Raw genomic sequence first — 57,671 nt, 5'->3', positions numbered from 1 at the left:
AGGATGGCTGTTGAGTTAAACGCGGAAGCACATAGAAAAATTATTTTGGCGTCAAATTCATGGGTTTCATTGGTTTCCCCATCCACAACCTCCACACCAGTAGCTTTTTTACTGTCTTTATCATAAATGATCTTATTGACGATAGACCATGGCCTTAAAGTAAGGTTTCCGGTCGCTTCAGCAGCGGGTAAAGTAGAGGCCTGGGTGCTGAAATACCCTCCAAACGGACATCCTAAGGAACATTTGTTCCTGTATTGACATCCCGGTCTTCCCGGTAGAGGTTCGGTGATATTGGCGACCCTGGCGTTGGTGATCAACCTCGCGCCTCCAAATTTCTGCTTGACCCTTTCCGCGACGTCTTTTTCCACACAGTTAAGCGGCATGGCAGGCATGAATTCCCCGTCTGGCAGCGTGGCCAGCCCGTCACGGTTACCGGAAATGCCTGCAAATTTCTCCACATGGCTGTACCAAGGAGCAAGGTCTTTATAGCGGATTGGCCAATCCACCGCAATCCCCTGTTTTAGGTTGGCTTCGAAGTCTATATCGGCCAGTCGGTAACTCTGTCTGCCCCATAACAGGGAGCGGCCTCCTACTTGATAGCCCCTAAACCAGGTGAAGGGCTTTTTTTCAATATAAGGGGAGTCTGACTCGTGTGCCCACCAGTCCAGATTCAATTCGTTCAGCACATAATCCCTTCTCAGGTTGGGATGGTTTTCCAACATCTCCACGGTCCTTCTTCCCCTGTGGGGGATTTCCCACGGTGTTTTTGTCGCATTTTTATAATCCTTAACATGTTTTACGTCAGGACCTCTTTCCAAAAGGAGTACTTTCAATCCTTTTTCCGTCAACTCTTTTGCCGCCCAGCCACCACTGATACCTGACCCAACGACAATAGCGTCATAACTTTGATTAGCCATATATATTGATAATTTATTTTAAGTTTACAAGTATATTGCTTTTTTTCAAGGTTTTCACATAAATTTTTTAATATTCGGATTCTTGCTGTTTAAAGCGGGGTAGATTCACATCTCTTTAATTTACAACGACTTAATCCATGCCTAGTTGACCCGTTTTTGGGATTTTTTTTAGGGTTCTGCGCAATTCCGAAGCTTTTTTGAAATCATTATCGGTAAAGAAAACAAGGAATATAATTGTCACCACCAATGCAATGGCTGAGGGGATAAGCCATATGTATTTCCATTCGTGTACGCCATCTGAGAGGTAAATATCCGAAACGATACCGGCTACCCAAAAACCAATCAGCATGCCGATGCCATAGGTTGCCAAGGTAATCAGTCCCTGTGCCGCGCTCTTGTATCTAGGACCGGCTTTGGAGTCGGTATAAATCTGTCCTGAAACAAAGAAAAAGTCATAGCAGATCCCATGCAGCGCGATCCCTATGATCAGCAGATAAGTGCCGGCACCGGCATCACCAAAAGCAAAAAACACATACCGCACCACCCACGCCAGCATGCCCACAATCAACGTGGTTTTCAAACCGAATTTTTTAAAGAACAGAGGCATAAGTAACAGAAATAATACTTCTGAGACCTGTCCTATGGTCATTTTGCCGGTGGGATTTGACAGACCTACCTCTGAAAGAAACGGATTGGCATTTTGATAATAGAAAGCCAAAGGGATACATATCAACACCGAGGACATAAAAAAAATGGCAAAGTCCTTGTCCTTGAGTAGTTTTAAAGCATCAAATCCCAGTATTTCAGAAATGGACTGCTTTCCCTTCATAGCGGCCTTGGGAGGAGTGGCGGGGAGGGTGAAAGCAAAAAGCCCAAGTACCAATGATGAAACGGAGGACATCATGAAGGTGTTTCTGAGTAGCCCTTCGGAGATGGCTGTCGGACTATCCCAAACGAAGAAGAAGCTGATCAATAAACCCGCAACAATCCACCCAATGGTTCCCCATACCCTAACGATGCTAAATTCTTTGGCAGGATCTTTCATTTGATTAAAAGATACTGAATTGACCAAAGCAAGCGTGGGCATATAAATCAGCATGTATAAAAATACGTAGGGATAGAATGAAGCAAAACTGTCCGCTTTGAACATCAGGTACATCAACACCGCCCCGGATAAATGGAGGATTCCCAGGATCCGTTCCGCATTGAAATACCTGTCTGCAATCAGGCCAATGATGAATGGGGCGATGATGGCGCCAAAAGATTGTGTGGAAAATGCCGCGGCCAGTTGAGTACCTGTGGCACTTAGATTGTTTCCCAAAAAGGTACCAAGGGTGACAAACCAGGATCCCCAGACAAAAAATTCCAAAAACATCATCAGGGAAAGTTTCAATTTGATTGAATTGTTCATTGCATCAGGTTGATTATGATTTTTTATTAAGTGAAGCCGATTTCATAAGTATGTAGGGAAACTATTGATGGATTTATTTAAATTTAAGCCAATTTAATGTAAATTTATCATTTGAGAAAGCACGGTAATATTCCCCATGCAGAACGGTGTTCTGAGTTTACTCCGGATTCAATGCATTAAATGCATTGATTTTCTTTGTTTTATAGGGGACGTGAATTGAAATATAACAGAATAAACTGAACTTCAAAAACCAAAAAACCAAAGATCTAAATAATGAACAACAGGAAATTAAAAATGGGTATGATCGGCGGTGGCCCAGGGTCATTCATTGGGGCGGTGCACAGGATTTCCGCTGCGATGGATGGGCTTATTGAGTTGGCCGCCGGAGCTTTTAGCAGTCAGGCGGACAAATCCGCCCAAACCGGCCGTGAATTGTTTCTGCCGGAAAACAGGGTTTATGGATCCTATGATGAAATGTTCGAAAAAGAGCTCCAGCTTCCGGAAGACGAAAGAATAGATTTTGTGGCAATTGTCACCCCTAACCATGTCCATTTTGATCCCACTGTAAAAGCTTTAAAAAACGGATTTCATGTTGTTTTGGATAAGCCGATGACTTTTACCTATGAGGAAGCCAAAGAGCTTGACCAGGTGATAAAAGATACCGGGTTGCTTTTTTGCCTTACCCATACCTATACCGGTTATCCGATGGTAAAAGAGGCAAAACATTTGATTGCCACAGGGGTTTTGGGAAAAATCAGGAAAATCTATGTGGAATATCCACAGGGGTGGCTATGGACTGATGTGGAAAATACCAACTATAAGCAGGCGGTATGGCGGACTGACCCCTCCAAAAGCGGGATAGCCAATTGCATGGGGGATATAGGTACCCATGCCTTCAACCTGGCCGAATACGTCAGCGGACTGAAGTTGACCAAACTTTGTGCGGATCTCAATATCGTGGTAGAAGGACGTAATTTAGATGATGATGGGGCGGTCTTGATGAAATTTGACAATGGCGCGACAGGCGTGTTGATGGCCTCCCAAATAGCGACCGGATCGGAAAATAATATAAAAATCAGGGTTTTTGGTGAGAAGGCCGGGTTGGAATGGCAGCAGGATGATGCCAATACATTGATAGTAAGGTACCCTGAAGGACCGGATCAAATATACCGTACGGGAGGGAACATACCCTATCTGTCTTCTTTGGCAATGGAAAATATCCGGACGCCGGGTGGACATCCGGAAGGTTATCTGGAAGCTTTTGCCAATTTATACCGTAACTTTGCCCGGTGTTTATATGCAAGAAGGAATGGGGAGACTCCTAAAAAGGAATGGGAGGACTTTCCAGGTGCAGAGGATGGGGTAAGAGGTATGGCGTTTGTAGAACATGTGGTCAAAAGCAGCAAATCTGATCAAAAATGGACTAACTTTGAACTCTAAAAATAATAAACCTTATGAAAACCATTAAAGGGCCTGCGCTGTTTTTGGCGCAATTTGCCGATGATAAACCACCTTTCAATAACCTAAAAGATATATGTAAATGGGCAGCTGGCATAGGATATAAAGCCGTGCAGATACCTACTTGGGATGCAAGGCTGATAGATCTGCAAAAAGCAGCCGAGGATATGGATTATGTCAAAGAGATTCAGGCGACGGTGAAAGATGCAGGTGTGGAAATCTCTGATTTTTCGACTCACCTCCAAGGCCAACTGGTGGCGGTGCACCCTGCTTACAATGAATTGTTTGACGCTTTTGCGCCCAAAGAACTGGCGGGAGACTTAAAGGGAAAATCTGAATGGGCCACCCAACAGCTCAAATGGGCTGCACGGGCCTCTAAGAATTTTGGATTGACTACCCATGCTACGTTCAGCGGTGCCCTAATGTGGCACACGGTGTACCCATGGCCCCAACGCCCCGCTGGATTGGTTGAGACCGGTTTTGATGAATTGGCCAAAAGGTGGATTCCGATTCTTGATGAATTTGACAAATACGGGGTGGATGTGTGCTACGAGCTGCATCCCGGAGAAGACCTGCATGATGGGGTTACTTTTGAAAAGTTTTTGGAGAAAGTCAATCATCATAAAAGAGCCAATATCCTTTATGACCCAAGCCATTTTGTACTTCAGTGTCTGGATTATGTGGAATTCATTGACATCTATCATGAGAGGATCAAGATGTTTCATGTTAAAGACGCGGAATTCAATCCCACCGGAAGACAGGGAGTGTATGGTGGGTATTCAAGTTGGGTGGAAAGAGCCGGAAGATTCCGTTCCCTGGGAGACGGACAGGTGGATTTCAATGCCATATTCAGCAAGCTGTCCCAATACGATTTTGATGGATGGGCCGTTCTCGAATGGGAATGTGCACTTAAACACCCTGAAAATGGCGCCATTGAAGGGGCTAAATTTATCGCTGAAAAAATAATCAGGGTGACAGAAAAAACTTTTGACGATTTTGCGTCCGCAGGCGCGGATGAAAACCTCAACAAAAAAATACTTGGAATCAATTAATCTATCATAATAAAAAGCAATGAAGTTAAACAATTTGTTAAGTCTAGCCATGATTGCAGTGGCATTTATGGCATTTTCGTGCGGTGGTTCGGATAAACAATCTGAAACCACTTCTACCACTACTGCGCCAGCTCCGGAAAAAGAGGTAAGCTTGGAAGAAAAATATAAGGATCATCCAGACTATGTGAAAGGACTGGCTTTAATCAAGCAAAATGACTGTCCAAGCTGCCATATGGTAGAAAGAAAGATAGTCGGACCCTCATATGCAGACGTGGCCGGTAAATACGAAACCACAGATGAAAATGTAGAATTATTGGCCAGCCGGGTCATCGCAGGCAGCGTGGGTGAATGGGGAGAGATACCCATGCCGGCCCACCCAAACCTGTCCAAAGAGGATGCTGAGCAGATGGTCAGGTTTGTGTTATTGCTAAAAAAATAAAAAATGATCAAGCCAACTCTCGCTTTTGTCTGCCCGTTTCTTCTTTTTGTTGCTTGTGGGCCATCTACGCAACAGCATGAAAATGTAGAAGAAATTGATGAAATAGTTGTGACAGAGGAAGAATGGATTACCTTGTTTGATGGCAACAGCTTGACCGGATGGACAAGTTATGGTAAAGACCAGCCCGGAGAAGCATGGGAAGCAAAAGATGGTGTGCTCTTTCTTAACATCGCTAAAAAGAAGGAAGGAGCTATGGGCGGAGATCTGGTAACTAAAGAGACGTTCGGTGACTTCCATTTGAAGCTGGATTGGAGGATTTCAGAAAATGGCAACAGTGGGATCATGTTCCATGTGGTTGATAACGGTGAGTTCAAGGCACCCTATCACACCGGGCCTGAATATCAACTGTTGGATAACGATGGCCATCCTGACGGGAAAATAACCACCCATAGGTCAGGTGACCTTTACGATCTGATTGAGTCTTCAAAGGAAGCCGCTAAGCCCGTTGGGGAATGGAATCAAACTGAGATCATCGTTCAAAATGGGAAACTTCAATTTTTTCTGAATGGTGTCAAGACGGTAGAGGCCACCATGTGGGACGAAGAATGGGACCGGATGGTGGCAGAAAGCAAGTTCAGGGATATGCCTGGGTTTGCGGGATACCGGGAAGGAAAAATTGCCTTGCAGGATCATGGAGACAATGTTTGGTTTAGAAACATACAAATAAAAAGACTGTGAAAGAAGTTGGGTTTCAAACTTCGGCATTTCAAAGGGCTATCCAGTTGTGGATAGCCTTTTTTTATAAATTCAGCCTGAATGCTTATTTTTAGGTTAACTACCAAAAAAACAGATTCTATGGGAATAATCGAAACGAGTCTCAGAAACCTTGGCGTGCAAGCTGCCAGCCAAGGTACATCCAGTGGTAAAAATTGGTACGATACCCAAGGAGAATGGCTGGCCTCATTTTCACCTGTAGATGGGAATGAAATCGGAAAGGTCCAGGTGAGTGATAAACATGCCTACGACAGTGTGGTAAAATCGGCGCTGAAAGCCGCCACGTTCTGGAGAGATGTTCCCGCCCCTAAAAGGGGCGAAGTGATAAGACAAATCGGCAACGCCCTGAGGGAAAAGAAAAATGACCTGGGTAACCTGGTGTCTTATGAAATGGGGAAATCCTTGCAGGAAGGACTGGGGGAAGTTCAGGAAATGATCGATATCTGTGATTTTGCAGTGGGCCTATCCAGGCAGCTGTATGGGTTTACCATGAGTTCAGAGCGGCCCGAGCACCAAATGTATGAACAATGGCACCCTTTGGGAATCGTCGGGATTCTTTCAGCGTTTAATTTTCCGGTGGCAGTTTGGTCATGGAATGCCATGATTGCATGGGTATGCGGAAATGTCTGCATATGGAAACCTTCAGAAAGAACACCCCTTTCAGCCTTGGCATGTCAGCAGATAGTGGCGGACGTTTTTGATAGGAACGGCCTACCCGAAGGAATATCCTGCTTAGTGACGGGAGATTACAGAATAGGGGAGTGGATAAGCAATGATGAACGCATTCCATTGGTGTCCGCCACGGGTTCTACAAAGATGGGTAGATCGGTCGGCCAAACGGTTGCGGCGAGGCTTGGTAAGGCCATATTGGAATTGGGAGGCAACAATGCGGTCATTATTTCAGAGAAGGCCGATTTGGATTTGGCCATCAGGGCAGCCTTGTTTGGCGCGGTGGGTACAGCCGGTCAACGCTGTACCACTACCAGAAGACTTATTGTGCACGATAGCCTATTTGAGGAAGTGGCCCAACGGTTAAAAAATGCTTATGGGAAACTGTCAATTGGCAACCCTTTGGACCCCCATAACCATATGGGACCGCTTATTGATAAAGAGGCCGTAGAGAAATACCTGGAGGCTGTCCGGAAAGTGAAAGCTGAAGGGGGCAGAACAATAGCGGATGCCGCGCTGTTGGAAGGAGAGGGTTTTGAATCAGGTTGCTATGTGAAACCCTGTATTTTTGAAGTGAAAGAAGATTCGAAGATGGCGCAGCATGAGACTTTTGCCCCGCTTTTATATATGATCCGCTACAGGAATATTGAGGATGCCATAAGAATCCAAAACAATGTTCCTCAGGGTCTCTCATCGGCCATTATGACAACCGATCTGAGAGAGGCAGGGGCGTTCCTTTCCGCAGCAGGCTCCGATTGCGGCATCGCGAATGTCAACATCGGCACTTCCGGAGCTGAAATCGGTGGAGCGTTTGGTGGTGAAAAAGAAACGGGCGGAGGAAGGGAATCCGGATCAGATGCCTGGAAAGCCTATATGCGAAGACAGACCAATACCATCAATTATGGCAGGGAATTGCCCTTGGCCCAAGGGATAAAATTTGATATTTAGAAAACCGACAAAAAATCAAAAATTCCCTGAACGAACTGATGGGGAAATTGAGATATTAAGCGCTGCTATTCTCACTGCCACAGTAGGGATGGTCTGGCATATGCTTCCGTAATTTTGAGGTTTCGGTGTTTAACCGTTGATAAGCTTTCTGATCTTGGATTTGCCTTTCGGTTTTTTAACTCCTGCTCTCGTTTGAAGGTGTCTGTTTTTGAGGGATATGCTTCAGAATAGACCAATATCCAGTTTTTTGTTTTAGCGGTAAATCCTGTGATTTGTCAGGTGCTTTTTGAGCCGGTTTTTAAGGCAATCTCCTGTTATGTTGCATGTTAAATCGGTCCAGCTCACGGGAATTTAATAGGTAAAAATAAAAGGGCATGACTAAAAAAATCCTTAAACGGCGTTAATGTGGGAATTGAGGGATTCGAACCCCCGACCCTCTGCTTGTAAGGCAGATGCTCTGAACCAGCTGAGCTAAATTCCCAAAATTTCAATTTTTTTCTTCCCGTGTTGCTGAAGGGAGAACCTTCCGTGGGAATTGAGGGATTCGAACCCCCGACCCTCTGCTTGTAAGGCAGATGCTCTGAACCAGCTGAGCTAAATTCCCAAGATTTCGATTTTTTTCTTCCCGTTCTACCGAAGGGAGAGCGGGAATCGGCATCAAATTGGATTGCAAATGTAGGCTTTAATTTTTTTGCTGCAAAGATTAATGAGTTTTTTTTGCCGGGTATCTAGGCATTTAATTACGGGTTTATTCATACCGGGATAAACAAATGACTAACTACCTGAGATTTAAGGCAACCCCTGCCCGAAACCATCTACCAGGCATCTGTACCGTTCCGGCTTCAATGTAATCTGTATTGGTGATATTCGAAGCTTCTGCGAAGAAGGCCAATTTCTTGAGTCTATCATAATCGACTCTGGCATCCAATAGGAAATAAGGGTCTAATTTCATCCTTTCTATATGACGGTTTTTTACCGTAAGTTCTATACGGCCATCATATGAAGCTTGTAATCCTGCAATCAACTGGTGCCTGAGAGCATTCAGGGAATACCTTGATTCCAGGCCTTCTTGTTCAACAAGATTGGCGTCAATAAAATTGTAGGACAGGGAAATTTCATCTAACACTAATTTCTTTAATTTTTTATCAAACCGGTAAAATACTCCGGTTTCAATACCCCGAAAAACCACCTCGTTGAAATTTTGAGGCTGCCAGGGACTATCAGCATCAGATCTGGCCCATTCAATCAGATTATCGGTATGGCGGTTAAAATATACCGCCTCTGCTCTGAAGTTCTTTTTTGTGATTTTAACACCCCCTTCATAATTCCTGGCTTTTTCCGGTTCTAGCTGCTCGTTGCCTACGTTAGTCGGACCGACATAGTACAGGTCTGTATAGGTAGGTATCCGAAAACTGATTCCATAATTGGCGTACATTCTCGTTGAACGAGAGAGCTGAAAGCCGATTTCCGCTCCTGGAAAATGCCTCCATCCGTATTCAGAATAATAGTTGGAATACATCCCCGCCCGGACATCAGCCCGGTCCATAAATTCTACTCTATGTTCTAAAAACAGTCCCAGAAGGGTTCTTTCCCGGTTTCCCAGGTTGTTGCTGTCTATGGCTTCATTTCTTCCCTCAATACCAAAACCGCTGGTTCCATATCCGGATTCATATCTTCCGTTGATTTCAAGGGCAAGGATATCGGTAGTATGGTTGTTTCTAAAAAAGCTTGGATCTTTCCTTACCAACCTGAATTCGTCCGTATTTCTTCTCCAGTAGGCCCGCGAATTGACCCAAATATTGTCTTTTTCAAAAATATGACTTAAGGCGGCCAGGTATGTCTGAATGCTTTCCCACTGATCCGGGAAGGTGCTGGTATAAAAACCATTGGCACCAAAATCCCGGCCTGCATAGGCCAGCATGGCTTTAATTTCATGATGTTCATCGATATCTACACCGCCTTCATAAAACACATTGTTCACTTTATAATCCGAATTGTGCCAATGGCCATTGCTTGCATCATGGGAAACAGCAAGGCTTTGTTTAAATTTTCCCATGGGAAGTGCTATCTGAAGGCTACCTCCACGCATACCAAAGTCTCCTCCATATAGATTTCCGTGGAGTAAGGAAGTCTCAGGGAGTTCCGTGATGACATTAATAGCGCCTGTGTAGGCATTTTGTCCATAAATACGGGATGCGGGGCCTTTAAGTACATCCACGCGTTGTATTCCAATCAAAGGTACAGGTATATTCATCATGTGATGGCCCGTTTGGGGATCTGTTAGTTTGATTCCGTTAACGAGCATAAGGGTCTGTTCAAATGATCCGCCGCGTATGCCGATATCTGCTTGGACACCGCCAACGCCCCTTTGCCGTACATCCACACCCGGGGTAAAAGCGAGAATTTCCTGAAGACTCCTTGCCGGAGTCGTTTCAATATCTTTACGGTGGATAATGCTCATATTTCGAGCACTCTTACTGAATGGGATCTCAAGCCTGTTTTCCTGGATCGTGATCTCTTCCAATGAATAAAAGGTGCTATCCGATTGCCCAAAGACGAAATAATTGCCCCACACACTTAATATTGCAGTAAGTACGAACTTCATGATCAATGCTGTAATTAGGAACCCCAAATTACCGAGGTATTTGTGGAATTAACAAATGAGCGGATCGATGAAATATGCTTCGGGGATAGGCGTCCTGATTAGGTAACTGCCATTAAATATTTGGTTCTAAACCATTTTATTACGAAAATTCTGTCAACAAGAGTGGCTTCATCCCCCCCGTTTCTTAAAAGATTCTTTTGTATCTGTTTTCAGGAAAGCCCCTGTTTAAGTATTTTAGCAAAAAACATATTTTGTTATTTATGATAAACAAGATCAGTAGTGTTTTGGGCGCTTGTTTCCTGATGATTTTGATGGCGCAAGTCTATGCCCAGGAAGCCCGGGAAAACAACCAGCAAAAGTTTGATGAATTCACCTATAGACAGGGTTCGGCTTTTCGGGCTGCATCAGGTAAGCCCGGTCCCCAATATTGGCAGAATGTCGCCAATTATACGATTGAGGCTACGTTGGATGAAGCAAACCATAGGCTCAGCGGAAAGGTGAACATCCATTATATCAACAACAGCCCGGAATCTTTGGAATTCATATGGCTGCATTTGGAACAAAACAGATTTAAAACGGACTCAAGGGGAACCCTAACCACCCCCATTCAGGGGAACAGGTATTCCGGAGATGTTGACGGGGGATATACGATCCGGAATGTCTCCTCGCAAATAAAGAAAAGAGGCAGTAAGGTATCGGGGCGTCATCTTATCACCGATACAAGAATGCAGGTCTTTCTGGATGAACCTATACCTGCCCGGGGAGGTGAAGCGCAGGTTTCTATGGATTTTGAATTCGATATTCCGGAGAAAGGAATGGACAGAATGGGGAGGCTTCAAGTGCAGGATGGGACAATATATGCTCTGGCGCAATGGTATCCCAGAGTGGCTGTTTTTGACGACGTGGTAGGCTGGAATATTGAGCCGTATCTGGGAGCAGGGGAGTTTTATTTAGGCTATGGTGACTTTGAGTACAAAGTGACCGTACCTTATGATCACATTGTGGTGGGTTCTGGGGAACTCCTTAATGCCGGTCAGGTTCTTCCTAAATTATTAAATGACAGAATGCAGACGGCTGCATCCAGCGATACGACTGTTTATATAATCAAGCCTGAAGAGGTGAACCAACCGGCAACCACCCGGCCCAAGCAGGATGGAACGGTCACCTGGCATTTTAAAATCGAAAATGCCAGAGATGTGGCTTTTGCTTCTTCAAAGACATTTATTTGGGATGCCTCCAGAATCAATCTGCCGAGTGGGAAAAAAGCCATGGCCCAATCTGTTTATCCCAAGGAAAGCGATGGGAATGACGCTTGGGGACGGTCTACTGAATACAGTAAGGCTTCAATAGAACATTACTCCGATAAGTGGTACGAATATCCTTATCCGGTTGCGGTAAATGTGGCCGCGGATATCAACGGTATGGAATACCCGGGATTGAATTTTTGTAGTTATAGAAGTAAAGGAGCGTCTCTGTGGAATGTAACCGACCATGAATTTGGCCACAATTGGTTTCCGATGATCGTGGGAACCAATGAAAGACGATATGCTTGGATGGATGAGGGGTTTAATACCTTCATCAACCATTACAGTTCGCTGGAATTTAACAACGGTGAATATGGCTCAACGCTCCATCAAACCAGAAAATACCTCAACTGGTTTACCGGTCAGAACAGAGAAGGCATTGACACTTATCCCGATGTGGCTAATACTGCAAATTTGGGGATGATCGCCTATATGAAGCCGGCCATAGGGCTGATAATGCTACGGGAATATATTTTGGGAGAAGAGCGGTTTGATAACGCTTTCAAAGCTTATATCCATAACTGGGCATACAAACATCCTCAGCCGAATGATTTTTTCAATATCATCGAAAATACAGCCGGTGAGAACCTTGACTGGTTTTGGAAGGGTTGGTTTTATGGCACTGATAATATTGACTTGGCCATTGAAAATGTAGTCCCCTATGGCAATGACCGTGTGGTGATACTGTCTAACAAAGGCGGACTGCCCATGCCGGTTCTTTTGGAGATCACTTACGGCGATGGTTCAAAGGAGCGGAAAATGCTCCCAGTGGAAATCTGGCAGAGGGGAAATCAATGGAATTACCTGCATAAATCCAACAAGGAGGTGGTATCCGTGGAAATAGACCCTGATAAGGTTCTTCCCGATATCAACATTGCCAATGACAGATGGCCGAACAGCATCTATGAAAAATAATGTTATCCTGGAAGTAAAGCAAAGGGGAAAAACAATCCGTTTTTCCCCTTTGCTTTTTTGGCTTTTTTTCCTTCAATATTCATCGTTGATCTCCAACCAATAGCCGCTGGGATCGCGGATATAAATCTGTTTAATGCCATCAGGCCGGATGTTGATTTCCCCCTGGTTACCGGGCCAATCTTCAAAAGAAATTTTGTTTTGGCCTAACCTGGCAATGAAAGCATCCAGATCAGCCACACTGAAGCACAGGTGGTTGGTTTTATCAATTGTGGGGTTAGTCCAGGGTTCTTCCCTCTCTATCAAATGGAGCGAAACACCGTCCCCCATTTCATACCAGGCATGCAGGCCGTCTTTGAAGGGTTCGTCAATTTCTTTCAGTCCCACCACTTTTTCGTAAAAATGGCTGCTTTCTTTAAGGTCCTTAACATATACGGCTAAATGATTGATTCTGGTCTGACTATAAGAGTTCATAGAAACAAATAAAACGATTACAAGACTAAAACATATTTTTGGACATTTCATTTTGGGTAGGTTTGGGTTCAAATATGATTCTCATCACGAATTAAAGAAATTTTTCATCAAAAATTTCAATAAACAGGATAAAGAAAAAAGCCAGGGTTTTCATTCCCTGGCTTTTAATATGGCTAATTTTTTATCCTTCATTCGACAAAGGCAAGCCGTTCTGCTTCATCAAACAGCTTGATGGCTTGCTGGTAAATTTCATTGATGTCGTTGATAACCTTATAAAAAGCATTGTCATCGTAAAGGTTTCTCGCCATGTTGGCTTTTATCAACGTTTTGAGATAGGATTTTGATTTGCTGAAATCCTTCTCATTGAATTTCACTTTGTATTTTTCACCTACTTTTATCAAATCATCCAGCATAGCATCAGAAACCTCAAAATTCCTGTAATAATCCTCAAAAGTCATCGAGTCAAACTTCTTTTTATTTTTATCCAGATAATCCAGGATATATTCCCTCCAGGATTCTGAGCCGAAAAGCCTGTTGACATAGGCACTTGTCATACTTGTATCCAGGGGAACAAAGTAGTCCGGCATAATGCCTCCACCACCATATACAGTTCTTCCTTTTACGGTTTCATATTTAAGGCTATCATCAAATGAAATGCTATCGGCACTGAAAAACTCTCCGTGCTCAAGCCTTTTCAGATAATCCAGGCTGTACTCATCCTCATCTTCCCCATAGGGCTTTTGGATAGAACGACCGGATGGGGTAAAATACCGCGCAATGGTCAATCTGAGTTCTGCACCATCTGAAAGATCAATAGGCATTTGCACCAATCCTTTGCCGAAGGACCTCCTCCCCACTATCAATCCCCTGTCATTGTCTTGCAGTGCTCCCGCAACAATTTCGGAGGCGGACGCGCTTCCTTCGTTTACCAAAACAATGACTGAGCCGTCTTCAAATGAGCCCGGCCTTACGGCAAAAGCCTTTTGGCTGTATCTTTTAAGCTTTCCCTCCTGGGATACAATCAGCGCATTGTCGGAAAGGATTTCATCGGCAATATTGATAGCGGCACCCATATACCCTCCCGGATTTCCCTGAAGGTCAAGGACAAGCTTTTTCATACCTTCTTCCTTTAATTCCTGAAGGGCTTTTCTGAATTCCTCATGGGTATTGGCCGCAAATCTGGTGATTTTGATGTACCCGGTTTCATCATCTATCATATAGGATGCATTCACACTGTATTGGGGGATTTTATCCCGGGTAATAGAAAAGTCCAACAGTTCCTCCTGATGTTTCCTTTTGATGGCAATTTCAACGGTACTGCCTTTTGGCCCCCTTAGCAAATCAAATACATCACGGTTGGTGACTCCGATGCCTGCCACGGTTTCGCCATCTACCTTGATAATTTGGTCACCTGGCAGGAGACCTATCTTTTCCGACGGACCTCCGGTAAGCGGTGACACTACGTAAATGGTGTCCCTCAAAATGCCAAACTCTATACCGATGCCGTCAAATTCACCTTCTAGTTGGGATTTAGCAAGTTTAGCGTCTTTTGCGGGGATATAGCTTGAATGCGGATCAAGCTTACCCAGCATTTTTTCAATGCCGTATTCCACCAACTCATTGGTATTAACGCTGTCAACATAATCTCTATTGATATAGGTGATGATTTCCTGCAGTTTATAAATTGCTGACTTCAAATCATTCCTGTCGGTTTTTGGCTCTGCAAAAGTGGCTCCGATCCATATACCGGCAGCTATTCCCAGCGCCAGAATTATGGGGAGCCTTATTTGTGCTTTGGTATTTTTCTCTAGACTCACGTTATTATCCTATTTATTTAGTATTAAAATGCAGGCGAATGTATTCATTATCAATATTAATGGTTTTTTTGTCAAATATACAATTTAACAATCTTTTCAGGTGTTTCGTTTAGATAAACGTAATAAATATAAAAATCGATGCTGTAAGTCATGATTTTTTAAGTTAAAATATCCTACTTTTGTAATAATGTCCTCATCGGAAAACATAGAAAAAAGGTCGATAGCGGACTTGGTCAGTGAAAATTATATTCTGGCGGGGGTCTTGCATTACTTTGGAATCAGCTTCTTTGAATATGAGAAGAATTCCCTGGAAGAAGTATGTGCAAAGTTCAAGGTCAACCCCTCTCAGGTTATCTCAGAGCTTGAAAACTGGGCGATAAAGAAGGATCCTACTTCCGATGAACTGTATCTTCATCCCATTGAGGTGTTGGTCGGATATCTGAAAAAAAAACACCGGTTCTTTGTAAGGCAGGAATTGCCTTTCCTCTCCAGCATGGTCAATGGCATCGTTGGGGTTGGGAGTTTTGAATCCCTGCTTGCGGATATGCGGTTGATGTTTCCGCTGTTTGTGGATGACTTTATCCACCACATTCATGAGGAAGAGGCTACCCTTTTTAACCGTATCGTTTTTCTGCAGGATATTGAGCAGCATAAGGTGCCTTTGAATGACGCCATAGATGTGTTCAAACTATCTCCTGTGAGCAATATGGCGACGGAACATGAAGGGCATGACGATGAGATGGAGGGTATACGTAAGTTGACCTCCAATTACCAACTGCCCCCGAATTCTCCCATTTCCGTGAAAATTCTCTATCACGAGCTCCAACGGTTTGAGCGGGAGCTCATCATCCATGCCAAAATAGAAAACGAATTGTTGTTTCCAAAAGCAGAGGAGTTGGAGAAGGAAGTAAAAAGAAAACTGTTGGCACGAATAAAATCCAACTGATGGCAAGGATCCTTGCTATAGATCTGGGAACCAAGCGTACGGGATTGGCGGTTACTGACCCGCTGAGGATTTTGGCAAATCCTCTGGAAACTATCCCCACATCGGGTTTGTTCAAATACCTTGAGGAGTATTTTAAAAAGGAGGAGGTGGATACCATCGTTTTGGGCCTCCCAAAATCTCTTGATGGAAAAGACACATCGATGACCAAACCGGTGATGCAGTTGAAGGGGAAGCTGACAGACAGATTTCCCCATAAATCCGTAGAATTGGTGGATGAGAGGTTTACTTCTAAAATGGCCATGCAGTCAATGATCACCATGGGCAGTAAAAAGAGAGACCGAAGGGAAAAAGCGGGAAACTTGGATAAAATCAGTGCCACGATCATATTACAAACTTACTTAAACAGACCATGATATACCCTATCGTAGCTTACGGTAACCCCATATTGAAAAAAGAGGCGGTTGAGATAAATGAAGGGGAGGACATCAAAGGCCTTATCAAAGACATGTTCGAAACCATGGAGAAGGCAAGTGGTGTGGGGCTTGCGGCACCACAGATCAACAAGGGGTTGAGGCTTTTTGTCGTTGACAGCAATCTGATGATTGAAGAGGGATCGGGGGAGAAAGGAGTTAGACAAGCGTTTATCAATCCCATCATTCTGGATGAATATGGGGAGGAATATTCTTTTGAGGAAGGGTGCCTAAGCATACCCGAAATCAGGGCTGAAATCATTCGACCTGAGAAGCTTACCATTGAGTACTTTGATGAGGATTGGAATCTTCACGAAGAAGAATTTTCCGGGATGACCGCAAGAGTGATCCAGCATGAGTATGACCACTTGGAAGGAATTTTGTTTATCGATTACCTTAAAGGATTAAAAAAAAGAATGGTGAAGGGGAAATTAATGGAAATCAGCAAAGGAAAAATTGCTACCGATTATCGGATGCTCTATCCTTAAAAAAATAATTACCTCCCCTAACCAAAATTCTTCTTCCGTGGAAAACCTGTCTTTAGCTTTATTTCAATCTGATCTCCACTGGCATAACCGCGCTGCTAACCTGGCCATGTTTGAAGAAAAGATCTGGCAGCTTCCAAAAAGAGTGGATGTAATCATACTGCCTGAAATGTTTACCACAGGGTTTTCTATGGATGCAGAAGACCACGCAGAGCCCATGAACCTTCACAGCACAAAGTGGATGAAACAAATGGCCTCCCAAACCGGATCTGTGGTCACCGGAAGCTTTATCGTTCAGGAAAACGGGAAATTTTTCAACCGGCTATTATGGGTTACGCCAGCAGGTGAGATAAGCCATTATAACAAAAGGCACCTGTTCGGAATGGCCCGGGAGGACCGTCACTATGAGAAGGGGCAGGAAAGGGTATTTGTTGAATACAAAGGCTGGAAAATTATGCCTCAAATCTGTTATGATCTCAGGTTTCCGGTGTGGTCCCGTAATCGTGTTTTGGATAAAGAGAATGGGGAGATGGAGTACGATTTGGCGTTTTATATAGCCTCCTGGCCCCAAGTCAGGGTCAGTGCCTGGGATATTCTGCTCAAGGCCAGAGCGGTGGAAAACCTTTGCTACACCGTAGGGGTAAACCGGATAGGGAAGGATGGGAATGGCATTCCTCACACCGGTCATTCTGCTGCCTATGATTTTAAAGGCGATACCGTAGCGTTCGGGGAGGAAAAGGAAAACATACTGCTAGTGGAACTCGACAAGCAGGCCCTGGCAGCCTTCAGGCAAAAAGTTCCATTCTGGAAAGACGGTGACCGTTTTGAATTAAATTAATTGTTTTATTTCTTTATGATCAGCTTTTTATAAGCGGTATGTTGGTTTTCGTCAACACACCGCAATATATACAGTCCCGGTGCCAACCCCCATAGCCTTATCTCAGTTTCCCTCCCTCCTCTTAACGGTATATTCTCCCATATTGATTGTCCTGAACTGTGGATGAGATTCAGCGAGGCGTCTCTATTGGCCACCACTTTGGTTGAGACCTGCGCGGGATTAGGGTAAACCCTGATCTGAAGGGATTCGCCGGTGGATGGGCCGTTCGACGGTAAATGTTCGAGGTACTGAACCCCCCCAGCTCTGGTACCCATAAGAACGTCCAGCCTTTTTCCAAAAATGTCGGGAACAAACGTCAGCCAGGTATTCCTGCCCAACCGGCTCTGTGAAAAGGTTTCGCCATTATGCGAAATTTGTATTGTGGTCCGGGTTTGATTTTCGAGGAAGTCCGTGAATTTGAATAAAATGCCCCGCTGGTCTGCAGCCATCAGGACGGGATTCTCTCCGGAATATACGGTGACCGAAAGACCCCTGCTTACAGGGTTGTCCGAAAAATTGAGAAAGTCCCTTTCCAGTAGCTCAAGCTCCACGCCATCATCAAACCGGACATGGAAGAGGATTAGTTCGCCTGTTTGTCTTGCCAATAAAAGGTAATCTTCACGGGAATCGTTAAAAAGGTGCAAATGGTCTACACCCCGTAAGGTGAACCCCGGGACCTGAAAGGTTGCCCATTCATCGGATGCATCTTCCTGTTTGATTAATAATTTTTTGGTGGGGAACTGACCATCAAGTTCATCTCCCGTGACGAATTGGTATCTCTTGCCGTTGATTGACCGATAGGCCTGATAACTTAATTCCCTTAACCCAAGATCAGACAGGTGCATAAAATCCTCACTTTCCATTTTCATTTTCCCTTCAGTAAGGGAGTAATGATGGGCTTTTCCAATTACCTTTCCATCCACAGGGATGTTGCCTGTCACCACCAGATTGCCGTTGATCAGGTTGCCTTCAAAAAAAGGTCTCGCATTTTCCCCCATATCGATCATCTCTGACTGTAAAAAGGACGTGGTTAGCAGCGGTTTCCCTCCGTCCTCCAGAGAAAAAAGATACATGCTTTTTGAGAAATCAGACATGCCCACACTTGAGGGGTCGGAAGAATGTGTGGTGATGATCAGTTTGTCTTTATATAGGTAGGCCGCATGGAAAACAGGAAATTCCGGCAGGGGGCCAATTCCGGGCAGCGTACTGGTAAAGCCGTCAAAGCCGGGAGATGTATCGGTGCCTTTGTTCGGGAGGAAATAGAGGGTGCTGCATTCATCCTGACCGATCAGCAGATCTTTGATACCGTCTCCATCGAAATCGTGATACAACATGGAATGACCCCCGGCGTGCTGTATCCTCAGCGGCTCCCAATCGGGGAGAGGCCCGCTGATGGGCAGGCCTGCGCAGGTAAATCCAAAACTGATCTGGCCACAGCCGCAAAATTCAAACCCTCCCCAGCGCGGTTGGGCGGAGGTAAAAGCGTCAATGTCTCTCACGCCTTTTCTTTCCATACTGGTGTTCCGGTAATATTCCAGGTAATCACCAGTGGCAAAATTAAAGGTAAGTATGTCCAGGTCCCCATCTCCGTCAAGATCCATGATCAACGGGATATCCAGACTGTTTGCCGTGAGATTGGATCCGTTCTCCAAGCGCAAAAAATCCTGGGCTACCTCCCACTGGGGGAAGGCCTGGCCCGGCGGGGTCGTGTTTTTATAGGCTTTGATTCCAAAAGGGCTTCCCGTAAACAAATCCTTTTTGCCGTCTCCATCATAATCCGCCAGTACCATGAAACCGATGATGTCAGCGGGGAAATAATAAACCATTTCGGGCAAAAAATTATATCCCTCATCCTTTTCCTGAAATACCGATACCCTACCGGCATTGATATCCCAAATAATCAATTCCGTTTTTCCGTCACCGTTTACATCCATGGTCTGCACCTGGGCGGCATTGATCCCTCCGGCAAAGGGCATGGACAATTGGATTTCGCCTACCGTCACCTCAATATCTTTTCCATACCGATATAGATCTTGTGCTCTGGATATTTCTATAAAAAACAATAAGGAAACCAGCGCTATAAAGTATTTCATGGACAGGGTTTTCGATTTTAAACGGGATTATTTTAAATGAGATGTATTACTTTTGTCGAAATCAAGAATTTTTAAGAAATGTGAAGTTAATAGATGGGTCCAAAAAATCGATGAATAAATGATGATAAGCCAGCTGCTTACAGTAAAATATGAACAGTACTGAAAAATTATATCAACATTACCTGCTATCCACAGGCGTGAGTACCGACACCAGGAAAATAGGAACGTGGAACATTTTTTTTGCTTTAAAGGGGCCTAACTTTAATGGTAACCGATTTGCTGCACAGGCGCTGGAGAGTGGTGCTGCTTTGGTGGTGATGGATGAGGCCCCTGAGATTGCAGATGACAGGTATTTCATTGTGGAGAATGTCTTAAAAACGTTACAGGAACTGGCTACTTTCCACAGAGAAAAGCATGCTATCCCGGTCTTGGGCTTGACCGGAAGCAACGGCAAAACCACTTCCAAAGAACTTATCAGCGCGGTATTGGGGAAAAAGTACCGGGTACTGGCCACCAAAGGAAATCTCAACAACCACATCGGCGTGCCGCTTACCCTCTTGGAGCTTGAAAAGAACCATGAAATCGCCATCATAGAAATGGGAGCCAACAAACAGGGGGAAATCCGGGAACTCTGTGAAATCGCCCGTCCCACACATGGTTTTATCACCAATATCGGAAAAGCGCATCTCGAAGGCATGGGGGGGTTGGAAGGGGTATTGAAAACAAAAACCGAGTTGTTTCAATACCTTCTCGAGCGGGACGGCAAGGTTTTCATCAATACACGTCAGAAAGTGTTTTCCAACATGGCAAAGCGGTTTAAGGATCCTGTATTGTTTCCCGAAGCCGGATCGTTTTGTCATGTCGGGTTCGAGGGTGCGGATCCGTTTGTCAAATTCAACGTGGACGGGCAAAAAACCCGCCAGACAAATCTTATAGGCGCTTATAATTTTGATAACCTTGCCGCGGCGCTGTGTATCGGTAAATATTTCGGCGTTTCCATGGAGGACAGTCTAGATGCTGTCGTTGATTATAAATCCTCAAACATGCGTTCACAGTTGGTGGAGAAAAGGACCAACCTGATTTTATTGGATGCCTATAATGCCAATCCTTCGAGCATGGAAGCCGCACTGAAAGCTTTTGATGCCATGGGCGGGCGGAAACATAAAATGGTAATTTTGGGCGATATGCTTGAACTGGGGGACCATGCCGCGGAGGAACATGAAAAGCTCGGGGCTTTGCTGAAAGGAATGGATGTGGATAAGATTTGCCTTACCGGTACGCTCATACAGGCGGCCCTTACCCAGGTGCCGAATGCGCTCTATTTTCCCGACCCTTTTTCTTTCAGGAATTGGCTGCAGGACTCCAAGTTGGAGGATTATCTGATTTTGATCAAAGGAAGCAGGGGGATGAAGCTTGAAGGGCTGTTGGATTTTATTTAAATTAAAAGAAAAGGCCTCCGGTTTTTCCAAAGGCCTTTTTGTATGCTATCAAACATTTTTTGTTCTAAACGTGCAGCGCCCTGTTGTCCGTAGCAGCCAGGCATGCTTCCCGGAATGCTTCTGTATAGGTAGGATGTGCATGGGACATTCTTGCGATATCCTCTGCCGAAGCGCGGTATTCCATGGCCACTACGGCTTCCGCGATCATATCGGCTGTCCTCGGTCCTATCATGTGTACCCCCAGTATTTCATCTGTTTTGGCATCTGCAAGGACCTTCACCAGACCATCGACGTCGCCACTGGCCCGGGCTCTCCCTGAGGCCATAAAGGGGAATTTCCCGGTTTTGTATGCGTGTCCTTTTTCCTTGAGCTGCTCTTCCGTATAACCGACGGATGCCACCTCCGGCCAGGTATAGACTACACCCGGAATCAGAAGATAATTGATATGAGGTTTTTGTCCGACAAGCTGTTCCACCACAAAAACACCTTCTTCTTCGGCTTTATGAGCGAGCATGGCACCTTTGACCACATCGCCAATGGCATAAATGTTGTCGGCATGGGTGCGAAGATGGTCGTCAACCTCAATCTGACCCCAGTTATTGACTTTCACCCCGGCAGCTTCAGCATTCAGTCCTTCTGTATAAGGTTTTCTGCCTATCGATACCAGCACATAGTCACCTTTTAAGGCAATGGTTTCACCTTTTTCACTTTCCGCTTTTACCGTAACCTCTTTGCCTTTTTTCTCTACAGCAGTGACTTTATGTTTAAGGTAGACTTCAAACCCCAGTTTTTTAAGCGATTTCTGAAGTTCTTTGCCCATGGTGCGGTCCATGGTAGGGATAAGGGAATCCATAAACTCCACCACAGACACTTTAGCGCCCAGCCTGGCATACACAGAGCCAAGCTCCAGGCCGATCACCCCGCCGCCTATTATCACCAGGTGTTTGGGAACTTCCTTCAGGTTTAAAGCTTCTGTTGAAGTAATGATCCTTTCCTTGTCAAGATTGATGAAAGGAAGACTGGCAGGTTTGGATCCTGTGGCGATGATGATGTTTTTGCCTTTTATCTCCTCGGTTTTACCACCGTCTTTTGTAACCGTGACGGTGTTTTTGTCTTTAAAGGATCCAACTCCCTGATACACATCAATTTTATTTTTCTTCATCAGGTATTGAATGCCCTCCACATTTTGTTTGACCACCTCTTGCTTCCTGGCAATCATCTGTTTCAGGTTTACCTTCAGGTCTTTAAGATCTATCCCATGGTTTTGGAAGGTGTGCTGAGCATTGTGATAATGCTCAGAAGAGTCCAAAAGGGCTTTGGAGGGGATACAGCCCACATTCAGGCAGGTGCCTCCCAGCGTGGGATATTTTTCTACGATGGCAGTCTTCAGCCCCAATTGCGCTGCCCTTATGGCAGCCACATAGCCGCCTGGTCCGGAGCCTATTACGATTAAGTCGTACATATTCTTGAAAATGGTTTTGGATGCCGCAAAAACGGTACGGCATCTCCTTTTTAATTTTTTTGAATCTGGATTTATTATACCCCTATAAGCAATCTAGCCGGATCTTCCAACAGCTGCTTTACCCGGACCAGGAAGCTGACAGATTCTCTGCCGTCGATGATCCTGTGGTCATAAGACAGGGCCAGGTACATCATTGGGAGTATCTTTACTTCTCCATTTACCGCCATGGGTCGCTCTACAATGTTGTGCATCCCTAAAATGGCAGATTGTGGGGCATTGATGATAGGGGTGGACATCATGGAACCAAAAATTCCTCCATTGGTAATGGTAAACGTGCCTCCCGTCATTTCGTCAATGGTAAGTTTGCCGTCCCTGGCCTTTATGGCAAGCCGCACTACTTCCTTTTCTATTTCTGAAAAAGAAAGCTTTTCAGCGTTTCTGATAACAGGGACCACCAACCCTTTCGGTGCGGAAACGGCAATGGATATATCGCAGAAATCATTGTAGACAATTTCGTTGCCATCGATCTGGGCATTTACGGCAGGCCATTCCCTCAGCGCCATACAGGTGGCTTTGGTGAAGAAAGACATGAATCCAAGATTTACCTCATATTTCTCTTTGAACATATCTTTGTATTGCTTTCTCAGGTCCATAATGGGCTTCATGTTCACCTCATTGAAGGTGGTGAGCATGGCGGTTTCATTCTTGGCTGCAACCAATCTTTTGGATATGGTTTTTCTGAGAGAAGTCATTTTTTCTCTTCTGCTTACGCGGTCGCCTTGAGTTTTTGATGAGGGCGCGCTTTCTTCCGGTTTTTCCGGAGAGGTTGGTTTGCTTTCTTTTTGGATTTTTTGGGCCTTTTCAGCATCTTCTTTGGTCACCCGGCCGTCTTTTCCTGTTCCGCGGATATCTTTTGGATCCATTCCCTTCTCCGCCAGGATTTTTGCGGCTGCGGGAGAGGCATGGCCTGTGGCATAAGTCTCCTTTCCATCTGCCTGCGTTGTGCCGCTTCCGGAAACCGCTGGTTTCTCCGCATCTTTTTGCGACGTAGAGGGGGGCTTGCCTTCGGTAACTTCTATTTTACAGATCAACCCGCCAATTTCCAGCGTGTCACCTTCATTGGCCACATGCCTGAGTATCCCGGCTGCCTCGGCAGGCAGCTCAAAAGTAGCTTTGTCAGAGTCCACTTCAGCAATGATCTCATCCAATTCCACATAATCACCGTCTTCTTTCAGCCAAGTGGCTAAGGTTACCTCGGTAATGGATTCCCCTACCGTCGGAACAACCATTTCTTTGATTTCACCGGTGGCTTTCGATTCAGTCTGTACCTTTGTGGTTTCTGAAGAATTGCTTGCTTTGGGCTCAGCCCCTTCACCCTGGTTTCCGGAGGCCTCTGTGTCAATCTCGCAGATGACCGCCCCAATATCCAGGGTTTCCCCTTCTTCGGCTTTGATATGCAGTACTCCCGCTGCTTCAGCGGTCAATTCAAAAGTGGCTTTATCGGATTCCAGTTCACATATGACCTCATCCATTTCTACATAATCCCCTTCATTTTTGAACCACTGGCCTATGGTCACCTCGGTTATGGATTCTCCTACTGTCGGGACTTTAATTGCTATACTCATCGGTTATCTGATTTTAATCCCGGCAAACTATCTCCGGGTATTTGCGCTCAAATATGTTAAAATTGGTGGTTGAATGATTGATTCTGAAAATTAAGAAATTATTTTTAAAGCCTTCTCCAAGATGTTTTTTTGTTCCTCCACATGGACTTTATGGTATCCGGTAGCGGGGGAAGCGCTTGGTTTTCGGGCTATTACGTTCATGTCTATGTCTTTGAAAAGATTTCTGACCATATATGCCCAATAGCCCATGTTTTCAGGTTCTTCCTGAACCCATACGACTTCGGCCTTTTTGGAAAATGTTTTGAGCGCATTCATCAGCTGGTTTTTTGGGAGAGGATGGAGCTGCTCTATTCTGATAATGGACACGTCATTTATTTTCTCTTTCTCCCTTAATTCCAAGAGTTCATAATATATTTTCCCGGAGCAGAGAACCACACGGCTGGCCTTTTTAGGATCTATCTGCGGATCTGTAATGATTTCCCGGAACTTCCCGGATGTGAATTCCTCCATAGGAGAGAACACTTTCGGGTGACGGAGCAATGATTTGGGAGACATTACTATACAGGGCTTCCTAAAATTCCAGGCCAACTGCCTTCTCAACATATGGAAAAAATTTGAGGGCTCCGTGATATTGGCCACCACCACGTTGTATTCCGCAGAAAGCTGTAAAAACCGCTCGGGCCGGGCATTGGAGTGCTCCGGTCCCTGGCCTTCATAGCCGTGAGGCAACAACATCACCAGGCCGTTCATTTTTTGCCATTTGGACTCACCGGAGGTGATGAACTGATCGATCATGGTCTGCGCGCCGTTGGCAAAATCCCCAAATTGGGCTTCCCATATCGTCAAGGCGTCCGGGTTGGCCATGGCATACCCATATTCAAATCCCAATACAGCGTACTCCGATAACAGCGAATTGTATATATAGAATTTTCCTTTGCTGTCTTTAAGTTCTTTGAGGGAGTTGTAAGGCTTGTTGGTATTGGCATCGTGAAGGACGGCATGCCTGTGGGAAAATGTACCCCGCTGGCAGTCCTGGCCCGTGAGGCGTACGGTTTTTCCTTCCAATAGCAGTGAGCCATAAGCCAACAGTTCTGCTGCTGCCCAGTTGAGTGACTTGGTTTGGAAAAACATCTCCTTCCGCTGTTTCATTTGGGCCTCAATCTGCTTGATCGGCTTGAAACCTTTCGGTACATAGGTCAAGGCCTCGGCGACTTTATCCACAAACGCGGAACTGATAGAAGTGTCCGGCGACTCCTCAAAATCCTCCGGTGTGGCTCTTTTCAGCTTTTTCCACGCCTTTTCAAAAGGGGAGAAGTGGTAGGGCAAAGGTTTTTCCTTGACCATGTTAAGCCTGTCCTGCAGCAATTGACGGAACTCTTTATCCATCTGCTTCGCCAATTGTGCGTCCACATGCCCCCTTTCCAAGAGCGCTTTATTGTATATTTCCCGGGGGTTAGGGTGCTTGGATATGATGTTGTAGAGTTCGGGTTGGGTAAACTTAGGCTCATCCGACTCATTGTGTCCATGTCTTCTGTAGCAGACCATGTCTACAAAAATGTCCTTTTTATATTTCTGTCTGAACTCTGCGGCAAGCTTTGCAGCATAGACAACCGCTTCGGGATCATCACCGTTGACATGTATGACCGGCGCATCAATGATTTTGGCTACATCCGTGCAGTATATGGAGCTTCTCGCATCATCAAAATCCGTGGTAAAACCTACCTGGTTGTTGATGATAAAATGGATGGTGCCCCCTGTGTAATACCCTTTCAGGTTGGCCATCTGGGTCACCTCATAGACGATACCCTGACCCGCCACCGCGGCATCCCCGTGAATCAATATGGGGATCATTTTGGAGGCATCATTGTCGTAATGGTGGTCGATTTTTGCCCGGACAAACCCTTCCACCACGGGGTTTACCGCTTCCAAATGAGAGGGATTCGGAGCCAGTTTGAGGATCATCAATTTCCCGCTTTTGGTGGGCACTTCACTGGAGAAGCCCATGTGGTATTTTACATCCCCGTCTCCCATGGTCAGATCGGGCTTGGCGGTTCCTTCAAACTCGGAAAATATCTGCTCATAGGTTTTCCCCATGATGTTGGCCAGCACATTCAGTCTCCCCCGATGGGCCATTCCGATCATCACCTCATCTACACCCAAATCCGACGCCTTGTTGATCAATGCATCCAAAAAGGGGATGGTGCTTTCTCCTCCTTCCAGGGAAAACCTTTTCTGCCCCAGGTATTTGGTATGCAGGAAGTTTTCGAAAACCACCGCTTCGTTCAATTTGGACAAGATCCGTTTCTTGTCCTCGGCCGGCGGATTGAATTCCAGTGCCTCTTTCTCTATTTTCTGGCGCAGCCAATCCAGCATTTCAGGGTCACGGATGTACAGGTATTCAAAGCCCATGGAACCTTCATATATCTTCCTGAGGGATTCTATGATTTTTGAAAGCTTGGCTGTGCCGATGCCTATTTCATTCCCGGCCTGGTATTCCGTGTTCAGGTCATCCTGTGAAAGGCCGAAGTCCTCAATATCCAGCAAGGCCTTCCTGTCCCGTCTTTGCCTTACGGGATTGGTTTTGGACCGGAGGTGGGCTCTGGAGCGGTAAGCATGGATGAGTGCCCTGACTTTGATTTCCTTCGGAAGCTGCTCCATGTCCATCATGGTTCCCTTGGTAGCCAAATTACCGTTTACAGGAGCGTCCTTGGCATGAATCGGAGACACGTCGGTGTCTTCCCCGTATTGGGTGATGGCAAATTCAAAACCATCAAAAAAAGTTTTCCAGCTGGGATCTATGGATTCGGGGTCTTTTTTGTAATCATCATATAGCTCGTCAATGTAAGCTACATGGGCGTTGGAAATGTATGAATATTTATCCATGGTCAGTTATGTTCTGGTTTCAAAATTAATTGAATAAGATACTTTATAAAAACCGCTTATGCGGGTATACAAAACTATCTGATAATCAATGTATATGTTTTTTCATAACAGAATAATCATTGGCAAAAGTGAAAAACGGTAGGCTTTGACACATGAATGTTTGTTTTTTTAGTAGTTGATTTTGCCGAACGTGGAGCATGCTTTAGGGTTTAAGGGCAAATAATATTCCAAAATCATGTTTTCGACAATAAATCAACTGAATATGTAAATGAAAGGGGATCGTTGAAATGAAACCGGAACCCTGTTTCGAGAAATTTTTCTACGGAAATGCATTTCCAGTTTTGATTGCTGCTTTTGTCATAACTTCCCGGAGGAGGAAAACCCATATCCAGCGCATTTTTTTCAAACACCTCTTTTTTGGTGGGATGTTTTGGGCAGACTATATTGAACATATTATTCCAAAGGTCTTTTTCAATAATCCAGGACACGGCCCTGCATGCATCTACCCGGTGAACATAATTGACGGGGAAGTGCCCGGGAACATTTTCCTTCCCGGAAAAATATTTTCCCGGAATCCTATCACCTCCCAAAAGGCCGGCGAACCTGATTACGGTCAAGTCGTAGGTTTTATCTTTCCACAGAAGGTTTTCCGCCTCCCACAATGCCAGATTTCCGGTGTTATCCCTGTCGATGCTGTCCGTTTCCCTTGCCACTTGATTCAGATTGGGGTAGATGCCGGTGGAGCTTGCGTAGATGATCCTGGGGACTTTTGTCTCGGTGGCCAACTTCTTAATGGCGCTGATCTGTTGTGGATGGAAGGAAGCAGGTCGGGTTCTGCTGCCCGGCGGGATATTCACAAAGAGGATATCCGTATCAAAAAGGTCGCTGTAGTTCTGGCCCTTTGGCTGCGGATCCAGCGAAAAAACGGTGGTGTCTATTCCTGAGTCAACAAGGTGGGCTTGCTTCTTGGATTGTGTGGTACTGCCTTTAACGGTATATCCCTGTTCTCTAAGCAGTTGAGCCAGGGGAACACCAAGCCAGCCCAGGCCGATGATGGTGACGGTCATGTGCGGTAATATCTTTATAAGAAGGGAACGGGAATACCGGAGAATGGTTTGTGTGCGGGCGGAAATTATTTTTAACCGCTAATACTGATTAGGGTTTTCTTTTAAATATAAGGAACGAATCGTTTTCTTGCATGGCTGGAGAAAGGAATAGCCAAGATAAAATAATCAATCTGGCAAGCACGCCAACCATACTGCCTTCAGGGCCAATTTCTCCGCCGTTTAAATAAGCATCGGGTGCAATAGACGTAGACAATAATCCATAAGACGGAATACCGGACACCGGAAACCCAAAAACCTGCCCTTGAAAAAAATTCCAGGCGAAGTGGATTCCGACCGGAACCCATAGGGACTGAAACTTTAAAAATGCATACCCATATACAAGTCCGCCCACGAAATAGCTGACAAAGGTGGCAATATCTGATGGGAAATGTGCCAAACAGAAAATCAGGGAACTGACCCCTAACAAAACTCTTCTGTCCGGGGTCAAGGTCACCAGACTTGAGAACATCAAGGCCCGAAAAATAAATTCTTCGTAAAGAGAAACGGCCAAAGGATCCGGGAATCGAGAAGCTACTTTATCCAACGGATTGACCGAATCGACATACAGACATCCCTGGGACAGGTTTAGGAGGAATATGGCAGAAAACAAAACCCCGGTTACCAAAAACGCAACCAGCATGTTGCTTAGAACAGGCTTTGTCATCCTCAGGCCGAAAATGTCCTTTAGAAAGCACCTGTTCAAATAGGAAACGTAAAACCCTCTTATTGTCAGGGTAAATCCGGCGATCAGAATAAGAATACTCACTAAATGGATCATAACAAGTAGTTGAGTGTGTTTCCTGCTCTCAGTAAAACCGAATGCTTGTGGCTGAAGGTCAAAATACCTGACCCAACCAAACCTTTATGGTATCCCAACTCGTAAAGATCATCAGGGAGATGGTAATGGACACAACTAAGACAATCATTTTGAGTACACGTGTTTTCATGGATTTATTTTTCCCAAGTGGGTATTTAACTTTCAGTTCACCGGCAAAAAACCTGAGAGGTACGAGCAATATAAACAAACCCAAACAGGCAAAGAAGATATGGCTTAAAACCGGCTTGCCCATCGTAATATGGCTGTATAAAATCAGAAAAAGAGCAATGAGGAAATACCCCGCGGCATCATTATACTTGCCAAACGTGGTATTTCCCGTGATGGCATACACCCCAAAATAAACAAGAGGGATATAAAACAGATAATACAGGTCGCTGTGCACGCATTGGTATACGGTACCCAAAACCAAACTGGTATACAGATATGACACCAAATAACCCAAAACCATAAAAGACAAAGCGATGATCAAACTTTTTGTTCTTGACATCGTTTTCATAAAAGTATCGTAAAGAAAATTCCACCGCAGAAACGCATGATGAGATCCGGCAAGCACAATGCGGATATCATCAAAAAACTATTCCTTTCCATAAAGAACTTCGAGACAGGGCGGGATGAGGTAGCGCTAAAGGTTTCCATACTCATAAAAATTAAAACTGGGATAGAAATTAACCAAATAATATCATGAGTATAATAAATGATGTTTTGTGAAGCAAGTTTTGTTTTTATAAAATTCGTTATATTTTTTTTCTCTTTAAAAATTTCGTTTGGAACAGACTTTTATTATTATTAAGGAGGGCAATATTAGTTTTGGGTATAATTTTTCCGTTATGGAAAATATTTTAAGGCAAAGGGTGTAGGGATAACTGCAATTACGATTATTTTGGAATTACTGAGAAGGCTGGATTTCGTCCTGCAAGATATAAATATCCCTTTAACCTGTCAGAGTCTTATAGTCCGGGCTCGTGTTATTTCATCAATCTCGAATCAAAACGGAATTTTTCCTGCCTCAATACCCTGACTTCACCGTACCCGGGATGAAGGCAGTTGAGCAATACATTGGTAGACGAATGGATAATGCTGCTGGGAACTTGCAGGGCAACGGTTTTTCGATCATCGATCCATTTTTGCCCTACTTCGGATAAGACAGTTGGCGCAGGGTAATGAGACCAGTTAGCCGGCAGCTCTGAAGGCGAAATCACAGCAATGGAATCGTCAGGTATCTCGATGGTAAGCAAATCAAGCTTGGGTGCGATCATAGGGGGAAGATGGACGATGTTTTTCAACAAAGCAATTTCTATCGTCTTGCCGGTATAAAGTAAAAGTACCGGTGTCCCTTTCCTGTTCCATCTTCCGGGATATTGCGCAGCGTCTATTCCACTGCTATCATGGACATGTTTGCCTTTGGTAATGCGATAACCATAACATCAGCTGTATACGCCATGTTCGATCCGTCCCAGAAAGTCCTTTACTTTGGATATCCCGCCGGGGAGCTTGTCATAATGACTTTCAGCTGCCGGCCTGTTTTTATCGGTTATCATTTGATAATATAATTTATCATTTAAACAAATATGGTGAGCGGTTAGTTTAAAATCAAATCCCGATGCCCATCATAATACCCATGATGAATACAAGATCGATAACCGGCCCGAAATCGGGTTAGATGGCAGAGCCGTTTCTTTCCAGACCCCGGCCTTCTGAGGGAACCCCAAAACCAAACCCCCACAACCACGACAACCATGGCAACAATAACAACCATGACAACCACGATAACCATGACAACCAAAACAACCCTCACCCCTCCCCACAAAAAAACCGCCCTCTTTCAAAGGCGGCCTCTTTCATCGTTTTTTCAGTTTTTCTTCGGCATCGTCCCGAACACATAGTCCCAGATTGGGGTGCTGACCCCAAAGGCCACATCCGGGTCCTTGTAATGGTGGATGGCATGGTTTACCCATAGAAACTTCAGGAAATTCTTGGGCGGTTGGTAGGCATGGACAATATAATGTACACCCAGATACATCGCATAACCTACCAAAAAGCCGGGCAGGAAATAAAGGGCATATTCACCCATGATAAAGTCGAAGAGAAAATAGAGGATGGCAGCGTACAGGCCGGAAATAAACGGTGGCATGGCGAGCCTGTCCTTATCTTTCGGATAGTCATGATGCACGCCATGGATGGAATATTGGACTTTGTCCTTCCATTTGTTGTCCGGCACCATATGATAGAGGTACCGGTGCATCATATATTCTACAAAGGTAAAGCCCAAAAAACCCCCGATTAAAAGCAGGGCCGCTAGCCAAAAAGGGATAAAGGTAGTGGTTATACCATAATATAGCGAATAAGCACCTACTCCTAAAAACATCGCTATCGGAATGCTGATATGGGTCCTGCTCAATCTTTCCAATAGAGGGTTGGCAAACATTTTTGCGGTGCCGTTATTGTCAGGTCTATCCAGTCGTCCAATTTTTTTCATTTCACGCGTTCATTAAAAACCGGAACTTTAAAATGCCCCAATTTAAAGGCCAAAGTTAATCAATATACCCTTATCACGGGCTGTTTTTGCAAATTAAACGTAATTGTCGATAATTGAGGTTTCATTTTTTGTGGAAAATAAAACTGATAATTATCATTTGCTCGGAGCCAGAAGAGAACTTTCTATGGTTTTCAGGTAAAAAGATTCATATAGTGGCATTATTTTGGAAACATCGAAATCTTTGGCCCTTTCCAAGGCCCGGTGTTTAAAACCCGGCAAATTTTTGTCATCGAGGATATAAAGTGCTTTTTCTGTCATGCCCTCTATGTCACCCACGTTGCACAAAAATCCTGTTTCCCCATCTACATTCAGTTCAGGGAGCCCCCCGGCATTGCTGCTGAGCAAGGGTACCTCGCAGGCCATCGCTTCCAATGCCGCCAAGCCAAAACTCTCCTTCTCGGAAGGCATCAGGAAAAGGTCAGCTACTGACAGCACTTCTTCCACGGCTTCGAGTTTGCCCAGAAACCTGACGTCGTCACAGACCCCTAACTGTCTGCACAGTCTTTCCATCTTGTCTCTTTCGGGGCCATCTCCCACAAGTAAAAGCTTGGCTGGGATGATTTTCCTGACTTCATAAAATACCCGGATGGCATCTTCCACCCTTTTTACCTTTCGAAAATTGGAGGTGTGTACCAGGAGTTTCTCCCCATTGGGGCAGATGGCCTTTTTGAAGTGTTCCTTTTTTTGTTTTTTGAACCGCTCCAAATCTATAAAGTTAGGGATCACTTCTATATGCGTTTCTATGTCGAAATGGAGCAGGGTGTCTTTCTTCAGATCTTCCGAAACAGCAGTAACCCCGTCGGATTCATTGATGCTGAAGGTGACTACCGGCTCATAGCTGGGATCTTTTCCCACCAGGGTGATGTCTGTCCCGTGAAGGGTAGTGACCACCGGAATATTGATGCCCTGCCTTTTCAATATTTGCTTGGCCATATAAGCAGCCGAGGCATGGGGGATGGCATAATGGACGTGTAAAAGGTCAAGCTGCTCGTATTTTACCACATTTACCATTTTCGAGGCCAGCGCCAACTCATAGGGGGCATGTTCGAATAAAGGATAGCTTTTGATGTCCACTTCGTGGTAAAAAAGGTTCTCACTGAAAAAATCCAATCGGGTGGGCTGGCGGTAGGTAATGAAATGAATTTGATGATCTTTGGTGGCCAGTGCTTTTCCCAGTTCAGTTGCGACCACGCCACTTCCACCGAAGGTGGGGTAACAGACAATCCCGATTTTCATTATTTAAAGTTTTGTTATGTATATCTTTTGGAATTTAAATCTATAAACACCGATAGCATGAATCTTCGTTCAATTTTGGGCCAAAATCAATCTGGTCCGGATGGATTTATAAACGATATCCTGGATTTCAGTGCGTATACCCTCTTTTAAAAGCAGATTGTTTCCGGCATTGGGATGCACCCGGTTGGAAAGAAAAACATAAATCAACTGATGCTCCGGATCTGCCCAGGCCGCGGTTCCCGTAAAACCAGTATGACCAAAAGTACTTCGGGAAGCTAATTTCCCGGTCGGGCCTTTATCAGGGTGGGGATCCGGTTTGTCCCATCCCCAGGCCCTTCGGCTTTGAAAAGACTGCCTGCGGGTAAATTTATTCACCGTTTCCGGATCCAGCAAAATCACATCTCCGTATTTTCCTCCCTGAAGCATCATCTGCAACAAAACCGCCAGGTCATTGGCGGTACCGAAAAGTCCTGCGTGACCCGCCACTCCCCCATACAAAGCTGCTCCCGGGTCATGCACATGGCCATGTACCAGGGTTTTGCGAAAAATCTTATCATCTTCTGTTGGAGCTATTTTGTCAGGGGTAAATTTTGTCAGGGGTAAATAGCCGATTTTATGCAAACCAAGAGGGGCATAAAAGTGTTGTTCCAGAAACTCATTCATGGGTTGGTTCACCATGCCTTCTACCATTCTGTGAAGGAGGTACATGCCTACATCCGAATACACGTAGCTGGATTTGCTCTCCTTGACGCCGGACCGGCGGAGATGGGAAGCAACCGTCCATTTCCAAACACTGTCCGGTAAGGAGCGGTGGGCATACATACCCTGCGCTATCGGGAGGTCATAGGGCGATTCTTCCTTGGACATGTAGTATTCGTTTTTCCACACAACCCCATTTAACGTGTTGGTATGATGGGGAAGGGAGGCAGGCAATCCCGCTTCGTGGGCCATGATATCCCTCAGCAGAAGCATTTCTTTATTGGTGCCTTTAAGCTCCGGGAGGTAATGGCCGATTTCTTTGTCCATACTGATCAAGCCCCTGCTCTCCAGAAACATCATCATCTGTGTAGTAGCCATGACCTTGGTGAGAGAAGCCAGGTCGTAGAGGGTACCCTTGCTGACTGACCTTTCTTTGGAATAATCATAATGCCCATAGGCTTTTTCGAAAATCACATGACCGTTTTTGGCGATCAATACGGTGCCTCCAGGAGTGGCTTTTCTGGCAATGGCCCTGTCCATCACCCTGTCAATTTCCATTAACACCCGGCTGTCCATATCAAGGTTTTCGGGGAAGGAATAAGCCAGACGGTCAATAGGGTCAATTCTCACTCCAGTCCCCTGGGAAAGATTTTCACTGACTGTAATGGGAAGCCTCCCTGTAGCAGCCCGTCCTCCAAAAATTACCTGTGGCGTCAGCTTTTCCGTAAGCTCATTCTCCTCGTAGGCGAGAATCAAATTGCCGTGGTCTTTAAAGTTTTTGGCGGCATAGGCATTTCCAAAAACCACTGTGATGACAGTATGTTTTTCCCTCAGCTTGTTGATAAAATGGATGTCTGTTTCCCTTATACCAAAGTTGCGTTTGGGGTTATTGGTCAGACCCATTACACCCACAACGATGGTGTTATAGTGTTTGAGGTTTTCCTCCAAAGCCCGGTAGTCGTCGGCGCCGCCGGCTGACCGTAAGGTGTAATGGGTGAATTTGCCGTATTTATCCAGATACTCCTTAAAGACTTCTCCCCTTCCACCAATTGTCAGGGAAGCCATATTAAGCAAATCCAGGTTCCTCAAAGGCAACAGGTTGCCTTGGTTGCTGGCCACAGTAACGGAAGTGGCATAAAGCTGCTCGATCAGCGCACGGGTCTCAAAACCGCTGATGCGCTCCACCAACCTGTGGGGGTCCACTTTTTGAGGCCTGTTCAGTCCGGCCCAGTATTTTGCATTCAGTATTTTGAGGACCCGCCGATCTATTTCTTCCCTTGTGATGCGGCCTTCCTCAATGGCATTCATGATCAGTGCTTTGGATTTGGGCACGTCTTCAGCATATAAAAGGACATCATTGCCTGCCAGAAGGGCCAGGAGGTCTACCTCGCCTGGTTTGTAGAGGTTGCTTACGCCTTTCATGTTGAGGGCATCGGTAAAGATCAATCCTTTGAACCCCATTTCGTCCTTCAGCAGGCCGTTAACCACTTTGGGCGAAAGGGTGGTGGGCTTTTTGGCCTCGCTCCCTAAACTGGGCACATGAAGGTGGGCCACCATCACACTCATCAGGCCTTCGCCTATAAGTTCCCGGTAAGGATGCAGGTCAATGTCCATAATCCGTTGTCTGGAATTATGAATGACGGGGGTGGTGTAATGGGAATCAAGGTTGGTGTCCCCATGTCCCGGAAAATGTTTGGCATTGGCCATGACCCCATGGTCTTGAAGCCCCCTCATGTAGGCCAGGGATTTTCTGCTGACCAGCGTTTTTTCTTCCCCAAAGGCCCGGTAGCCTATGACCGGATTCTGGGGGTTGGAGTTGACATCCACCACAGGGGCAAAATTGATATGCATGCCCAGTTCTTTAAATTGCCTGGCGATCTCCTTGCCCATCTGATACACCAGGGCATCGTCCTGTGCCGCCCCCAAAGTCATTTGTTTGGGAAATTGAATGACGCTGTCCAAACGCATTCCAGGCCCCCATTCGGCATCCATGGCTATAAACAGAGGTACTTTGCTTACCGACTGGTAATGGTTGGTGAGGTTCGCCTGCCTGACCGGGCCGCCTTGAAAAAAAATCAAGCCGCCCAGCTGCTGTTCCCTGATGAGCCTGGTCAGTTCTTGCGTGTGCCTATTGTCTTTGTTGGAATAAGCGGCTACCATAAACAGCTGCCCCAGCCTTTCTTCGAATGTCATACTGTGGAAAACGCTGTCCACCCATCTGGACTGAGCCTGGTTGTCAGGGGCAAGCAAAGGATCTCTATCGGCCGGGTTACTGATAACGCCGGCCAAGCCCCAGGATTGATTTATAAGCAGGCAAAAAAGTAGAGCATAAACTTTTTGGCGCATGAACGTGTTAAAATTTTATTGGTAATAATTTACGAATAACTTTGCATAAAACCATCTTAGTACAGAACCAAACATACGTAAAAACATTGCCTCTACCTATCAAAAATTGATGAATTGAATTAATTTTATTTGAAAACCATTAGTGAGAGAATAAGCAAGCATGAAGTTCCCATCCATTTTCAGGGTAAATCAGCCAAGAAGATTTCAGATTACGCCAAGACATTATGATCCGGTGAAGGAAGAAATCGCCAATAGAACGGAAAGAATAAGAAAGGAACTGGAAGAACAGGGGGTATTAACACCTGAAGACGGGGAAAACAAGGGGCATACCAGCCGCTACGGTTCTACCATACGGGGAGCATTCACCCAGGGAAGTCCCATCAAAAAACAGCCTTCTTCTATCTTCCAGAGCGCCGGTCTGTTGCGATTGATCATCTTTTTTTTCCTGATAGGGGGTTTTGGCGGATACTTATATATTGGGCCGGATGTGATTTATTATGGGTTGTACCTGGCGGTGGGTGTTGCCTTACTGGTAGGACTTTTTAAGTTGAAACCCAAGCGGAAAAAATGAATGATTTGATACAACTTTTGCCTGATGCCATTGCCAATCAGATTGCGGCAGGAGAGGTGGTCCAACGGCCTTCTTCCGCGCTGAAAGAACTGATGGAAAATGCTGTGGATGCGCAGGCCAAAAACATAAAAGTATTGATTAAGGACGGAGGGAAGACGCTCATCCAGGTGATTGATGATGGCATCGGCATGTCGGTCACAGATGCCCGGATGTGTTTCGAGAGGCATGCCACTTCCAAGATCAGGCGTTCTGACGACCTTTTCAACATACGCACCTTTGGGTTTAGAGGGGAAGCGATGGCTTCGATTGCAGCCGTGGCGCAGGTAGAATTGAAGACCAGACGGGCAGCTGACGAATTGGGTGCATTGATCTGTATCGAAGGGTCGGAACTGAAGAAGCAGGAGCCTGTAGTCTGTCAGGAAGGAACATCGGTGTCGGTAAGAAACCTGTTTTTCAATGTCCCAGCACGCAGGAATTTCCTTAAATCCAATGCGGTGGAGACCAAACACCTGGTGGAGGAGTTCCAAAGGGTGGCGCTGGCATATCCCGGTGTTTCCTTCTCCTTTCACCAAAACGACATGGAACTTTTCAAGCTTGGCGAGGGGAAGCTCAGCAAGCGGATAGTGGGGATATTTGGGCAGCATTACCGGAATCAGCTCATCGCCTGTAAGGAGGACACACCACATATCACGATCACGGGTTATATCGGTAAGCCGGAAAATGCCAAAAAGACCAGAGGTGAGCAGTATTTTTTTGTGAATAACCGTTTTATCAGAAGCAATTACCTTCATCATGCGGTACTGAACGCCTATGAAGGATTGATCAGTCCTGATCACCATCCGTTTTATGTGCTTTTTTTGGAGATTGATCCAAAACACATCGACATCAATGTACACCCTACCAAAACGGAAATCAAATTAGACGATGAGCGGACCATCTATGGAGTGGTAAGATCGGCCGTAAAACAGGCATTGGGAGCGCATCATGTGGTGCCTACCATTGATTTCAGCCTGGATGTCAATTTTACGGAAAACTGGAAAGCAGACACGTCCAAAAAGCAGGAGGTCAGTTTGGAAAACTCCTACAAAACCTACAGGGGGCCAAGTTTGCTGAATAAGGACGTGAAAGGCTGGGAAAGGCTTTTTGAAAACAATCCGGAAGACGAGGCGCTCAGCAGCCTTGATTCAGAGAAAGGGACAGAGGAAAAAGAAATGATCACTTTTTCAAGCAGGGCCAATGCGTTGGAAAAGAAAGCAGGTGCTTTTTCCGGTGAGGCATTTCGGGATACCGGCAATACCTTTCAGATGGAAAATACGTACATCGTCACCCAAACCTCATCGGGATTGCTGATCTTTGACCAGCAGGCGGCCCACCAAAGGATTCTGTACGAACGGTATGTCCGGCAGTTAGAGCAGTCTTCCGGGGCTTCACAGCAATGTCTGTTCCCACAAAACGTTACTTTGAGCCCCGCCGACTTTGCCCTGGTAATGGACCTGAACGACGAGCTTGCAAACCTTGGGTTCCAGATTTCCGTATTTGGCCAAAACACGGTATTGATCAATGGCGTGCCTGCAGATGTGCATATCAACAGCGAAAAAGCACTTTTCGAAGAACTTTTGGAGCAGTTCAAACATTTTAAAACCGAGCTGTCGCTGGATAAAAAAGAAAACCTGGCCCGGTCCCTGGCAAAAAAATCCTCCATTAAAAAAGGGGATAGGCTGAACACCCAGGAAATGGAAAACCTGGCGGGACAGCTTTTTGCCTGCCAGACACCCAATTATAGTCCGGACGGTTGTAAAACCTTTATTAAATTGGATATAAGTAAAATAGAACGTTTTTTTAATTTCTGAAATTGAATAAAGTAAAACCCTATGTTTAGAGCCCTTACACCTATAGTTAAAAACCTGCTGCTGATCACTATAGGCCTGCATGTAGTTACGTCTTTTTTTATGCCACAACTGAAAAGCCTATTTGCCTTGTACCACATCGAGAGCAGGCATTTTATGCCTTTTCAGTTCGTTACCTATATGTTTATGCATGCGGATTTTTGGCACCTTTTCAGCAATATGTTTGGGCTGTTTATTTTTGGGCCGCTCCTGGAGCAGTTTCTGGGACCCAAAAAAATATTGATCCTTTGGATGGTGTGCGGCATAGGTTCAGGGATTCTGTATTCGGGGTACAATGTCTATAAAATCAACCAGCTGAACAACAAAGTGGAGGCTTTCTCCGAAAACCCGGATCCGGAAGTCTTTAACCGGTTTGTCTCTGACAACAGGCACCTGTTCGGCCCGGGAATATACGATTTTATAGATGCCTACAGCCGGAATCCTGACGATGCCGATCTGATTGACAGGGCAAAAAGAAATATGCTGGGGGTCAGGGATCTTCAGGCCAACATCCCGATGGTGGGAGCGTCCGGGGCACTCTTCGGAATTTTGATTGCTTTCGGCATGTTGTTTCCAAACACCCAGTTATTCCTGTTGTTCCCCCCGATGCCGGTGAGGGCAAAATACCTGGTTTTGTTTTATGGACTATACACAGTATATCATATATTTGTATCGAATCCCGCTGACAATGTAGCCCATTTTGCGCATCTATCCGGATTGTTGATCGGTGCGGTACTGGTTATATATTGGAAAAAGGACAGAAGGAATTTCTACTAAATTAAAATGTACGGAGGATTTTGGTACCATATCAGGCATGCCTTTGATCATAAAGACAATGGTCTATATAAAATATTGGCCATCAATATTCTGGTATTTTTGATATTGATGATCATGAGGGTTTTCCTCACCATAGGAGGAGCGGGAGAGATTTATAAATCATTTGTGTCCTTTTTTATGATGCCGGCTTCCCTGCCGCGTTTTATCACGCAGCCATGGACTTTGATCACCTATATGTTTCTTCATGAAGGTTTTCTCCACATCCTTTTCAATATGCTTTTTTTGTATTGGTTTGGGCTATTGGTACAGGATTATCTTGGCAGTAGGAAACTGGTAAACCTGTATTTTCTTGGGGGCATAGCGGGGGGATTGTTGTATATGCTTTTGTATAACGTAGCCCCCTATTTCAGCGATAGGGTAGACAGTGCATTGATGCTGGGTGCCAGTGCGGGTGTATACGCCATCGTGGTGGCGGCCGCTACTTTGAGACCGGATACAGAATTCAGGCTGATTTTGTTAGGCCCGGTCAAAATAAAATACATTGCTATATTTTATGTCTTGATTGCCTTTGCGAATTCAGCTGGCGCCAACGCAGGAGGAGAGCTTGCCCACTTAGGAGGGGCTGCCCTTGGATATATGTATGTCCTGCAGCTTAAAAAGGGAATGGATTTGGGCACCCCAATACAGGCTATCGGAATGTTTATTGAAAAATTGTTTACCAACAAGCCCAAAGTAAAGGTTACCTATAGAAGAAAGCAAAATGACCATAACCGGCCCGGAAGCGGCTCTACTGGTGCCGGATCGGGAAGTACACAGGAAGAAATCGACAGAATACTGGACAAGATAGCCGAAAAAGGATATGATAACCTGACCAAAGAGGAAAAACGCAAACTTTTTGATTTCAGCAATAAAGACTTTTAGTCTTCACGGATCCGGGTTTATTTGTATCCCAAAATTGTTTTATAAAGCTCCAATCCTTTTTCTGTCAAAAAAGGCAAAACCATTGAAAAGATCAGTTTTCCATAATATTGGTAATGGTAGGCTTCATTGCCAAAAATGATATAGTTGTGGGTGGGCCAATAATCAGAAAGCATGATCATTTGGCTGGATAGGTTTTCATAGGTTCCGGCCACCTTCTCATCTCTGAATATTCCTTCATTTTTTAATATCACAAATAAGTGGGAAAGCTGTGCCTTCCTCAGGGATATCAATTCAAAATACCGGTCTTTGATCCTTTCATGCCTGCCCAATATGTGCGCCATATCCAAAAATATAAAACGGTATTTTACCTGCAATTCGTAGGATTTAACCGTTGTGATAAAAAGTTTTTCCAAAGAGGTTTTCTCTATCATGTCAATTTCCGCGGCCATGTCATCCGATTCCTTGCAAAGCTGAAAAAAAGCCTTTTCTACCAGATCATCTATTCCCGAAAAATCCCTGTGAAAATCAGAAGGCCTGACTTGGATTTGGTCCAACAATAATTCTAACGAAGTATCGTGATACCCATATTTGTTGAAAATCAGTAGGGACTGGTCGATGATGCTGGAAAAATCCATTTCAATACTTGTTTTTGTATTTCAAAGATATAAAAAAGTAATTCATATTTAATAAATCTTCCCGTTTTTAATTTATCAATTCGTTTTTATTGGCCAGCTGTCCACAAGCTGCATCAATATCCTGCCCCCTTGATTTCCTTATTTTCGCCACGATACCCTGGGCCTCCAGGATTTCTACGTACATGGCTACTTTTTCAGCGGCAGCCTGTCTGAATTCCCCTTCATCTATGGGGTTGTATTGGATGATATTGACCTTGGAAGGCACTATTTTACAGAATTTGGCAAGTGCTTTGGCGTGTCTCTCGTCATCATTGATGTTTTCCCAAATGACATATTCATAGGTTACTTTTCTTTTGGTTTTTTGATACCAATATCTGAGCGCTTCCCCTAACTCTTCTACAGGATTTGTGTCATTAATGGGCATTAGCCTGCTTCTGGTCTCGTTGATGGCCGAATGGAGCGAGAGGGCGAGATTGAATTTTACGTTGTCATCGGCCAGCTTGCGGATCATCTTGGTGATCCCCACGGTAGAAAGGGTGATTCTTTTTGGAGAGAGGCCCAGCCCTTCAGGAGACGTGATTTTTTCTATCGCTTCCAGGACGTTGGTATAGTTCAGAAGGGGTTCCCCCATCCCCATAAATACGATGTTGGTCAGAGGCCGGTCATAATATGTGTTGGCTTCCTCCATAATCGTCACCACCTGATCAAATATTTCATCCGGATTGAGATTCCTCATTCTTTTGAGACGGGCAGTGGCACAGAAATTACAGTCCAGACTGCAGCCCACCTGGGAGGAAACACATGCGGTGATTCTTTTAGGGGTGGGTATAAGCACAGACTCCACAATTTTCCCATCATATAACTTAACGGCGTTTTTGATCGTCCCATCTGTACTTCTTTGAAAATGGTCCACTTGGATGTGGTTAATGGAAAAGTTGGTTTTCAATATTTCCCGGGTGGATAGAGAAATATTGGTCATGTCATCGAAGTTTTTGAGTGTCTTGTTCCATAACCACTCATATACCTGTTTGGCCCTGAATTTCTTTTCTCCCACCGAAAAGAAAAAATCTTCCAGTTCATTGAGGCTTAGCTTCCTGATATCTTTTTTCTCCACCTGATCCATGGCGCAAAGTTAATGAAATTAAACCGGATTCAATGGAGCCTTATTTTCAGCAATAAAATCTTGAAGACTGCCAAAAAGTCCTGAATTCTTCTCAGTTCATGTTCGTTTCCGGACATTTTTTCCGTTAAAGGAGGTTGGACGGAATTGGTTACAAATTTGATGAAGGATTAAAACAAGTGTAAATAAAACTTTGACTTAACTAACCGCGGCAAAAATGGATTTCAAACAGTTTACGATAAAATCGCAGGAGGCCATTCAGAAAGCTTTAGAACTGTGTTCTGCTGAGCAGCAGCAGTTGATCGAGCCAGCCCACCTGCTGAAAGGAATACTTCATGAAGACAGTAATGTCACGGAGTTTTTATTTAAAAAGTTGGGTGTTAACACCGGCTTGGTGCAGCAAAAACTGGATGACATCATCAGGCAGTTTCCCAAAGTCACCGGCCAACAGCCTTACCTCTCCAACGCCACCAACGATGTATTTCAGAAAGCAAAGAATCACTTAAGGACTTTTGGCGATGAATTTGTGGCCGTTGAACATCTGGTATTAGGGATTCTGGCCGGCTCTGATAAGGCGGCACAGTTGTTAAAAGACCAGGGTATCACCGAGAAAGCCCTGATAGAAGCGATTAAAGAACTTAGAAAAGGCAATAAAGTGACAGATCAAAATGCAGAATCAAAGTACAGGTCTTTGGAACGGTATTCCAAAAACCTGAACGAACTGGCTAAGAAAGGAAAAATAGATCCTGTCATCGGCAGGGATGAGGAGATCCGCAGGGTACTGCAGATACTGGCCAGAAGGACCAAAAACAACCCGATCTTACTGGGGGAACCCGGCGTAGGTAAAACCGCCATTGTGGAGGGATTGGCGCAGCGTATCGTCAGCGGGGATGTGCCCGAAAACCTCAAATCCAAAACCCTGATTTCCCTGGATATGGGGCTTTTGGTGGCCGGCGCCAAATATAAGGGAGAGTTTGAGGAGAGATTGAAAGCCGTGATCAAGGAAGTTACCGATTCTGAGGGCGAGATCATCCTCTTCATTGATGAGATCCACACGCTGATCGGAGCTGGCGGAGGAGGAGAGGGCGCCATGGATGCGGCCAACCTGCTCAAACCTGCCCTGGCCAGAGGGGAGCTGCATGCCATCGGCGCTACCACTTTAAAGGAGTATCAGAAGTATATTGAAAAGGATAAAGCGCTGGAACGCAGGTTCCAGCAGGTTACTGTGGACGAGCCGGATGCAGCGGACGCCATATCCATTCTCCGGGGGATCAAGGACAAATATGAGCTCCACCATGGGGTACGTATCAAGGATGATGCGGTGATCGCATCGGTGGAACTGTCGCAGCGTTACATTACCGACAGGTATCTGCCTGACAAAGCGATTGACCTGATGGATGAGGCAGCGGCCAAACTCCGTATGGAGATAGATTCCCTGCCCCAGGAATTGGATGAATTGAACCGGCGTATCATGCAGCTGGAAATTGAAAGAGAAGCGATCCGCAGGGAAAAAAACAAAGACAAGGAAACGGTACTCAACAAGGAACTGGCGGATCTTTCTGAGAAAAGGCAAGCCATTAAAGCCAAGTGGGAGAGCGAAAAAGCCGTTATTGTGGGGATTCAGCGGGAAAAAGAAAATATCGACAGATATAAAATAGAAGCCGAACAGGCAGAAAGGGCCGGTGATTTTGGCAAGGTAGCTGAAATCAGGTACGGTAAAATTGTCGAAAGTGAGAAAAAGCTGGAATCATTCCAGAAGCAGCTGACGGAGATGCAGCAAGGTTCGCCTTTGCTTAAAGAAGAGGTTGACCATGAAGACATCGCGGCGGTGGTTTCAAAATGGACCGGTATCCCGCTATCCAAAATGATACAAAGCGAACGGGAAAAGCTACTGTACCTGGAAGATGAATTGGGCAAGCGCGTAGCTGGGCAAAGAGAGGCCATTGCGGCCCTTTCGGATGCCGTGAGAAGAAGCCGCGCCGGCCTGCAGGATCCCAAAAGACCCATTGGTTCGTTTATCTTTCTGGGTACTACCGGTGTGGGAAAAACCGAACTGGCCAAAGCCCTGGCAGAATACCTTTTCAATGATGAAAATGCCATGGTGCGGATAGACATGTCTGAGTACCAGGAGCGGCATGCCGTCAGTAGACTGGTGGGGGCGCCTCCGGGTTATGTAGGTTATGACGAAGGGGGACAGCTGACAGAGGCAGTGAGAAGAAAGCCCTATTCCGTGGTATTGTTGGACGAGATCGAGAAGGCCCATCCCGACGTGTTTAACATTTTGTTGCAGGTGTTGGATGATGGCAGACTTACTGACAATAAAGGCAGGTTGGCCAATTTCAAAAACACCATCATCATCATGACCACCAATATCGGGTCCACCCTGATCCAGGAACGCTTTGATGCCATGGAGGAGTGGAACAAAGAACAGGTGCTGGAAGATACCAAAAACGAAGTTCTGGCATTGCTTAAACAATCCGTGAGACCCGAGTTCCTTAACCGGATTGACGAGGTTATCATGTTTGAGCCGTTGAGTCAGGAGATCATCCGGAAAATAGTGGATATCCAGTGGAGGGAAATACAGAAAAGACTGGAAGATTCCGGAATAGAAATCGAAGCTACCAGGGAAGTGTTGGACTACCTTGGCGAAGTGGGGTTTGACCCCCAATTTGGGGCAAGGCCGCTGAAACGCACCATGCAGCGTCTTGTCCTGAATGAACTTTCCAAGCAGATTCTCAGCGGATATATCAAAAACGACAGCGCGGTGCTCGTTGACGTGGATGCGGACAGGCAGGTGTATTTTAAAAACGTTTCCAATGTGGAAGTGGACTAGGGAGGAAAATAGGCAACAGGATACGGTGAGGTACCATGAAAATAAGCAGCCCAAAATCCTGGGCTGCTTTTATCTTTCCAGGAATTCCAAACCATAAGGCGGTCAGGGAAAAAATTATGTGTATGGCCCAATGTTGACACAACATGGATGGTTTTTTATTCTATCCAACGGCCGTTGAGCATCACCCGGTTTATTTGCCGCATGTTCCGGATATCTTCATAGGGATTTGATTCGACGAGCAAAAGGTCGGCTATTTTGCCGGTTTCAATGCTCCCAAGCCGGTCATCCACTTTAAAAAACCTGGCGTTTTGGTAGGTGGCTGATTGGAGGATGTCCTCAGGAGACATCCCGGATTCCTGTAACAGCTCCATTTCCTGGTGGTACGCCCAACCATATTCCGAATAGGGGACATAGGAATGGGAACCTACTACGATCTGGACGCCTTGGCGGTAAGCCTCACCGGTAAACTCCAGCATCTTTTCAAAACCGGCGACCCTGACCGGCGTATGGGCGTCATCACGGGCTTCGAAAGCCGCCAAGGTAGGAGAAAAAAATGTTTTCCGGTCGGCCATTAGCTGATAAGCGGCCATGGCTTTGGGTCCCTTGGGGTCGATATGCTGCCACATTTCATACCTGCCTTCTCTCCGTGCATTATTGTCGGCCAGGACCCTTTGCCGGTATGCCTCAGCTTCCGGCTGTTCCACCAGTGAAAGGCCGAAGGAGGTCACGTGCTCTATGCCGTCCACGCCCCTGCGGATCACTTCCAGTGCATCGCTGATTTCCAGATGGGCGGTTACCGGAAGGCCCAGTCTTTGGGCTTCTTCACAAACAGCCCTTATGGATCCCAAGGATAATCGATAGTATATTTTTATCGCTGACGCTCCTTTTTCTGCCATTTTCCTGACCTGCATTTTGGCTTCTTCTTCATCGCTGATAATCAGTGAATTCTTGGGATAGGCCGGAGGGAACATATCAAAATGGGGACCGGTGAGGAAAAGCCTCGGTAAGGCATCATTCGTTTTTCTCTCATTGTCATAAGCCTCTATCCAGGCTCCGGGGTCACGGAGACTGGTGATTCCTCTTTTCAGAAAAATATGGGGAAGTCCTTCAAGCTGGTCCAGGTGAAAATGGGCATCGATTAACCCAGGGACTAAGTATTTACCTTCTGCCTCGAAGACCAGGGCTTCCTTGGGAACTTGAATCTCATCATGCCTTCCAACTTCCAAAATCCGGTCATTTTGGATGAGCACAGTGGCAGAAGAAAGCACGGGACCGCCCTTGCCGTCAATGACATTGGCCCCAACGACGGCAATCAGGCCGGCGCCGCTTTTGATTTCGGATTCATTTACAGCTTGTATCCTGAGTTTACTGTCTTGTTCGGGGGCGGTTTTTGGTGGAGAGCCTTCCCTACAGGCTGTCAGCAGCAGGATTATCAAAATGGAGACAGTAAAGGTTTTCAACCTCATATAATTTCATTTTTTGGGTCAATATAAAATAAAAGTTTGAGGTATGGAAGAACGGACTGGCCGGTATTTGGCTTTTTTCAGACAACAACTCACATTCCAAGGCAATCGAAAAGAAGGGCAGGTGTGAAAATATGTAACGAATGTCCTGTTTTTCGCTCAGATGCCAGGGCACAATGGTAGGCAGGATCAAGAAAAATATCCTGGAGGAACCAGTGCCTTCCGGCAAACGCAATAGAATCCGTAGTGGTATCCACTTTTTCCAAACCAGTGCTGATCCCGCTTCCCTCCGCCTTTAGCACGGCCTCCTTTCTGGTCCAAATCCGAATGAGTGCGGATGCCGGGTCATCACCGTTATTTATCCGGGACATCTCTTCCGGTGTAAAAAACTCACGGATTTCCATCGGCGCCTCAGGGTTTATTTTTTCAATATCTATCCCTAAAACACAAATCGTAGAAGCGGCACAGACAACCCACTCTCCCGAATGGGAAACATTAAACTCAAGTTCGATAGGCAGAAAGGGTTTTCCGAAAGTGCTTTTTTGTACATCGGTGATTTGGTGAGATTCAAAATTAAAAGCAGCCAGTTGTTCTTTGAGTAACAATTTTCCAAAAACCCTGGTAAATCGATCATCCTTTTTTCTATAACGCATCACTTCGCTTTTTATAGAAAAAGGCAGCATTTCCACGGCTTTTTCAAACCGGGAATCCTGCGTATTTTTGATATTCAATGCCGTGACACGGATCATTTTTTCATACTTATCTCGCTTGCGCTAAAAATAAGATATTATCCCAATATTTCCTGAACGGCACGGTAGGCTTTATCGAGGCGTTTTTCTTTAGTTCCTGTAATTTTAACTAAAGGAATCCCGGTGCCTTTTAAAATGCTTTCATACCAGTCATAAAAATATTTTCTCATGACCGGATCTGGATATTCCCTTTGAGGGTCTGGCTCCCAGGGCATGTCGATGTCCGTCAACAGGTACAGGTGATATTCCCGGCGGGCAATTTCCTTTTCTATCCAAGGATCAGTATGTCCGTATTTGTGCTCGCTCCATATTTTAATGACGTGGAGATCGGTGTCACAAAACAACATCCTATCGGCCAACATGGCCATCTTATCTTCCTCTCCTACCTGCCCCTTGGCTATTTCAAGCAGGTCTTCATACCGGTAGGGTCTTCCTAAGTTTTCTAAATAGGTTCTGGCATATTCAGGCACCCAGGGCTCCCCGGTTTTTTCCGCCAATGCTGCACAAAGTGTGCTTTTCCCGGTGGATTCCGGTCCTATAATGACGACGCGCTTAGGAAGTTGAAGCATCATGTTTAGCCGATTTTATCCAGGCCAGCAACCCCATGACGGCCAGAATGGTAAATACCAGGAATTGAAAAGAGGTCAGAATGAGCCCTTTATAAAAATAGAGCGGCACAGACACCAGGTCGGTGATGATCCAGGCGATCCAGTTTTCGACTTTCTTTTTGGCCATCAGCCACATCCCTACAAAGGCAGAAGCGGTGGTAAAAGCATCCCAATAGGGCACGTCGCTGTCCGTAAAAGTAAACAAAACCCAAAACAATATGCCATAGGAAGCCATCAGCAATGCCAGTGCCGATACAATGCCTTTTGCATTCAGCCACTTGACAGGTACCTTTGCGGCGCCTGGCCTGGGATGGGACCAAACATACCAGCCGTAAATGGACATGCTGAAATAATAGGCATTGATCCCCATGTCCGCATATAATTTTACCTGGAAGCATATCCATACATACATCAAAGTGCTGATGATGCCGGTGGGAAAAACCAGAATATTCTCCCTCAGAGCAAAAAAAACAGAGGCCAGACCAAAGAAAACCGCAATGGCCTCCAAAAGGGACATTTGCTGTATCCCCGTCAAGAATCCTTCTACAAGATATTGCCAATCCATGGCCCGAAAATGGGATAAAAATGGGGAATAATAAAATTTTAATTCTGCTTGCCGTTTTTTTAACTTATTCCTAAAAAAGCCGTTAAACTCATCATCACGGGCTTTGAAGCAGGAGAATTTTTACCCAACCAATGCCGGAATGTGCTGAATGGTCTTTTTATCAACGATTTTACAAAAACATTTTGGATATGAAACACATCTTATTGCTCTCATCCATGTTTCTGGTCAGCCATTTGACCTTTGCTCAGTTTCAAAAGGGGGATAAGTTCATCGGAGGCAGTTTTCATACGGAAGCGTCCAGGAGCCAGCAGAAAAATGACCTCCATAGCAGGTACATGGCACTCAATTTAAATCCGACCATCGGATATTTTCTCAGCAGCAGCGCAGCGATAGGGGTTATACCTTTATTCAGCATTAACCGCTCTACGCAGGTGGACACTCAAGGCAATAAAAGCAATACAACCAGGCTTGCGGGAGGGTTGGGCTTTTTTTACCGGAAGTATTTCAATTTGACGGAAAACCTGTACTTTTTTGCCCAGCCCAAGGCGGAATACCTTACTAATATAAAAGATGATTATGATTTTTATACCGTTGATTTAGCCCTTGCTCCGGGGATGGCGTATAGGATAGGGCCCAAGTGGATGGCCGAGTTGACACTGGGGGGGCTCAGGCAAAGATGGACCAAAAGTGACCGAGCCATTGAAAGTAAAGATAGAAGCCTCAGCCTCAGTCTGCAGCCGCAAGCCACCATCGGCATAATGTATTTTTTAAAACCCGGTGGCCAATGAAAGCGTTTCTTCTGTTTTTAACGGTGCTGGCGACTTATTTTCTGATAAGTTTACCAGCAGCTGCCCAGATAGAAAAAGGCACCCGTGCGATCGGATTGACCTTTGGCCTGTCTGAAAGGACATCATCTTTCGGCTCCTTATCCTCGTTTACAAATACAAACAGGGGCCTCTTTTTTTATCCCGAATACGCCTATTTTTTCAGGGATCGGATCAGCATCATCAGCGGAGCAGGCTACAACAGGTCATTGTATAACAATGAAAGCAGGAACGGCGATAGCGGGGAGAGCCGTCTGACAGATTTTACCGTATTCAGCGGACTGAGAATACATGTTCCGCTACAGCCCAAATTATACTTGATCACTACCTACGGGCCAAAGTACCAGTACCGTGAAAGGCAAAGCAGGTACACAAACAGTGGCGCTATAAGTGAAACATTTACTGAAGAACACGATTTTGGGTTGTTCGGGAATGCGGGATTGGCCTTTTTCCCAAGCAACCGATGGAGCCTGGAACTGATCCTGGCGGAGAGTTCGCTTTCCATGACACATCACCGGAGCCTGCAACAGGAGAAGATGGCTGGATATGCAAACACTTGGAAATTTACCATGCATGCTTTTCTGGACCAGCCCAACTTGGCATTGAGGTATTATTTCAAGTAGTATAGGATTAGTTGACGCCGCTATATATGATTTTCAACTCCGGTTGGGATTTTGCCATGGTTTTTGCTTCGTTCCCCGCAAAAAACCACGTCAAAATATTCTCAAATCCGTCCATAGGATTCGGGATTTCCATCTCTGAGTACAATAATTTCACCCGCTACGCGGGTTTAGAAAGCAGAAATACTGTGGGAATTTTATGAAGGTCAGGCAACTTTTTTTTCCAATCAACCACGCGCAGCGTACGGATAAACTCGTCTTTAGCAGTAATGTTGGCGGCAATGCACAATAACGTGTCGGGCTGCAAATGTTGAACGAGGTCCTCCATCAGTTTCTGGTTCCTGAAAGGGGTTTCCATAAACATCTGGGTGCTCCCATCCCTTTTGGTTTGGTTTTCCAGTGACTTGAGGAGCATTAGTCTTTCTTTCCTGTCTATGGGGAGGTATCCGTGAAAGGTAAACGCTTGTCCGTTAAAACCGGAAGCCATTAGCGCCATAAACATGGATGAGGGCCCGGCCAGCGGAACTACCTGGATGTTTTGGCGATGGGCTGCTGCCACTGCCACAGCGCCTGGGTCGGCTATTCCCGGACAGCCCGCTTCTGAAATGATCCCGACGTCCTCACCGTTTAAGGCGGGGGCAAGTAGCTTCTCAACAGCAGCCATGGGCGTCTTTTTGTCCAACAATTCCATATGCACCTCTTCCAGGTCCACCCCTAACTTCAGGCTGCTGATATAGCGGCGGGCTGTACGGAAATTTTCCACTAAAAAGTACCGGGTTTGGCTGATGACCTCCTTTACTTGAGGCGAAATCACATGGGAGGCCGTGCTTTCGGCCAAAACGTTCGGAATCAGATAAAGTTTTCCGGTGGAGATCATGGTTGCGGGATTGTGGATTTTTTTTTCAAAAATACTGATTTATTATCGGCGGAGATTCCGATTTTCGTAATTTGTACACGGGGCGCTTGTGAAAAAGGACGCTTTCACAAAAGGAGGTTGTTGACATTTGCCCCTGTAGGACGCACGAGCCAAATGATTTGAATCAGGGTTATGGAAAACAATATGGGCGGAATTGCGAAATTATTGGTGATAACCGGGCTGCTTATGGTTTTGGCGGGACTGGTATTGTATTTCCTGAATAAGTTCCCGGATATGAAGCCGTTGCCCGGAGATATTGTGATAAAAAAGGAGCGGTTCACCTTCTATTTTCCATTGGGGATTTCCATTTTAATAAGTATTTTACTGACATTTCTCCTTTATTTATGGCGTAAATTTGGAGGTTAGTTCTTTTTCCAGGTTGCTTGTCAGATTTGTTATTCTTTCAAAAGCCGTATGTTTCCTTCCAAAGCTTTTTCAGTGAGATTTTTTCCCATAGTGATCAATTCAGCAGCTTTGTGAAAGTCAAACACCTTGCAGGCATTCCTCGGGATTTCGACAAGGATATTTGGTGGATAAAGCTGTATCATCAATTCGACCAATCTGTCCTGTGTAAAATCATAAGAGGTACTTATTAGATCGATAATGGTGAAATAAGGAATTTTTTTTACCTCTTTGGTTTTGTTGATGTTGACAATGGACAAATTGAGATCTTTAAGCCAAGGCCAATTTTTAAATACACTTTCGTTATCTTCAGGAAGAATTATGGGATTGTTTCCATTCAGGTTAACTGCGATTATCCATTCATCGGGATGGCATTTTTTGACCAAATTAAGTGGTAAGGGGTTAAGTACCCCTCCATCTACCAAAAATGTATCATCTTCATACATGGGCGTAAAAACACCCGGAATGCCCATGGAGGCCCTAAGTGCCTTATAGAGATTTCCGTTGCAGAAATGGACTTCTTTTTTGTGTAATACATCAGTGGCTACCGCTGTGAATTTTATGGCAAACTTTTCAATATTTTGATCTCCTGTTAATTCCTGGAGCTTGGAAATGATTTTTTCCCCCTTTAAAAACCCATTGTTGGTAAAGGTGAAATCAAACAAGTTGAAGACTTTGGACCTGGTGAGGGTCAGCAACCATTTTTTATAAATATTTAGAAAACCAGCACAATATAAGCCTCCGACGATTGCTCCCATCGAACATCCCACAACACTGATGATTTCAAAACCATTCCTTTCAAGTTCTTCTATGACCCCAATATGCGTGATACCTCGTGCACCACCACTTCCTAATACCAGATGAACCTTTTTTTTTGCTTTCATGAGGATATCCTATTTCTGATGTATATTACAGTGGTAAAAGGTATAGGAAAACAAGAATTTTTTTCAACCGGTTTTATCCCAGAAATGCTTTCACCGTCTTCGCCACCGCTTCGGGTTGGTCGGCATGAAGCCAATGGCCTGCCTCCTTGATAAAGACCAAATGGTTGTTGGGAAAAATCCGGTCGATATCGGGTTTGTCTTTGTCTTGTATATAATTGGAATTGGCACCGCCCATAAACAACGTAGGTTTCCCGAAGACATTATCTGTATCCAGCCGCTCGCCTATGTTTTCTATTTTTTTTGTGATCACGGGGAGGTTGATTTTCCAAACAAATTTGCCGTCCTTTCGGGTCAGGCTTTTTAAAAGAAACTGTCTTATTCCTCGGTCTTCAATGTGCTCTGCCAGTTTTTCATCGGCTTCTTTCCTGGACTGGAGCTTTTCCAGATCGATGGCATTTAATCCTTCCAGGATGGTTTCGTGATGGACAGGATAATATCTGGGCGCGATATCAGCGACAATCAGTTTTTCGACTTTTTCCGGATAGAGGAGGGCAAAATTCATGGCGGTCTTTCCTCCCATGGAATGACCCATGAGATATACTTTGTCCAACTCATTGTCTTTCAGCAAGTCATTGATATCCTCTGCCATCACTTTATAATCCCAATCATCACTGTGACCCGAATCACCATGGTTGCGCTGGTCTACCAGGTAAAGGGTATAATGTTTTTGCAGGTCTTTGGCGACGCTCATCCAATTGTCTGCCGATCCAAAAAGGCCATGCAGGATGACCAAGGGTTTTCCATCTCCTGTTTTTCTGTAATTCAGTTTCATAATATGAGTGCGGTTTTTCCAAGTAGTCATCAGGCAGTAATCCGGTTCGAAACATCCCGATCACCATTGCCTGCGGATCTTCATTAAACGTTGGTTGAAAATCTTATTGCTTTTTGTCGGGTTCCAGCTGTCTCCTGTACATTTGGATGGTGTTTTCCAGCCCGAAATACAAGGCGTCACAGACCAGAGCATGGCCGATGGATACTTCATCCAGAAAGGGGATGCGTTGTTTCAGGTACCGGAGGTTGTGCAGGTCCAGGTCATGCCCGGCATTCAGTCCAAGTCCCAGCTCTTTGGCCAAAAGAGCAACTTCCACGTAAGGCGCCACTGCTTTTTCCCTCGCACGATGGTAAAGGCCGGCATAAGGTTCGGTGTAAAGCTCAACCCTGTCCGTTCCGGTATTTTTTGCAGGTTCAAAATATTTTGCTTCCGGATTGATAAAAATGGAGGTTCTGACACCGTAGTCATGAAGTTCTGCAATGATGTCTTTAAGGAAATCCGCATGACGAAGGGTGTCCCATCCCGTATTGGAAGTGAGGGCCTCCGGCGGATCAGGCACCAGGGTGGCCTGCGCGGGTTTGGCAATACGGATGATCTCCATGTACCTTTTATCAGGATACCCTTCAATGTTGAACTCTGTGGTGATTTTGTCTTTCAACATCATCACGTCATCATAACGGATATGCCTTTCATCGGGTCGGGGGTGTACTGTGATTCCCTCTGCCCCAAAAGTCTCTGCGTCCAGCGCCACCTGCAGCAGGTTAGGGTTGTTGCCGCCCCTCGCGTTTCTTAGGGTAGCTATTTTATTAATATTTACGCTTAATTTCGTCATGTACCAAATTATAATCTAATTTTGCAACAAAAATACAGATTCTCTGACAACATAGGGAATCCGGGGAAGTTATCATAGCGACTGCTTTCTTATATTTATAAAAACCATAATGGAATTTAATTTAGTTTTATCATAAACCCTAATTAAAGATCATGAGTCTTAAAGAAAATATCGAAAATGAAATCAAACAGGCCATGTTGTCCAAGGACAAAGACAGGCTGAGGGCACTCCGGGCGATCAAATCCCTTATTTTGCTGGAAGAAACCAAAGGAAGTGATAAAGCCATCACAGAAGCCGAAGAGATGCAGATCCTTACCAAGGCAGCCAAACAAAGAAGAGACTCTATTGAGATTTTCGAGAAGCAAAACAGAAAGGATCTGGCCTCCCTGGAAGTGGCAGAACTGAATGTAATCAACGAATTTCTTCCCAAGCAGCTTACCGAAGAGGAACTGGAAGCGGCTCTCAGGGAGATCATCCAGGAAACAGGCGCGGCTGGGCCCGGGGACATGGGAAAAGTGATGGGGGTAGCTACCAAAAAATTAGCGGGGAAGGCGGACGGAAAAGCCATCTCTGCAAAAGTAAAAGCCCTTTTATCTTAAGGTGTTGAGCACGATAGACATTGTTATATTGATTATGTTGGCCATTGGCGGGTATAGCGGTTACCGACAAGGCCTTTTCATCGGGCTATTGTCTATCGTGGCCTTTTTTATAGGCATTATCCTGGCGTTTAGGTTTATGCACTGGGGCGCGGAACTTCTGTCCGAAAAAGTGGAAAGCCTTACCTTCATGTTGCCCTTTATTGCTTTTATTCTGATTTTTTTAGTGGTGACGGTTACCATCAGAATTTTGGCTTTCTTGGTAAAGAAGACACTTGATTTGACTATTCTAGGCACCTTCGATAGCTTTGCGGGCGCCATTTTGGGTATGTTCAAATGGGTGGTGATGATCAGCTTGCTGATTTGGGTGGCCAAATCCTTTGAATTCAATTTCCCTAAAGAGCTCGTGGAAGACTCGGTGATTTATCCTTTGGTAGTGCCGGTGGCCCCGACCCTTGTGGGCATACTGGACAATTACACCCCCGTCGTAGACAAAGCCATAGAAACCATTCAGGAACTTGTAAACAGCACTTCAGGTGATACTACTGGTTGATAATTTCGATTCCTTTTCCCATATTCTGGCAGACTATTTTTTGCGGACGGGGGTAGAACTGGAGATCGTCCGCAATGATGTATCCCTGGAAGCTTTGAAACGGCGTCCATATGAGGCGCTTGTCATTTCCCCCGGCCCTGAAACACCGGAGAAAGCCGGAAACCTCATGGAGATACTTGGCTATTATCATGACAAAATCCCGGTGCTGGGTATTTGCCTCGGTCATCAGGCGATAGGGACATTTTTCGGCGGCAGGCTCGCCGTGAACGAGCGGCCCATGCATGGAAAAGTATCGACGGTACGGCAGGTTTGCCCACACGTGATATTGGATGGCCTTCCCGATACCTTTGAAGTTACCCGGTATCATTCCCTGGAGTTAAAGGAGCTGCCCCCGACCCTCAACGTTCTCCTGGAGACCCGACAAAAAGAAGTCATGGCCATTGCCCATACTTATTTTCCCGTTGTTGGGTTGCAGTTTCACCCGGAGGCCCACCTGACCCAGTTTGGTTTTGAACTCATCCATAGCTGGGTAAAGTACATCGCGGTAACGGATTTTCTTGCCAGAGTTAACTTTTAATATGAAATTTTTGCAATTTTTGGGTAGAAATAAACCAAGCCCTACCTAAGTTCGTTTTATTTTTCGAGACATTTTAATATCTTTATCCATTATGCAGGCCTACGAATTCATCAATAATCTGATCCCCCCGCTGAAATTTACCGATAAGGTAAAAATGGCGCTATCCTGGATGGAGGAGATCAGAACAGATGTGTTGCCTGTGGTAGATCAGGGCCTGTTCAAAGGCCTCATTACCGATGATATGATCTACGAGATCAATAATCCGGAACTCACAATAGCTGAAGTGGAGCTTTCTGCCTCCTCCAGCGTGGTACAGATGGACAGACATATTTATGAAGTCCTTAGGGTGTCTTCGGAAAACCAGACGTCCATGGTTGCCGTAGTGGACAAAGACCTGAAATATTTAGGTGTGGTGACCATTGAAGACGCCATTACGGCTTTTACGGACACCATATCCATCCAATCCCAGGGAGGGGTACTCATTCTTTCCATGTTCATGACGGATTACAGCCTTTATGATATTGCCAGGGTAATAGAGTCGGAAAACACAAAAATTTTGAGCAGTTTTATTTCCAATGATCCACTGGATGACAGTAAGATAAAGGTCACCCTCAAGGTGGACAGGACGGAGTTGCGCCATATAAAAGCCACTTTGGAAAGGTTCGGATACAAGGTAATTGATCATTATCAGGAAGATGCATGGATTACCAGCGAACAGGACAGATTGGGCAACCTGCTGCGTTTTTTAGATATTTGACATTTCATGAATATTATTTTACACGGCCTCAACGTCCAGTCCGAATTCAAATCTCATGTAGAGCAGTTGGTAAAAATTTTCCGGGGCCATGATATTCAGCTCTTCCTCACTCCCATGTGCTTGAAGTCAATGAACAAGACCGGGTTTAATGGTTTTGGGCTTCAGGCAATCCGTTCAAAAGAGGAGCTCGAAGAAATCGATTTTGCCATATCCATCGGCGGAGACGGCACTTTGTTGGACACGGTATGTTATATTGGGCCTTATGAAATCCCGGTGGTGGGCATCAATACCGGCAGGATGGGTTTTTTGGCCACCATAGCAAAAGAAGATATTGAATGGGCGGCCAAAGATTTGATCAACAACAATTTTTCTTTGGAAGACAGAAGCCTGGTGCGTTTGGAATCCAGTCCCCCCCTGTTTGAAGGGCTGAATTTCGGTCTCAACGAATTTACCATCCACAAGCGGGATACCTCTTCCATGATCACGGTGCACACCTATATCAATAATGAGTACCTGAACAGCTATTGGGCAGACGGGTTGATCGTTTCTACCCCCACAGGTTCCACGGGCTATTCTCTGAGTTGCGGGGGGCCACTGATCTCCCCGTCGGCAAAAAATTTTGTAATTACTCCGGTAAGTCCCCACAACCTCAATGTGCGGCCCATGGTAGTATCTGATGAAAGTGAAATCTCTTTCAAAATAGAGGGGAGAAGTGAAAAGTTTCTGGTATCTTTAGACTCCAGATCTACTGCCATTGATGCCTCCGTTGATTTGAAGCTCAAAAAAGAGAAATTTGTTGCTAAATTGGTTAAGTTCCAGAATTACAGCTTTTTTGATACCCTACGACAAAAGCTGAACTGGGGCTATGACATGAGAAATTAGTTTTAACAAAAATTAACCCCCTTAATACGCAGGAGGGTTTTTTATTCGTTAGGTAGTTTATAAATTGCGTCAACTTGAATATCACCAAGTATTATAAAGTATGTATATTGCTGATTATGGGGTCGTTAGGTGTTTTACTGACCCCGGACGCGGCAGGCCAACAGTATGAAGTTGGCGTGGGTTTAGGAGCAGGAACCTATACCGGTGATATCATCAGAAGGATTGATCCTACCCAGATCGGTATTCAAGGGACGTTATTTGGCAGACGAAATTTTGACAATGCCTGGAGTCTGAGAGGAGGGATTACCGTGGGCCGCTTGAATGCGGCAGACAGCATCCGCCCGATCGATCCTGTGGCAGTACATCGAAACGCCCATTTCAGGGGAACATTGGTGGAAGCATCGGCAATGATGGAATTCCACTTCCTGGATTACTTATCCTATCATTCCTATACCAGGTTTTCCCCTTTTGGTTTTTTTGGCTTGGGCTATTCTGTATTCTTCGGAAACGGGCAAGGCTATGAAGGGGAACTGGAGTACAAGTCGGACAGCTACCGGGTTTGGACACCGGTTGTTCCGTTCGGGTTTGGGGTCAAGTACAAGCTGAAGGAAAGGGTCTTTGTCTCTGTGGAAGCCGGGATAAGGGCGACTTTCAGCGATTATCTGGACCGGATAGGAGATGAAAAGCAGTTTGCCGCTGATGAACCTAAGTACGTGGATAGATTTGAAGAAATACCGGGTACCGGATATACAGGCATAAATCCCAATGGTTTCAATTTCGGAAACTCAGCAGACCGGGATTGGTATTATTTTTTAGGTTTTACCATTAGCTACTCCTTCCATCAGGTAAAATGCTTTAACTATTAATAATTGATCCTTAGGATAGAATTATTAAAAAAGAAATGACATTTTTGTAGCTCAAAAAAAAATTAAGTTTGGATCTGTATTGGAATGAAGGAAAAGATCAACAAGGATAATATCCCCCAACACATTGCGATAATCATGGATGGCAACGGCCGGTGGGCCCAAAAAAAAGGTGCCATGAGGA

Annotated in this window: 53 protein-coding genes and 2 tRNA genes (2 of these 55 only partly in view); 26 read left to right on the top strand and 29 right to left on the bottom strand. The window is 45.2% G+C overall.

Going from position 1 to position 57,671, the window contains the following annotated elements; translation table 11 throughout:
- Both ACFPFU_RS01180 and ACFPFU_RS01175 read right to left on the bottom strand, forming a co-directional pair.
- On the bottom strand, positions 1–917 hold the 5' portion of the coding sequence (locus ACFPFU_RS01180) for a GMC oxidoreductase (RefSeq protein WP_377060676.1). Its footprint begins 763 nt before the window's first position; only the first 917 of its 1,680 coding nucleotides appear in the window; the start codon lies at positions 915–917; its stop codon lies off the left edge, out of view.
- 130 nt (positions 918–1,047) lie between these two features.
- The gene (locus ACFPFU_RS01175; protein WP_377060675.1) at positions 1,048–2,328 is read right to left on the bottom strand and encodes a nucleoside permease; all 1,281 of its coding nucleotides are present in this window, start codon (positions 2,326–2,328) and stop codon (positions 1,048–1,050) included.
- Positions 2,329–2,601: 273 nt separating this feature from the next.
- Between ACFPFU_RS01175 and ACFPFU_RS01170 the strand changes: the two genes are divergently transcribed.
- From ACFPFU_RS01170 to amaB, 5 genes are all read left to right on the top strand, one after another.
- Positions 2,602–3,768, top strand: a complete 1,167-nt coding sequence (locus ACFPFU_RS01170; protein WP_377060673.1) for a Gfo/Idh/MocA family protein — start codon at positions 2,602–2,604, stop codon at positions 3,766–3,768.
- A gap of 14 nt (positions 3,769–3,782) precedes the next feature.
- Entirely contained in the window at positions 3,783–4,838 is a 1,056-nt protein-coding gene (locus ACFPFU_RS01165) for a sugar phosphate isomerase/epimerase family protein (RefSeq protein WP_377060671.1), read from the top strand.
- Positions 4,839–4,857: 19 nt separating this feature from the next.
- The gene (locus tag ACFPFU_RS01160) at positions 4,858–5,277 is read left to right on the top strand and encodes a c-type cytochrome (RefSeq protein WP_377060669.1); all 420 of its coding nucleotides are present in this window, start codon (positions 4,858–4,860) and stop codon (positions 5,275–5,277) included.
- Between the two features lie 3 nt (positions 5,278–5,280).
- The gene (locus ACFPFU_RS01155; protein ID WP_377060667.1) at positions 5,281–6,015 is read left to right on the top strand and encodes a 3-keto-disaccharide hydrolase; all 735 of its coding nucleotides are present in this window, start codon (positions 5,281–5,283) and stop codon (positions 6,013–6,015) included.
- A gap of 117 nt (positions 6,016–6,132) precedes the next feature.
- Positions 6,133–7,668, top strand: coding sequence for an L-piperidine-6-carboxylate dehydrogenase (amaB, locus tag ACFPFU_RS01150; RefSeq protein WP_377060665.1), 1,536 nt, complete (start codon positions 6,133–6,135; stop codon positions 7,666–7,668).
- Positions 7,669–8,074: 406 nt separating this feature from the next.
- On the opposite strand, the gene ACFPFU_RS01145 is transcribed toward amaB, so the two are convergent.
- From ACFPFU_RS01145 to ACFPFU_RS01135, 3 genes are all read right to left on the bottom strand, one after another.
- Positions 8,075–8,149 (bottom strand) — tRNA-Val (locus tag ACFPFU_RS01145).
- A 48-nt stretch (positions 8,150–8,197) separates the two neighbouring features.
- Positions 8,198–8,272: transfer RNA gene (locus ACFPFU_RS01140), tRNA-Val, on the bottom strand.
- 174 nt (positions 8,273–8,446) lie between these two features.
- Positions 8,447–10,273, bottom strand: coding sequence for a TonB-dependent receptor plug domain-containing protein (locus ACFPFU_RS01135; protein WP_377060663.1), 1,827 nt, complete (start codon positions 10,271–10,273; stop codon positions 8,447–8,449).
- 311 nt (positions 10,274–10,584) lie between these two features.
- On the opposite strand from ACFPFU_RS01135, the gene ACFPFU_RS01130 reads away from it, so the two are divergent.
- On the top strand, positions 10,585–12,492 hold the full coding sequence (locus ACFPFU_RS01130) for a M1 family metallopeptidase (RefSeq protein WP_377061387.1): 1,908 nt from the start codon (positions 10,585–10,587) through the stop codon (positions 12,490–12,492).
- A gap of 72 nt (positions 12,493–12,564) precedes the next feature.
- Here ACFPFU_RS01130 and ACFPFU_RS01125 read toward each other — a convergent pair whose 3' ends face one another.
- On the bottom strand, positions 12,565–12,963 hold the full coding sequence (locus ACFPFU_RS01125; RefSeq protein WP_377060661.1) for a VOC family protein: 399 nt from the start codon (positions 12,961–12,963) through the stop codon (positions 12,565–12,567).
- A gap of 188 nt (positions 12,964–13,151) precedes the next feature.
- On the bottom strand, positions 13,152–14,780 hold the full coding sequence (locus tag ACFPFU_RS01120) for a S41 family peptidase (protein ID WP_377060660.1): 1,629 nt from the start codon (positions 14,778–14,780) through the stop codon (positions 13,152–13,154).
- A gap of 187 nt (positions 14,781–14,967) precedes the next feature.
- On the opposite strand from ACFPFU_RS01120, the gene ACFPFU_RS01115 reads away from it, so the two are divergent.
- From ACFPFU_RS01115 to ACFPFU_RS01100, 4 genes are read left to right on the top strand one after another with little or no spacing between them, the layout of a single operon-like run.
- Positions 14,968–15,726: a hemerythrin domain-containing protein gene (locus ACFPFU_RS01115; RefSeq protein ID WP_377060658.1), complete on the top strand. Its 759-nt coding sequence runs from the start codon at positions 14,968–14,970 to the stop codon at positions 15,724–15,726.
- Positions 15,726–16,139, top strand: a complete 414-nt coding sequence (ruvX, locus tag ACFPFU_RS01110; RefSeq protein ID WP_377060656.1) for a Holliday junction resolvase RuvX — start codon at positions 15,726–15,728, stop codon at positions 16,137–16,139. Before ACFPFU_RS01115 ends, ruvX begins: the two co-directional genes overlap by 1 nt.
- On the top strand, positions 16,136–16,684 hold the full coding sequence (gene def, locus ACFPFU_RS01105) for a peptide deformylase (RefSeq protein ID WP_377060654.1): 549 nt from the start codon (positions 16,136–16,138) through the stop codon (positions 16,682–16,684). The genes ruvX and def overlap by 4 nt, the downstream gene beginning before the upstream one ends.
- 37 nt (positions 16,685–16,721) lie before the next feature.
- Positions 16,722–17,519, top strand: coding sequence for an amidohydrolase (locus tag ACFPFU_RS01100; protein WP_377060652.1), 798 nt, complete (start codon positions 16,722–16,724; stop codon positions 17,517–17,519).
- A 5-nt stretch (positions 17,520–17,524) separates the two neighbouring features.
- Here ACFPFU_RS01100 and ACFPFU_RS01095 read toward each other — a convergent pair whose 3' ends face one another.
- Complete coding sequence (locus ACFPFU_RS01095) at positions 17,525–19,651, bottom strand: T9SS type A sorting domain-containing protein (protein WP_377060651.1); 2,127 nt, start codon at positions 19,649–19,651, stop codon at positions 17,525–17,527.
- Between the two features lie 149 nt (positions 19,652–19,800).
- On the opposite strand from ACFPFU_RS01095, the gene ACFPFU_RS01090 reads away from it, so the two are divergent.
- The gene (locus tag ACFPFU_RS01090; protein WP_377060649.1) at positions 19,801–21,090 is read left to right on the top strand and encodes a UDP-N-acetylmuramoyl-tripeptide--D-alanyl-D-alanine ligase; all 1,290 of its coding nucleotides are present in this window, start codon (positions 19,801–19,803) and stop codon (positions 21,088–21,090) included.
- 64 nt (positions 21,091–21,154) lie between these two features.
- Here the strand turns inward: ACFPFU_RS01090 and lpdA are convergent, their stop codons facing one another.
- The 10 genes from lpdA to ACFPFU_RS01040 all read right to left on the bottom strand — a co-directional run bounded on the left by lpdA (position 21,155) and on the right by ACFPFU_RS01040 (position 35,821).
- On the bottom strand, positions 21,155–22,552 hold the full coding sequence (gene lpdA / locus ACFPFU_RS01085; RefSeq protein WP_377060647.1) for a dihydrolipoyl dehydrogenase: 1,398 nt from the start codon (positions 22,550–22,552) through the stop codon (positions 21,155–21,157).
- Between the two features lie 74 nt (positions 22,553–22,626).
- Entirely contained in the window at positions 22,627–24,177 is a 1,551-nt protein-coding gene (odhB, locus tag ACFPFU_RS01080) for a 2-oxoglutarate dehydrogenase complex dihydrolipoyllysine-residue succinyltransferase (RefSeq protein WP_377060645.1), read from the bottom strand.
- Between the two features lie 90 nt (positions 24,178–24,267).
- Complete coding sequence (locus ACFPFU_RS01075) at positions 24,268–27,060, bottom strand: 2-oxoglutarate dehydrogenase E1 component (RefSeq protein ID WP_377060643.1); 2,793 nt, start codon at positions 27,058–27,060, stop codon at positions 24,268–24,270.
- 233 nt (positions 27,061–27,293) lie between these two features.
- The gene (locus tag ACFPFU_RS01070; RefSeq protein ID WP_377060642.1) at positions 27,294–28,127 is read right to left on the bottom strand and encodes a Rossmann-fold NAD(P)-binding domain-containing protein; all 834 of its coding nucleotides are present in this window, start codon (positions 28,125–28,127) and stop codon (positions 27,294–27,296) included.
- Positions 28,128–28,215: 88 nt separating this feature from the next.
- Positions 28,216–28,710: a CPBP family intramembrane glutamic endopeptidase gene (locus tag ACFPFU_RS01065; protein WP_377060640.1), complete on the bottom strand. Its 495-nt coding sequence runs from the start codon at positions 28,708–28,710 to the stop codon at positions 28,216–28,218.
- Positions 28,711–29,002: 292 nt separating this feature from the next.
- Positions 29,003–29,491: a hypothetical protein gene (locus ACFPFU_RS01060; RefSeq protein ID WP_377060638.1), complete on the bottom strand. Its 489-nt coding sequence runs from the start codon at positions 29,489–29,491 to the stop codon at positions 29,003–29,005.
- 478 nt (positions 29,492–29,969) lie between these two features.
- Positions 29,970–30,413, bottom strand: coding sequence for an RES family NAD+ phosphorylase (locus ACFPFU_RS01055; RefSeq protein ID WP_377061385.1), 444 nt, complete (start codon positions 30,411–30,413; stop codon positions 29,970–29,972).
- Between the two features lie 440 nt (positions 30,414–30,853).
- Positions 30,854–31,480 carry a sterol desaturase family protein gene (locus ACFPFU_RS01050; RefSeq protein WP_377060636.1) on the bottom strand — a complete coding sequence of 209 codons (627 nt, stop codon included), beginning with the start codon at positions 31,478–31,480 and terminating at the stop codon, positions 30,854–30,856.
- 153 nt (positions 31,481–31,633) lie between these two features.
- Positions 31,634–32,776: an N-acetyl-alpha-D-glucosaminyl L-malate synthase BshA gene (gene bshA / locus ACFPFU_RS01045; RefSeq protein WP_377060634.1), complete on the bottom strand. Its 1,143-nt coding sequence runs from the start codon at positions 32,774–32,776 to the stop codon at positions 31,634–31,636.
- Between the two features lie 69 nt (positions 32,777–32,845).
- Positions 32,846–35,821 carry a glycoside hydrolase family 3 N-terminal domain-containing protein gene (locus ACFPFU_RS01040; RefSeq protein ID WP_377060632.1) on the bottom strand — a complete coding sequence of 992 codons (2,976 nt, stop codon included), beginning with the start codon at positions 35,819–35,821 and terminating at the stop codon, positions 32,846–32,848.
- Between the two features lie 160 nt (positions 35,822–35,981).
- On the opposite strand from ACFPFU_RS01040, the gene ACFPFU_RS01035 reads away from it, so the two are divergent.
- The 4 genes from ACFPFU_RS01035 to ACFPFU_RS01020 are packed head-to-tail and all read left to right on the top strand — an operon-like array spanning position 35,982 to position 39,976.
- Complete coding sequence (locus ACFPFU_RS01035; protein WP_377060630.1) at positions 35,982–36,392, top strand: hypothetical protein; 411 nt, start codon at positions 35,982–35,984, stop codon at positions 36,390–36,392.
- The gene (mutL, locus tag ACFPFU_RS01030) at positions 36,389–38,242 is read left to right on the top strand and encodes a DNA mismatch repair endonuclease MutL (protein WP_377060628.1); all 1,854 of its coding nucleotides are present in this window, start codon (positions 36,389–36,391) and stop codon (positions 38,240–38,242) included. Before ACFPFU_RS01035 ends, mutL begins: the two co-directional genes overlap by 4 nt.
- A 21-nt stretch (positions 38,243–38,263) precedes the next feature.
- A complete protein-coding gene (locus tag ACFPFU_RS01025) occupies positions 38,264–39,055 on the top strand; it encodes a rhomboid family intramembrane serine protease (protein ID WP_377060626.1) in 792 nt (263 codons plus the stop codon).
- A gap of 6 nt (positions 39,056–39,061) precedes the next feature.
- Positions 39,062–39,976: a rhomboid family intramembrane serine protease gene (locus ACFPFU_RS01020; RefSeq protein WP_377060625.1), complete on the top strand. Its 915-nt coding sequence runs from the start codon at positions 39,062–39,064 to the stop codon at positions 39,974–39,976.
- A 17-nt stretch (positions 39,977–39,993) separates the two neighbouring features.
- Here ACFPFU_RS01020 and ACFPFU_RS01015 read toward each other — a convergent pair whose 3' ends face one another.
- Both ACFPFU_RS01015 and rlmN read right to left on the bottom strand, forming a co-directional pair.
- Complete coding sequence (locus ACFPFU_RS01015; RefSeq protein WP_377060623.1) at positions 39,994–40,611, bottom strand: TetR/AcrR family transcriptional regulator; 618 nt, start codon at positions 40,609–40,611, stop codon at positions 39,994–39,996.
- Positions 40,612–40,678: 67 nt separating this feature from the next.
- Positions 40,679–41,734: a dual-specificity RNA methyltransferase RlmN gene (gene rlmN, locus ACFPFU_RS01010; protein WP_377060621.1), complete on the bottom strand. Its 1,056-nt coding sequence runs from the start codon at positions 41,732–41,734 to the stop codon at positions 40,679–40,681.
- 214 nt (positions 41,735–41,948) lie between these two features.
- Between rlmN and clpB the strand changes: the two genes are divergently transcribed.
- Entirely contained in the window at positions 41,949–44,564 is a 2,616-nt protein-coding gene (gene clpB, locus ACFPFU_RS01005; RefSeq protein WP_377060619.1) for an ATP-dependent chaperone ClpB, read from the top strand.
- A 155-nt stretch (positions 44,565–44,719) separates the two neighbouring features.
- Here the strand turns inward: clpB and ACFPFU_RS01000 are convergent, their stop codons facing one another.
- The 4 genes from ACFPFU_RS01000 to pnuC form a co-directional block, all read right to left on the bottom strand.
- Positions 44,720–46,030, bottom strand: coding sequence for an amidohydrolase family protein (locus tag ACFPFU_RS01000; RefSeq protein WP_377060617.1), 1,311 nt, complete (start codon positions 46,028–46,030; stop codon positions 44,720–44,722).
- A gap of 89 nt (positions 46,031–46,119) precedes the next feature.
- Positions 46,120–46,776, bottom strand: a complete 657-nt coding sequence (locus ACFPFU_RS00995; protein ID WP_377060615.1) for a 4'-phosphopantetheinyl transferase family protein — start codon at positions 46,774–46,776, stop codon at positions 46,120–46,122.
- 38 nt (positions 46,777–46,814) lie between these two features.
- Positions 46,815–47,348: an AAA family ATPase gene (locus ACFPFU_RS00990; RefSeq protein WP_377060613.1), complete on the bottom strand. Its 534-nt coding sequence runs from the start codon at positions 47,346–47,348 to the stop codon at positions 46,815–46,817.
- On the bottom strand, positions 47,329–47,949 hold the full coding sequence (gene pnuC, locus ACFPFU_RS00985) for a nicotinamide riboside transporter PnuC (RefSeq protein WP_377060611.1): 621 nt from the start codon (positions 47,947–47,949) through the stop codon (positions 47,329–47,331). Before pnuC ends, ACFPFU_RS00990 begins: the two co-directional genes overlap by 20 nt.
- A 188-nt stretch (positions 47,950–48,137) precedes the next feature.
- Between pnuC and ACFPFU_RS00980 the strand changes: the two genes are divergently transcribed.
- Both ACFPFU_RS00980 and ACFPFU_RS00975 read left to right on the top strand, forming a co-directional pair.
- The gene (locus ACFPFU_RS00980; RefSeq protein WP_377060610.1) at positions 48,138–48,737 is read left to right on the top strand and encodes a hypothetical protein; all 600 of its coding nucleotides are present in this window, start codon (positions 48,138–48,140) and stop codon (positions 48,735–48,737) included.
- Positions 48,734–49,396 carry an outer membrane beta-barrel protein gene (locus ACFPFU_RS00975; protein ID WP_377060608.1) on the top strand — a complete coding sequence of 221 codons (663 nt, stop codon included), beginning with the start codon at positions 48,734–48,736 and terminating at the stop codon, positions 49,394–49,396. Before ACFPFU_RS00980 ends, ACFPFU_RS00975 begins: the two co-directional genes overlap by 4 nt.
- Positions 49,397–49,403: 7 nt before the next feature.
- On the opposite strand, the gene ACFPFU_RS00970 is transcribed toward ACFPFU_RS00975, so the two are convergent.
- Positions 49,404–49,550 carry a hypothetical protein gene (locus ACFPFU_RS00970; RefSeq protein ID WP_377060607.1) on the bottom strand — a complete coding sequence of 49 codons (147 nt, stop codon included), beginning with the start codon at positions 49,548–49,550 and terminating at the stop codon, positions 49,404–49,406.
- A 3-nt stretch (positions 49,551–49,553) separates the two neighbouring features.
- Positions 49,554–50,270 (bottom strand): SAM-dependent methyltransferase, encoded by a 717-nt coding sequence (locus ACFPFU_RS00965; RefSeq protein WP_377060605.1) that lies wholly within the window; start codon positions 50,268–50,270, stop codon positions 49,554–49,556.
- A 171-nt stretch (positions 50,271–50,441) separates the two neighbouring features.
- Between ACFPFU_RS00965 and ACFPFU_RS00960 the strand changes: the two genes are divergently transcribed.
- Positions 50,442–50,675 carry a DUF2905 domain-containing protein gene (locus ACFPFU_RS00960; protein WP_377060603.1) on the top strand — a complete coding sequence of 78 codons (234 nt, stop codon included), beginning with the start codon at positions 50,442–50,444 and terminating at the stop codon, positions 50,673–50,675.
- Between the two features lie 29 nt (positions 50,676–50,704).
- Here the strand turns inward: ACFPFU_RS00960 and ACFPFU_RS00955 are convergent, their stop codons facing one another.
- The 3 genes from ACFPFU_RS00955 to ACFPFU_RS00945 all read right to left on the bottom strand — a co-directional run bounded on the left by ACFPFU_RS00955 (position 50,705) and on the right by ACFPFU_RS00945 (position 53,259).
- A complete protein-coding gene (locus ACFPFU_RS00955) occupies positions 50,705–51,595 on the bottom strand; it encodes a patatin-like phospholipase family protein (RefSeq protein WP_377060601.1) in 891 nt (296 codons plus the stop codon).
- 73 nt (positions 51,596–51,668) lie between these two features.
- On the bottom strand, positions 51,669–52,427 hold the full coding sequence (locus tag ACFPFU_RS00950) for an alpha/beta fold hydrolase (RefSeq protein WP_377060599.1): 759 nt from the start codon (positions 52,425–52,427) through the stop codon (positions 51,669–51,671).
- Positions 52,428–52,530: 103 nt separating this feature from the next.
- Positions 52,531–53,259 carry a pyridoxine 5'-phosphate synthase gene (locus ACFPFU_RS00945; protein ID WP_377060597.1) on the bottom strand — a complete coding sequence of 243 codons (729 nt, stop codon included), beginning with the start codon at positions 53,257–53,259 and terminating at the stop codon, positions 52,531–52,533.
- Between the two features lie 152 nt (positions 53,260–53,411).
- On the opposite strand from ACFPFU_RS00945, the gene ACFPFU_RS00940 reads away from it, so the two are divergent.
- From ACFPFU_RS00940 to ACFPFU_RS00910, 7 genes are all read left to right on the top strand, one after another.
- A complete protein-coding gene (locus ACFPFU_RS00940) occupies positions 53,412–53,858 on the top strand; it encodes a GatB/YqeY domain-containing protein (protein ID WP_377060596.1) in 447 nt (148 codons plus the stop codon).
- Position 53,859: 1 nt separating this feature from the next.
- Positions 53,860–54,408, top strand: a complete 549-nt coding sequence (locus ACFPFU_RS00935) for a CvpA family protein (RefSeq protein WP_377060594.1) — start codon at positions 53,860–53,862, stop codon at positions 54,406–54,408.
- Positions 54,392–54,985, top strand: a complete 594-nt coding sequence (locus ACFPFU_RS00930) for an anthranilate synthase component II (RefSeq protein ID WP_377060592.1) — start codon at positions 54,392–54,394, stop codon at positions 54,983–54,985. The genes ACFPFU_RS00935 and ACFPFU_RS00930 overlap by 17 nt, the downstream gene beginning before the upstream one ends.
- A 91-nt stretch (positions 54,986–55,076) precedes the next feature.
- Positions 55,077–55,742 (top strand): CBS domain-containing protein, encoded by a 666-nt coding sequence (locus tag ACFPFU_RS00925; protein ID WP_377060590.1) that lies wholly within the window; start codon positions 55,077–55,079, stop codon positions 55,740–55,742.
- Positions 55,743–55,748: 6 nt separating this feature from the next.
- Complete coding sequence (locus ACFPFU_RS00920) at positions 55,749–56,624, top strand: NAD kinase (protein WP_377060588.1); 876 nt, start codon at positions 55,749–55,751, stop codon at positions 56,622–56,624.
- Between the two features lie 74 nt (positions 56,625–56,698).
- The gene (porG, locus tag ACFPFU_RS00915) at positions 56,699–57,490 is read left to right on the top strand and encodes a type IX secretion system protein PorG (RefSeq protein WP_377060586.1); all 792 of its coding nucleotides are present in this window, start codon (positions 56,699–56,701) and stop codon (positions 57,488–57,490) included.
- 84 nt (positions 57,491–57,574) lie between these two features.
- A protein-coding gene (locus ACFPFU_RS00910) for an isoprenyl transferase (RefSeq protein ID WP_377060584.1) crosses the window boundary here: on the top strand, positions 57,575–57,671 show its start. The gene runs 647 nt beyond the window's last position; only the first 97 of its 744 coding nucleotides appear in the window; its start codon is at positions 57,575–57,577; its stop codon lies beyond the right edge, outside the window.

Source organism: Negadavirga shengliensis (assembly GCF_042652345.1).
Classification (GTDB): Bacteria; Bacteroidota; Bacteroidia; order Cytophagales; family Cyclobacteriaceae; genus Negadavirga; species Negadavirga shengliensis.
This window is presented reverse-complemented; position numbering and strand designations above follow the sequence as displayed.

Coding starts and splice junctions, on each gene's coding strand:
- ACFPFU_RS01175 (WP_377060675.1), bottom strand. CDS start 2,328: ATGAACAATTCAATCAAATTGAAACTTTCCCTGATGATGTTTTTGGAA.
- ACFPFU_RS01170 (WP_377060673.1), top strand. CDS start 2,602: ATGAACAACAGGAAATTAAAAATGGGTATGATCGGCGGTGGCCCAGGG.
- ACFPFU_RS01165 (WP_377060671.1), top strand. CDS start 3,783: ATGAAAACCATTAAAGGGCCTGCGCTGTTTTTGGCGCAATTTGCCGAT.
- ACFPFU_RS01160 (WP_377060669.1), top strand. CDS start 4,858: ATGAAGTTAAACAATTTGTTAAGTCTAGCCATGATTGCAGTGGCATTT.
- ACFPFU_RS01155 (WP_377060667.1), top strand. CDS start 5,281: ATGATCAAGCCAACTCTCGCTTTTGTCTGCCCGTTTCTTCTTTTTGTT.
- amaB (WP_377060665.1), top strand. CDS start 6,133: ATGGGAATAATCGAAACGAGTCTCAGAAACCTTGGCGTGCAAGCTGCC.
- ACFPFU_RS01135 (WP_377060663.1), bottom strand. CDS start 10,273: ATGAAGTTCGTACTTACTGCAATATTAAGTGTGTGGGGCAATTATTTC.
- ACFPFU_RS01130 (WP_377061387.1), top strand. CDS start 10,585: ATGGCGCAAGTCTATGCCCAGGAAGCCCGGGAAAACAACCAGCAAAAG.
- ACFPFU_RS01125 (WP_377060661.1), bottom strand. CDS start 12,963: ATGAACTCTTATAGTCAGACCAGAATCAATCATTTAGCCGTATATGTT.
- ACFPFU_RS01115 (WP_377060658.1), top strand. CDS start 14,968: ATGTCCTCATCGGAAAACATAGAAAAAAGGTCGATAGCGGACTTGGTC.
- ruvX (WP_377060656.1), top strand. CDS start 15,726: ATGGCAAGGATCCTTGCTATAGATCTGGGAACCAAGCGTACGGGATTG.
- def (WP_377060654.1), top strand. CDS start 16,136: ATGATATACCCTATCGTAGCTTACGGTAACCCCATATTGAAAAAAGAG.
- ACFPFU_RS01095 (WP_377060651.1), bottom strand. CDS start 19,651: ATGAAATACTTTATAGCGCTGGTTTCCTTATTGTTTTTTATAGAAATA.
- ACFPFU_RS01090 (WP_377060649.1), top strand. CDS start 19,801: ATGAACAGTACTGAAAAATTATATCAACATTACCTGCTATCCACAGGC.
- lpdA (WP_377060647.1), bottom strand. CDS start 22,552: ATGTACGACTTAATCGTAATAGGCTCCGGACCAGGCGGCTATGTGGCT.
- odhB (WP_377060645.1), bottom strand. CDS start 24,177: ATGAGTATAGCAATTAAAGTCCCGACAGTAGGAGAATCCATAACCGAG.
- ACFPFU_RS01075 (WP_377060643.1), bottom strand. CDS start 27,060: ATGGATAAATATTCATACATTTCCAACGCCCATGTAGCTTACATTGAC.
- ACFPFU_RS01070 (WP_377060642.1), bottom strand. CDS start 28,127: ATGACCGTCACCATCATCGGCCTGGGCTGGCTTGGTGTTCCCCTGGCT.
- ACFPFU_RS01060 (WP_377060638.1), bottom strand. CDS start 29,491: ATGTCAAGAACAAAAAGTTTGATCATCGCTTTGTCTTTTATGGTTTTG.
- ACFPFU_RS01050 (WP_377060636.1), bottom strand. CDS start 31,480: ATGAAAAAAATTGGACGACTGGATAGACCTGACAATAACGGCACCGCA.
- bshA (WP_377060634.1), bottom strand. CDS start 32,776: ATGAAAATCGGGATTGTCTGTTACCCCACCTTCGGTGGAAGTGGCGTG.
- ACFPFU_RS01040 (WP_377060632.1), bottom strand. CDS start 35,821: ATGCGCCAAAAAGTTTATGCTCTACTTTTTTGCCTGCTTATAAATCAA.
- ACFPFU_RS01035 (WP_377060630.1), top strand. CDS start 35,982: ATGAAGTTCCCATCCATTTTCAGGGTAAATCAGCCAAGAAGATTTCAG.
- mutL (WP_377060628.1), top strand. CDS start 36,389: ATGAATGATTTGATACAACTTTTGCCTGATGCCATTGCCAATCAGATT.
- ACFPFU_RS01025 (WP_377060626.1), top strand. CDS start 38,264: ATGTTTAGAGCCCTTACACCTATAGTTAAAAACCTGCTGCTGATCACT.
- ACFPFU_RS01020 (WP_377060625.1), top strand. CDS start 39,062: ATGTACGGAGGATTTTGGTACCATATCAGGCATGCCTTTGATCATAAA.
- ACFPFU_RS01015 (WP_377060623.1), bottom strand. CDS start 40,611: ATGGATTTTTCCAGCATCATCGACCAGTCCCTACTGATTTTCAACAAA.
- rlmN (WP_377060621.1), bottom strand. CDS start 41,734: ATGGATCAGGTGGAGAAAAAAGATATCAGGAAGCTAAGCCTCAATGAA.
- clpB (WP_377060619.1), top strand. CDS start 41,949: ATGGATTTCAAACAGTTTACGATAAAATCGCAGGAGGCCATTCAGAAA.
- ACFPFU_RS01000 (WP_377060617.1), bottom strand. CDS start 46,030: ATGAGGTTGAAAACCTTTACTGTCTCCATTTTGATAATCCTGCTGCTG.
- ACFPFU_RS00995 (WP_377060615.1), bottom strand. CDS start 46,776: ATGATCCGTGTCACGGCATTGAATATCAAAAATACGCAGGATTCCCGG.
- ACFPFU_RS00990 (WP_377060613.1), bottom strand. CDS start 47,348: ATGATGCTTCAACTTCCTAAGCGCGTCGTCATTATAGGACCGGAATCC.
- pnuC (WP_377060611.1), bottom strand. CDS start 47,949: ATGGATTGGCAATATCTTGTAGAAGGATTCTTGACGGGGATACAGCAA.
- ACFPFU_RS00980 (WP_377060610.1), top strand. CDS start 48,138: ATGAAACACATCTTATTGCTCTCATCCATGTTTCTGGTCAGCCATTTG.
- ACFPFU_RS00975 (WP_377060608.1), top strand. CDS start 48,734: ATGAAAGCGTTTCTTCTGTTTTTAACGGTGCTGGCGACTTATTTTCTG.
- ACFPFU_RS00965 (WP_377060605.1), bottom strand. CDS start 50,270: ATGATCTCCACCGGAAAACTTTATCTGATTCCGAACGTTTTGGCCGAA.
- ACFPFU_RS00960 (WP_377060603.1), top strand. CDS start 50,442: ATGGAAAACAATATGGGCGGAATTGCGAAATTATTGGTGATAACCGGG.
- ACFPFU_RS00955 (WP_377060601.1), bottom strand. CDS start 51,595: ATGAAAGCAAAAAAAAAGGTTCATCTGGTATTAGGAAGTGGTGGTGCA.
- ACFPFU_RS00950 (WP_377060599.1), bottom strand. CDS start 52,427: ATGAAACTGAATTACAGAAAAACAGGAGATGGAAAACCCTTGGTCATC.
- ACFPFU_RS00945 (WP_377060597.1), bottom strand. CDS start 53,259: ATGACGAAATTAAGCGTAAATATTAATAAAATAGCTACCCTAAGAAAC.
- ACFPFU_RS00940 (WP_377060596.1), top strand. CDS start 53,412: ATGAGTCTTAAAGAAAATATCGAAAATGAAATCAAACAGGCCATGTTG.
- ACFPFU_RS00925 (WP_377060590.1), top strand. CDS start 55,077: ATGCAGGCCTACGAATTCATCAATAATCTGATCCCCCCGCTGAAATTT.
- ACFPFU_RS00920 (WP_377060588.1), top strand. CDS start 55,749: ATGAATATTATTTTACACGGCCTCAACGTCCAGTCCGAATTCAAATCT.